This is a genomic window from Shewanella sp. ULN5 (assembly GCF_030731885.1).
Classification (GTDB): domain Bacteria; phylum Pseudomonadota; class Gammaproteobacteria; order Enterobacterales; family Shewanellaceae; genus Shewanella; species Shewanella holmiensis.
Genome location: NZ_JAPJEE010000024.1, coordinates 1 through 50,590, shown reverse-complemented (window position 1 = coordinate 50,590; position 50,590 = coordinate 1). Strand labels below are relative to the sequence as shown.

At 39.7% G+C, this 50,590-nt stretch carries 41 protein-coding genes; 8 read left to right on the top strand and 33 right to left on the bottom strand.

Going from position 1 to position 50,590, the window contains the following annotated elements; all coding sequences use genetic code 11:
- Window positions 1–128 precede the first annotated feature (128 nt).
- The 6 genes from ORI98_RS17095 to ORI98_RS17070 form a co-directional block, all read right to left on the bottom strand.
- Window positions 129–530, bottom strand: a complete 402-nt coding sequence (locus tag ORI98_RS17095; RefSeq protein WP_306136030.1) for a thioesterase family protein — start codon at window positions 528–530, stop codon at window positions 129–131.
- 85 nt (window positions 531–615) lie between these two features.
- Window positions 616–2,547 carry an acyltransferase family protein gene (locus ORI98_RS17090; RefSeq protein WP_306136029.1) on the bottom strand — a complete coding sequence of 644 codons (1,932 nt, stop codon included), beginning with the start codon at window positions 2,545–2,547 and terminating at the stop codon, window positions 616–618.
- A gap of 177 nt (window positions 2,548–2,724) precedes the next feature.
- Window positions 2,725–4,512, bottom strand: coding sequence for a long-chain fatty acid--CoA ligase (locus ORI98_RS17085; protein ID WP_261299908.1), 1,788 nt, complete (start codon window positions 4,510–4,512; stop codon window positions 2,725–2,727).
- A gap of 126 nt (window positions 4,513–4,638) precedes the next feature.
- On the bottom strand, window positions 4,639–5,970 hold the full coding sequence (locus ORI98_RS17080; protein ID WP_306136028.1) for a hypothetical protein: 1,332 nt from the start codon (window positions 5,968–5,970) through the stop codon (window positions 4,639–4,641).
- The gene (locus ORI98_RS17075; protein WP_306136027.1) at window positions 5,967–6,845 is read right to left on the bottom strand and encodes an ABC transporter ATP-binding protein; all 879 of its coding nucleotides are present in this window, start codon (window positions 6,843–6,845) and stop codon (window positions 5,967–5,969) included. The genes ORI98_RS17080 and ORI98_RS17075 overlap by 4 nt, the downstream gene beginning before the upstream one ends.
- Window positions 6,846–6,918: 73 nt before the next feature.
- On the bottom strand, window positions 6,919–7,296 hold the full coding sequence (locus tag ORI98_RS17070) for a GntR family transcriptional regulator (RefSeq protein ID WP_306136026.1): 378 nt from the start codon (window positions 7,294–7,296) through the stop codon (window positions 6,919–6,921).
- A gap of 93 nt (window positions 7,297–7,389) precedes the next feature.
- Between ORI98_RS17070 and ORI98_RS17065 the strand changes: the two genes are divergently transcribed.
- From ORI98_RS17065 to ORI98_RS17050, 4 genes are all read left to right on the top strand, one after another.
- Window positions 7,390–9,012, top strand: a complete 1,623-nt coding sequence (locus tag ORI98_RS17065) for an alpha/beta hydrolase (RefSeq protein WP_306136025.1) — start codon at window positions 7,390–7,392, stop codon at window positions 9,010–9,012.
- A 2-nt stretch (window positions 9,013–9,014) separates the two neighbouring features.
- Window positions 9,015–9,749: an ATP-binding cassette domain-containing protein gene (locus tag ORI98_RS17060; RefSeq protein ID WP_261299913.1), complete on the top strand. Its 735-nt coding sequence runs from the start codon at window positions 9,015–9,017 to the stop codon at window positions 9,747–9,749.
- Window positions 9,749–10,897: an ABC transporter permease gene (locus ORI98_RS17055; RefSeq protein WP_306136024.1), complete on the top strand. Its 1,149-nt coding sequence runs from the start codon at window positions 9,749–9,751 to the stop codon at window positions 10,895–10,897. Before ORI98_RS17060 ends, ORI98_RS17055 begins: the two co-directional genes overlap by 1 nt.
- A 105-nt stretch (window positions 10,898–11,002) precedes the next feature.
- Entirely contained in the window at window positions 11,003–11,230 is a 228-nt protein-coding gene (locus ORI98_RS17050) for a hypothetical protein (RefSeq protein ID WP_306136023.1), read from the top strand.
- Window positions 11,231–11,334: 104 nt separating this feature from the next.
- Here the strand turns inward: ORI98_RS17050 and ORI98_RS17045 are convergent, their stop codons facing one another.
- The 25 genes from ORI98_RS17045 to ORI98_RS16925 form a co-directional block, all read right to left on the bottom strand.
- Window positions 11,335–12,906: a diguanylate cyclase gene (locus ORI98_RS17045; RefSeq protein WP_306136022.1), complete on the bottom strand. Its 1,572-nt coding sequence runs from the start codon at window positions 12,904–12,906 to the stop codon at window positions 11,335–11,337.
- 175 nt (window positions 12,907–13,081) lie between these two features.
- Window positions 13,082–13,615, bottom strand: a complete 534-nt coding sequence (mog, locus tag ORI98_RS17040; RefSeq protein WP_261299917.1) for a molybdopterin adenylyltransferase — start codon at window positions 13,613–13,615, stop codon at window positions 13,082–13,084.
- Window positions 13,616–13,913: 298 nt separating this feature from the next.
- Window positions 13,914–14,492 carry a C40 family peptidase gene (locus tag ORI98_RS17035; RefSeq protein WP_280925483.1) on the bottom strand — a complete coding sequence of 193 codons (579 nt, stop codon included), beginning with the start codon at window positions 14,490–14,492 and terminating at the stop codon, window positions 13,914–13,916.
- A gap of 198 nt (window positions 14,493–14,690) precedes the next feature.
- Window positions 14,691–16,007: an anaerobic C4-dicarboxylate transporter gene (locus tag ORI98_RS17030; RefSeq protein ID WP_261299918.1), complete on the bottom strand. Its 1,317-nt coding sequence runs from the start codon at window positions 16,005–16,007 to the stop codon at window positions 14,691–14,693.
- 131 nt (window positions 16,008–16,138) lie between these two features.
- Window positions 16,139–16,387, bottom strand: a complete 249-nt coding sequence (locus ORI98_RS17025; protein ID WP_261299919.1) for a hypothetical protein — start codon at window positions 16,385–16,387, stop codon at window positions 16,139–16,141.
- Between the two features lie 365 nt (window positions 16,388–16,752).
- On the bottom strand, window positions 16,753–17,202 hold the full coding sequence (locus tag ORI98_RS17020) for a hypothetical protein (protein WP_306136021.1): 450 nt from the start codon (window positions 17,200–17,202) through the stop codon (window positions 16,753–16,755).
- 239 nt (window positions 17,203–17,441) lie between these two features.
- Window positions 17,442–17,666, bottom strand: a complete 225-nt coding sequence (locus tag ORI98_RS17015; RefSeq protein WP_306136020.1) for a hypothetical protein — start codon at window positions 17,664–17,666, stop codon at window positions 17,442–17,444.
- Between the two features lie 775 nt (window positions 17,667–18,441).
- Window positions 18,442–19,578 (bottom strand): hypothetical protein, encoded by a 1,137-nt coding sequence (locus tag ORI98_RS17010; RefSeq protein ID WP_306136019.1) that lies wholly within the window; start codon window positions 19,576–19,578, stop codon window positions 18,442–18,444.
- A 4-nt stretch (window positions 19,579–19,582) separates the two neighbouring features.
- Entirely contained in the window at window positions 19,583–21,655 is a 2,073-nt protein-coding gene (brxL, locus tag ORI98_RS17005; RefSeq protein ID WP_306136018.1) for a BREX system Lon protease-like protein BrxL, read from the bottom strand.
- A gap of 57 nt (window positions 21,656–21,712) precedes the next feature.
- Window positions 21,713–24,310 carry a BREX-1 system phosphatase PglZ type A gene (pglZ, locus tag ORI98_RS17000; RefSeq protein WP_306136017.1) on the bottom strand — a complete coding sequence of 866 codons (2,598 nt, stop codon included), beginning with the start codon at window positions 24,308–24,310 and terminating at the stop codon, window positions 21,713–21,715.
- A 7-nt stretch (window positions 24,311–24,317) separates the two neighbouring features.
- Window positions 24,318–27,878, bottom strand: coding sequence for a BREX-1 system adenine-specific DNA-methyltransferase PglX (gene pglX / locus ORI98_RS16995; protein WP_306136015.1), 3,561 nt, complete (start codon window positions 27,876–27,878; stop codon window positions 24,318–24,320).
- A gap of 14 nt (window positions 27,879–27,892) precedes the next feature.
- Entirely contained in the window at window positions 27,893–28,399 is a 507-nt protein-coding gene (locus tag ORI98_RS16990; RefSeq protein WP_306136014.1) for a hypothetical protein, read from the bottom strand.
- Between the two features lie 2 nt (window positions 28,400–28,401).
- The gene (locus tag ORI98_RS16985; RefSeq protein ID WP_306136013.1) at window positions 28,402–29,463 is read right to left on the bottom strand and encodes an ATP/GTP-binding protein; all 1,062 of its coding nucleotides are present in this window, start codon (window positions 29,461–29,463) and stop codon (window positions 28,402–28,404) included.
- Window positions 29,460–33,026 carry a BREX system P-loop protein BrxC gene (gene brxC / locus ORI98_RS16980; protein WP_306136012.1) on the bottom strand — a complete coding sequence of 1,189 codons (3,567 nt, stop codon included), beginning with the start codon at window positions 33,024–33,026 and terminating at the stop codon, window positions 29,460–29,462. The genes ORI98_RS16985 and brxC overlap by 4 nt, the downstream gene beginning before the upstream one ends.
- Window positions 33,027–33,043: 17 nt before the next feature.
- Window positions 33,044–33,667 (bottom strand): DUF1788 domain-containing protein, encoded by a 624-nt coding sequence (locus ORI98_RS16975; RefSeq protein ID WP_306136011.1) that lies wholly within the window; start codon window positions 33,665–33,667, stop codon window positions 33,044–33,046.
- Between the two features lies 1 nt (window position 33,668).
- Window positions 33,669–34,256 carry a DUF1819 family protein gene (locus tag ORI98_RS16970; RefSeq protein WP_306136010.1) on the bottom strand — a complete coding sequence of 196 codons (588 nt, stop codon included), beginning with the start codon at window positions 34,254–34,256 and terminating at the stop codon, window positions 33,669–33,671.
- Window positions 34,253–34,450: a helix-turn-helix domain-containing protein gene (locus ORI98_RS16965; protein WP_306136009.1), complete on the bottom strand. Its 198-nt coding sequence runs from the start codon at window positions 34,448–34,450 to the stop codon at window positions 34,253–34,255. The genes ORI98_RS16970 and ORI98_RS16965 overlap by 4 nt, the downstream gene beginning before the upstream one ends.
- 144 nt (window positions 34,451–34,594) lie before the next feature.
- Entirely contained in the window at window positions 34,595–36,163 is a 1,569-nt protein-coding gene (locus ORI98_RS16960; RefSeq protein ID WP_306136008.1) for a TnsD family Tn7-like transposition protein, read from the bottom strand.
- Between the two features lie 102 nt (window positions 36,164–36,265).
- Complete coding sequence (locus tag ORI98_RS16955) at window positions 36,266–37,684, bottom strand: ATP-binding protein (protein ID WP_306136007.1); 1,419 nt, start codon at window positions 37,682–37,684, stop codon at window positions 36,266–36,268.
- A complete protein-coding gene (locus tag ORI98_RS16950; protein ID WP_306136006.1) occupies window positions 37,681–39,819 on the bottom strand; it encodes a transposase in 2,139 nt (712 codons plus the stop codon). The genes ORI98_RS16955 and ORI98_RS16950 overlap by 4 nt, the downstream gene beginning before the upstream one ends.
- Window positions 39,806–40,633: a TnsA endonuclease N-terminal domain-containing protein gene (locus tag ORI98_RS16945; RefSeq protein WP_306136005.1), complete on the bottom strand. Its 828-nt coding sequence runs from the start codon at window positions 40,631–40,633 to the stop codon at window positions 39,806–39,808. Before ORI98_RS16945 ends, ORI98_RS16950 begins: the two co-directional genes overlap by 14 nt.
- Window positions 40,634–40,767: 134 nt before the next feature.
- Window positions 40,768–41,952, bottom strand: a complete 1,185-nt coding sequence (locus ORI98_RS16940; protein WP_261299956.1) for an NAD(P)/FAD-dependent oxidoreductase — start codon at window positions 41,950–41,952, stop codon at window positions 40,768–40,770.
- A gap of 127 nt (window positions 41,953–42,079) precedes the next feature.
- Window positions 42,080–43,096, bottom strand: coding sequence for an NAD(P)H-dependent glycerol-3-phosphate dehydrogenase (gpsA, locus tag ORI98_RS16935; RefSeq protein WP_306136004.1), 1,017 nt, complete (start codon window positions 43,094–43,096; stop codon window positions 42,080–42,082).
- 3 nt (window positions 43,097–43,099) lie between these two features.
- On the bottom strand, window positions 43,100–43,585 hold the full coding sequence (secB, locus tag ORI98_RS16930; protein ID WP_306136003.1) for a protein-export chaperone SecB: 486 nt from the start codon (window positions 43,583–43,585) through the stop codon (window positions 43,100–43,102).
- A 199-nt stretch (window positions 43,586–43,784) separates the two neighbouring features.
- A complete protein-coding gene (locus ORI98_RS16925; RefSeq protein ID WP_261299958.1) occupies window positions 43,785–44,219 on the bottom strand; it encodes a rhodanese-like domain-containing protein in 435 nt (144 codons plus the stop codon).
- Window positions 44,220–44,452: 233 nt separating this feature from the next.
- On the opposite strand from ORI98_RS16925, the gene gpmM reads away from it, so the two are divergent.
- From gpmM to ORI98_RS16905, 4 genes are read left to right on the top strand one after another with little or no spacing between them, the layout of a single operon-like run.
- Window positions 44,453–45,997 (top strand): 2,3-bisphosphoglycerate-independent phosphoglycerate mutase, encoded by a 1,545-nt coding sequence (gpmM, locus tag ORI98_RS16920; protein WP_306136002.1) that lies wholly within the window; start codon window positions 44,453–44,455, stop codon window positions 45,995–45,997.
- A 10-nt stretch (window positions 45,998–46,007) separates the two neighbouring features.
- A complete protein-coding gene (locus ORI98_RS16915) occupies window positions 46,008–47,141 on the top strand; it encodes a murein hydrolase activator EnvC (RefSeq protein WP_306136001.1) in 1,134 nt (377 codons plus the stop codon).
- Between the two features lie 35 nt (window positions 47,142–47,176).
- Window positions 47,177–48,382, top strand: coding sequence for a S41 family peptidase (locus tag ORI98_RS16910; RefSeq protein WP_306136000.1), 1,206 nt, complete (start codon window positions 47,177–47,179; stop codon window positions 48,380–48,382).
- Between the two features lie 32 nt (window positions 48,383–48,414).
- Window positions 48,415–49,170: a divergent polysaccharide deacetylase family protein gene (locus ORI98_RS16905; RefSeq protein WP_306135999.1), complete on the top strand. Its 756-nt coding sequence runs from the start codon at window positions 48,415–48,417 to the stop codon at window positions 49,168–49,170.
- On the opposite strand, the gene ORI98_RS16900 is transcribed toward ORI98_RS16905, so the two are convergent.
- Window positions 49,145–49,600: an Rrf2 family transcriptional regulator gene (locus tag ORI98_RS16900; protein WP_306135998.1), complete on the bottom strand. Its 456-nt coding sequence runs from the start codon at window positions 49,598–49,600 to the stop codon at window positions 49,145–49,147. The two genes, ORI98_RS16905 and ORI98_RS16900, sit on opposite strands and share 26 nt — an antisense overlap.
- A gap of 31 nt (window positions 49,601–49,631) precedes the next feature.
- Entirely contained in the window at window positions 49,632–49,883 is a 252-nt protein-coding gene (locus ORI98_RS16895) for a YkgJ family cysteine cluster protein (RefSeq protein WP_261299964.1), read from the bottom strand.
- Window positions 49,884–50,590 lie beyond the last annotated feature (707 nt).

Sequence of the window (50,590 nt, the reverse complement as noted above, 5' to 3'; positions counted from 1 at the left end):
TGAGGCCAGTTGCAGTTATGTACAAAAGTTTTTAGGTTAATCAAAGCTATTGGTTAACCTGTTAAGCCAGACAATTGGTTAACCTGTTAAGCCAGACAATTGGTTAACCTGTTAAGCCAGACAATTGGTTAACCTGTTAAGCCAGACAATTGTGTTTTTACCGCATCAGATAATGGCTGGCTTTTTTCAGTTTGATAGTTGAAGTGCACCATGGTTGTTTTTGCTTCGGCAGTTTGCTTACCGCCTTGCCAACAACTTTGCGCAATTTCAAAACTGCTATTACCAACGCGGCTAATATGGGTTTTTACCGTGACGGTTTTGCCATAAAACGTCGGCGCATTAAATGCGATGGTAAACCCAGCAATAATCATGTTCCACTTCGTTAAATCTTGTCCGGGGTTCACTATTTCAAAAATAGGGTCTCGTGCTGCTTCAAACCACACAGGGATCACTGTGTTATTAATATGGCCTAAAGCGTCGGTCTCACAAAAGCGAGGGGTTAAATCCATAGAAAACTGAGTAACAGACACGGGTTATTCCTTTTTATTGTTATTTAGTGCGCCATTTTAGTGCCGTGACTAAAAAAGCAGTATTTTTAGAATTCAAATGCCTATATCACTTAAAAATCGACTCAAACATTGGTACTAATTGCTTATTACCAAATTCGCTTAAATGATTATTGTCATAGTAGAAAGGACGACCATTTTTACTTCCCCAGCACTTCTCATCATGACACAAATAAGGTATTGGATTTAAAATAGTCACCCCACATTTTACTGCGGCTTTATCTTGAGCTTGCCATATAGCATCATGGCGAGAATAATAATCAGCGATTGGGATTGAGTAATCAGATTGTGCGCCTAAAAACATTTGTTTTCGATATAACACAGTAGGTACATCTCTACCCATTTCAGGAAAAGGTCTTACTAAATACACAGGTCGATTTTCACTGAGTTTGCATAATGTTTCAATTTGTTGTGTTTCATAATCAGCTAATAATTCTCGAGCTGTTTGATGTTCATTATCGAAATAAATTGTCGGTTTATTATGAAACTTGTGAACTTCGTTATATCCCAAAAGACTGCCCGTAATTCTAGCAACAACAATAACAGGCACTTGAGACGGTATTGCTAACTTCTTCACCAGCAAGTCATTAAATTTTGTACATTCTGAACGGTTCTCTTTACTGTGCATGCCCAATAATGTGGGGCAGCTGTTATAGGAAAACTCTTGTACACTTCCACCATGAGCCGCCTCTACAACACTAGAGACAACAGCATTTGCATGGCTATCTCCAACTAATACTGCGGCAAGAGGCCCATCTCCATGTAAACAACCCTCTGTCACAATATCGCGACCAGGACTTTGGAGGCACTCTCTAAGTCTGGGATTCCTATTGAATGTTTCATTACTGGCAAGCTCAACACTTTCAGGTAAACGGCCATCGATATGAAGATGACGAGCACTTATCGCTAACAGTTCAATCACGACGAACAGTGCGACTAACAGTTGTACCTGTTTTTTCACCTTGTACTTGTTTATAAACCGATTGAAAACGATTTCGATGTAACGATATGACAATCCACCCATCACGACAGAAAATACAATGCCTAATATTATCCAGGTAAAACTATTTTGCTGACTGGCGTAATTCAAAAACACGACTGCTGGCCAGTGCCATAAATAAATAGAATAAGACCTCGCACCTATTTTTTGCACCAAGACACTGGTAGTCAGTATTGATGTTTGCTTATGAGCGGCAATAATAAACATTGTCCCCACAACAGGTACTAGGGCAAACATGCCTGGCCATGGCGTGTTTGTATCAAAAACAGTGATGGCATAAATCAGTGCAATAAAACCTAAAGCTTGCAATACCAATGCAGCTCCAGAACTAACGCTCCTTTTTCTGGTTGCCCACCAAACCCAGCCACCCGCTAACATTTCCCATGCTCGATAGGGCAACAAATAAAACGCATGATCTGGATAATGATAAACGGCATAAATGGCAAGTAAAAATGAAATTCCCCCTATGATTGAGAGCGAAACTTTAACAGCGCTAACACCTAAAAAGCGCCAAACAAGCATCATGATCAAAGGTAAAAATACATAAAATTGCCACTCAACCGACAGTGACCAAGTATGCAATAACCACTTTTCATTCGAAGCGATATCAAAATATCCCGCTTCACCTAAAAACCTATGATTGGAAATAAATAGCGCTACACCGGTAATGTGAGTACCAAGCTGTTGAAAATCGATTGTTGATAGCCAAAACCAACCAAAAATGAGGAGCCCAAGACATAGATTAAGTAAGGGTGGTAAGATTCTTTTGGCTCTAGATAGCATAAACTTACTGAAAGAAAATGTGTTTGACTCAAGTCCTTCAGTAATAATTTTTGTCATTAAAAAACCTGAAATAACAAAAAAAACATCTACACCGCTAAAGCCTGGCACACCAAAATGATACAGTACCACGGCAACAACCGCCCATGCTCGAAGGCCATTGATATCATGTCGAAAATATTTCTGTTTCACAGTAGACATTAATGATGTTTATTCCAGATAACGCTTTTAGGGAGGCGAATTTTACTTCAATTAATGTCGCAATGACCATGTAAAATCCAATCTTTACGTAATTTTTATGACAGCAAACCCAACCACATTAAATCACATAACATAAAAAAGGACGCCGAAGCGTCCTTAATGTTAATAATGGTGCCATTAATACATGGCATCAATCTCTGTCGCGTATTTGCTATAAATATTCTTACGGCGTAATTTCATGGTCGGTGTGATTAACCCCGCTTCCATTGAAAAGGCTTCAGGCAACAAAGTAAACTTTTTAATCTGCTCAAAACTGGCTAGCTCATATTGCAACTCTTTCAAACGCTGTTCAAAATGCTCCAACACTTGGCTGTTGCGTAACAAGTCAATAGGGTTTTCAACGCTAATCCCTTTCTCTAGCGCCCATATTTCTAATGCTTCAAATGCTGGTACAATCAGCGCTGAAACATAATTTCTCGCATCGGCAATAATGGCTACCTGTTCCACAAACGGACAACAACTGACTTTTCCCTCAACACGCTGCGGGGCAATATACTTGCCATTCGAGGTTTTCATTAATTCTTTAATACGATCAGTAATGTATAAGTTCCCTTCTGTGTCAATCATGCCCGCATCACCGGTTTTTAACCAACCATTGTCAAAGGCTTCAGCGGTATCTTCTGGTCGATTAAAATAACCGCGCATGACTGTTTCGCCACGCACTAGAATTTCATTATTGTCGCCAATTTTAATCTCCATAGCATGTAAAGGCTTACCGTTAGATCCTGGCACTCGATTGCTTAAAGTATTACAGGTAACCGTGGCACATGTCTCTGTCATTCCGTAACCACACAGAATAGGCACGCCAATGCTATGAAAAAATGCGCCAACATTGACATCAAGCGCCGCACCACCCACAGGCATAAAGGTTAAGCGGCCGCCCAACACATTTTGTAATTTACTAAAGACTAATTTATTCGCCAATTTCCATTGCGCGGATAGCAATTTACTGGGACGTTTTCTACCCTGAGTCACTTCAAACTGACGAGCACCGACCCCTATAGCCCAATGAAATAGCTTTTGGCGTATTGCGGGGGCGGAATTCACTTTGTCATGAACTGCGCTGTAAACCTTTTCAAGAAAACGTGGCACAACACATAAGGTGTGCGGTTTTACCGCGGCGATGGCTTCTTTTACTCTATGGGTATCGTTTAAATACACGTTTCGGCCACCACGACATAACACGTAAAATGTCCAACCACGTTCGAAAACATGACTTAGTGGTAAAAATGCCAATGACACATCACCGGCTTTAAAAGCAATTTCAGTATCGTGCTGCTCGACCATAGAGGCAATATTGCGATAATCTAACATCACACCTTTAGGCTCACCTGTGGTGCCCGAGGTATAAATAAGTGTGAGTAAATCATCAAGTGATGTTTGAGATAAACGCAGGGTTAATTCATCATGGCTTTGTTGCGAAGGGCTAGAGTTGAGCAAATCATCTAGATGAAAATGAACATCGGACGCTAGCTTTACCTTGCTATCAAACACCACGATATGCTGAACACTTGGACACTGAGCTTGAATTTTACACGCTGTGTGATACTGGCCTTCATCACCCGCAAAAATAACCTTGGCCCGAGAATCATTCACAATGAATACCGCTTGTTCCATTGTACTTGTCGGATAAACAGGTACTACAACATTACGCGCCTTTAGGGCACCTATGTCAGCACAGGTCCATTGCGGGCAGTTTTGCGCCACAATAACCACTTTATCATGCACATGAAGACCAAAATCAATTAATAACTGTGCAATTTTACTGGTTATGCTATCAAACTGATGCCAGGAAACCGCGTTCCAAGGCGCAGCCATTTCAAAGCCTTCAAGGGCAATGTTTTCGCCTAATGTCTGGCTTTGCTGCTGCAGCAGTCGAACGATATGATAGTTTTCTAACAACATAGTGAGATACCTTTTAGCTTACAGGTGTACTGTTTTATCACATTCTACCTGAAGCTATCTTAAACCATAAGAGTTTTTACTCTACCCTTGCGGGTTAGATCACTTTTTGATGGGGGATCATCACAGTTATAGCTCAATCACACCTTTTCTCCACAACCGATCTTTGCTCCAAATAAACAACCACACGCCGACCACTGTCAATAAAAAATCTGCCATCAGCCATCCGTCCATATCCTGCTGCGCTTGTAATGCCTTAAAGCTAAATGATACGAAAAGTGAATGGATAATCATGACCAGCATAATGGCTGACATTTGACTGATATTTCGGCTTAGTGCCCCGAGTCCTAATGCAAATAGCCCACTCCATAATACGCATAGCAATAGATGGGCAATAAATGGCAAAGATAGTGGCTGCCCAAAAACCAAACCAGCCAAACAAACCAGCAGCATACTCAAGATAGATAAACTAATTAACCGAGCGCTGGCCTTAAAGAAAGCCTGCTGCAAGCCAACTAACCCAGAAAATCCGGGCAACATAAACAAGGTCTCAACTCCCCGCCATCGCTGAACTCGGCTCCAATGTACTAGACAACACATCATTAATAACAGTTGCCCAACTATCAATTGAATAGGAAGATGCCACTCAAATAGCGTCGACGGAATAAATATTAACAAACCCAATACGGTGACCATGACCAAGGCCATCGCCAAAAGTGGGCCGACAAAAAAGCTCGCTGGGTGTAAATATCGATTCAGTTTATCAAGCAGATTATGTTGTTTCATGCTCGGTAACCAAAACCAGCCCATTTCCATACCGCTTAAATAGGTTGCTCGGGCATCGTGATGCCAAGTTAATTGCCCTAGTTTCACTCTGACAAATTCAAGTAGCATCACTAAGGGGATCACCAACATCCACCAAGGTAAATTTAGCGTCATCTGATCAAAAAAAGGCATACCGATAAACAGTAATATTGAAAACTGAAAGCCTTTGTTCCAATGCAAACACCCCCATAAAAAGGCTAAACTGATTAATACCGCTATCAGCACCGAGGCCAACGTTTGTGGGGCAAATATCACCGCAAACCCTAATGCAAAAATCATTATGCTCAAAAGAATAACAATGGATTGCACCACAACATTACGTTGATAACCGGGAATTAAAAAGCTGGTTTCAGCTCCGACCAAACGGTTTAATTGCCATAAAACAGACATGCAGCTGGATACCACAGACATAGATAACATTAAGCCGATTGATGATGTTTTATCGTTATATAAACTTAAGACCGCTATGCTAAACCCGAATAAACTGGTTAATAAAAAACATACACTACCCGCATCAAATAACCACAAGCGCAACATACCACGGTAGCTATCTCGACTTATAAAATCGCTTAACTTAACCCCATGTGGTGTAAGTCGGTTTGCAGATCTCACTAGGTTGGTCAAAATAACGTTCATCGATGCAGCTCCATAAATAGCTGCTCTAAGTTCAATGATTGTTCACTAATAAGGCCGTTAAATTGCTCCTGCAACTGACAGTTGTCGGCAACAATTAACGCTGAATCAGGCATGCTGGTTTGATGCAATACCGCTAAATGCTCAGGTAATTGAGCTTCTGCGGTAACTTTGAGTAATTTTACCTGCTCTCTTAATGTATCTATTTCTTTAAACAACACTAATTTGCCTTTTTTAATCAAGGCTACATGACTCGCCACTCGCTCTAAATCAGAGGTAATATGCGAAGAAAAAAGCACCGCAGAACCAGACTCTAAGGCTAAATCAAATAAGTCGGTCATGAATTTACGCCGAGCAATGGGATCTAAACTGGCAACGGGCTCATCTAAAATCAATAGTGTAGGTCGATAAGCCATCGCCATAATTAACGCCAATGATTGACGCTGACCAACCGATAATTTTTGCACCGATTGAGCAACATCTAACTCAAAACGCTTCAGCCACTCTTGTTCTAAATCGTTATCCCAATCAACATAAAAACTGCGATGTAAATCTAACGCTCGTTCAACCGTAAAACCTTCATACCCAAAGGGTTGCTGCGGAACATAACCAATGCGAGACTTAGCCATATCTGACAACGCAGTAGGCGACTCATTGAGGGTATTAATGTCACCAGAGTCGATGGTTAAAATGCCTAAAGCACAACGCATTAACGTCGATTTTCCAGCACCATTTTGACCGAGTAACCCAACCACCATGCCTGGGTATAATTGCATAGACAATTGATCCAAAGCAGTGTGTGTGGTTTTACTTCCTTTCACAGGAAAGACTTTAGAGACCTGATTAAATGTCAGTATCGGTGCTTCGTTCTGTTGCATTATCGGCATTCCTTTAGCTCAATGTTCTTGTATTACTGAGTCTAGCGACTATGAGTCGTTGATTCGTTCCAAATTATTTCGCGGCCCATTTTTTGGCGATCAATGCTTGCAACTCATCCAAAGCAACACCTAACTGTTGAGCTTGAGTCACTAAATCGTCTACTTTGGGTTGCATCAAACTGCCGCCAGAAGTGTCATCAGCATGGTTGCGTGCGGCGACGATAGATGGCTGTCCCCGGCGACGTTCTATCCAACCTTGGTCCACCAATTGCTGCACAGCACGTGAAACCGTCATCGGGTTAACGGCAAGAAATTCGGCCATCTGCCTAACCGAAGGTAATACATCTTCAGCTTGTAATTGCCCACCCACAATCAATCGCACGATTTGATCATGCAATTGACGATAGATTGGTTCACCACTACTGGGGTTGACATTTAATAGTTCTAACATTAGCCTTTACAAACTGTATTAATACATTGATACACCCATACACTTAGTGTAAGTTAACACAATCATCTCAAAAAGCAAAAAGGAAACGTTCCGATGATCAACAGGAAGTTTGTCAGTAAATCGCTAGCCTCAAGGTTACGCCATTACGCATTACCCCCATCGGCAACAGGCACTAGCCGTTTAGCTGCAGTGATCATTAGCGCGCTATTCACCAGCACCAGCTATGCCAGTGACGCTGGCCAACCGCAACCACTCGACACTGCAGAGGTCAAAACCCACTCTTGCCATTTAGACGGCATGTCAGAGCAATTACAATGCGGCAAAATTAGTGTTCCTGAGAACCCACAACAACCCGATGGAAAGCACATCGACATTCATTTTGCGATATTGCCTGCGATTAAAGATACTCACCCAAGCGAAGCGCTCCTTGCTATTGCCGGTGGACCAGGACAATCCGCAATAGAGCATGCTGCAGGGTTTGACAGACTACTCAATAAAGTCCGTCAGCAACGCGATATTTTACTGATAGATCAACGCGGTACTGGCTTATCAAATATACTTAATTGCGAAGATTCTGAAGCAACATCGATGCTGTCATTTAACGATGAAGGTGTTGATATTATTGCTGAGACTGAAAAATGCTTAACCCAAACGGATGCCGACATAACTCAGTATGGTAGCCAAACCGCATTAACGGATTTTGAAGCTGTGCGCACCTATTTAGGCTACCAAAAGCTGCACTTATACGGTGTGTCTTATGGAACACGGATGGCTCAACTGTATATGCGCCATTACCCTGAAGCCTTAAGCACAGTGACTTTAGATGGTGTAGTGCCCATGCAACAAAGTGTTGTGGCAATTGGTAGTGCAATTGAGCGTGGATTTGAATTGTTAATGCGAGATTGTGCCAGCAATGCGGCTTGTCATGGCCAATACCCAGATTTACTCAACGACTTTAAAACCGTAGATGCACGCCTGACTAAACAACCGATAAAACAAAGCGTTCGAGATCCTCTTACCAATGAGCCAAGCACGTTACTCATGACTCGTGGTAAGTTCAATGGCGCCATTAGAATGGGCTTATATACCCCAGCGATCCGCGCGCTATTGCCCCATGCGATTCATCAAGCCGCCAAAGAAGATTATCAACCTATTCTTGGTATTTATGCCCTATCGGCTGATGGCATAGGTTTGGCTATGGGAATGCATGCCTCTGTTGTTTGCGGCGAGGATATTCACAGAATATCTGACCAAATGCGCAAAGATGCCAAAGAGTCTTACATTAGCTCGACCATGATGGAAGGGTTAGAGAAAACCTGTGAAATTTGGAAAGTTCCCCCGGTTGCAGATAGTTTTAGCGAACCGATTAGCAGTGATTTGCCGACATTATTGCTATCAGGCGAATTAGACCCTGCTACGCCACCTAATTGGGGGGCATTAGCGGCCAAAAACTTAACCAATGCCAAGCATTTAATTTCACCTTTTGCGACCCACGGTGTCGCCGCGCAAACCTGTGCTAACGATTTAATTGCCGATTTGGTCGATAGCGCAAGCATCAAAAAAATCGATGCGAGTTGCCTTGAAAAAGATATACGCCGTAGCTTTTATCTCAATGCTAACTCGGTAGAACCCGTTATCGCAACTGACGCTAACATTCCGGCTAGCGCCGATGAAGCAACCTCAACAGACAATGCCACTGGCACAGATAAGGAATAATCATGATTTCAGTGACGAATTTATCGAAAAAAATCGGTGATGTGCAGGCGTTAAATAAACTCAGTTTTAGCGCTCAAGATGGTCATATCACAGGCTTACTTGGCCCTAACGGCGCAGGTAAAACAACCTGTTTACGTACCCTGTTTGGCCTATTAACACCCGACGAAGGTTATGCAGAAGTAGATGGCATCAACGTGGCAGAAAAACCGATCCAGGCCAAGCAGCAGTTAGGCTTATTCCCTGATCCATTTGGCTTGTATGAACGACTCACGCCACGTGAATACATTACCTACTTTGCCGAGCTTAGCGGAATGTCGCGTAAAGAAGCAAAAGCTGCCACTGAGAACGTGATTGAACAGCTAAATTTAGGCGATATCAGCAATCGTCGTTGCAAAGGGTTTTCGCAGGGACAACGAATGAAAACCGCACTGGCACAAGCGATTGTCCACCAGCCGACCAATATCATTTTAGATGAGCCTACTCGTGGTTTAGATGTCATGAGTACACGTTTATTACGCGATATCTTAATTGATCTTAAATCGCGTGGTCATTGCGTATTGTTTTCTAGCCATGTAATGCAAGAAGTCGCTGCATTATGTGACCATGTGATTGTGATGGCAAATGGCTCGGTTGTCGCCACAGGCAGCCCAGATGAACTTTGCCAACAAACAGGGGAGTCTTCACTGGAAGAGGCTTTCATTAAACTTATCGGAACTGACGAAGGGATTGCAGCATAATGAATAAACTCATCGCAATGGTGCGCAAAGAACTCATTGATGCCGCACGCGACAAACGCTCGGTAATGGCCGGTTTATATTACGCCATCGGCACACCTTTAATTATGTGTGGCATGTTTATGGTGCTCATTAATCAATTAACCAGCCCTGAAGACTTAAACATCACCATTAACAAAGCGGAAAATGCCCCTGATTTAGTCCGTTATTTAAGTCGAAAAGGGATTAATCAGGCTGATTTAACAGCAACACCGGATGCCGATGTAAAAGCCATCACCCTGACAATTACTGAAGACTATGCCGCCAATATGGCTAAGGCCAAACCTGCTGAAGTGATTATTCTGGCGGATAACTCTGATGAGAAACTGCAAAAATCCATTCGACGTCTTCAGCAAGAGTTGCAAACTTATAGCTCAGAAATGGGCAGTTTACGCTTAATTGCCAGAGGCATTAACCCACAGGTGATGCAATCATTAAAAGTAGACATGCAAGACCAATCAACCCCTGATTCAAAAGGCGGCATGATCTTAGGTATTGCTATTTTCACCATGATTTACTCAGTATTTATTTCAGCGATGAACCTCGCCATTGATACCAGTGCCGGTGAGCGCGAACGTAATTCGCTTGCATTAATGCTAAGCCATCCGATTAGCACCCGCCAACTAGTGCTGGGCAAAGTGATTGCTGTCACCCTGTTTGCATTACTGGGATTAGTACTGATTTTGTTAATATCTAAAATTGCCTACACCTTTGTTCCTTGGCAAGAACTGGGCTTTAGCATCAATATTTCAACCGACTTTATGCAGCTAATGTTTGTGATTGGCATTCCTGTAGCTTTGCTTGCATCGACCTTGCAGCTATTTGTTTCCTTTATGGCTAAATCATTTAAAGAAGCGCAATCCTATCTGACCATGGTGCTATTTGTGCCCATCGCCTTATCTATGGCCGCAAGTTACAACATTGCCCCTGATGTGTTGCAATGGATCCCGGTATCGGGTCAACAGCAAGCGTTAATGGACTTTATTAAAGGCAAAGACATCCCGATGTTGCAGTTAGCTGTGTCATCAAGCATGACCGTAGTGATCTCAATTGGCTTAATGCTAGGCATGGAAAAAATGCTTAAAAGTGAAAAAGTGGTATTTGGACTATAGAGAACCTTAATAAGGGATAAAAAATAGCTGCGGTGTGAGTCTATATAATCACTGACTCTCATACCGCAGTTTATCTACTTAGGGGTGAATGATTTAAGGAGTGACATGATGGAAAGCGATTTAGCAATAATCACCTTGGTAGCCATTATCGTTATTGGCACCAGCGCCGTTGAAATGTTTAAGTATTACACTAAAGCAAAGCAGCGCAATAATAGTCATTCAGTTGATGATTTACTGGCACAAAATAAGGCGTTAGTAGAAAGAATACAGGTACTAGAGCAACTGGTAACAGATGACAATTTTGAACTAAAACGTAAATTAAATCAGCTATAATTTAGTCTTGAACAATCGCATATATAATATAGCAACCCCACCAAAGTGGGGTTGCTATGCAATTATTAAGTAACCTGCATGACTACTGAGTTACAACAATAAACCTACTGAAACACACTCAACACCACTTTATTCCGTCCGGTTTTTTTCGCTATATAGAGCTGCTTATCCGCTTGTTTTAATACATCATGAAAAAGGTACTGCTCAGCATGTTCAAATAGCTTGGGCACCACTACACCGCCAATACTAACTGTTAGCCACAAAGTGCCATCAACATCGTGCTTAATGTGCAAACTTTCCACAGCACTTCTTAATTGCTCTGCTACATTACTGATTGATTCCACTTTATCATCTTGCACAATGACACAAAATTCCTCGCCGCCATATCGGGCAACAAGCGCATTGTAAGGCACCATGGTCTCCATTAAACAACAAGCAACATCCACTAATGCTTTGTCACCTGCTAGATGATCATGCCGGTCGTTATAAAGCTTAAAGTGATCAATATCTATCATCATCACGCTAAACCCTGTCGCTTGTTGATGCCAATTTGCCATCACATTGTCCGCAAAAGCCTCCAGTCCACGGCGGTTAGTGATTTCGGTTAACGCGTCTTGTACTGTTAAGGTTTCTAAATAGTTTTGTTGTTCCGCAAAACGCATTAACAGCTGATTAAAGGAATTAGAGACATTATCGATTTCATCAATAAAGTGCTGGCTAGGCACCTTAGCCATTAGATTCTCATTTGAAGAGTCATTAATACTGTTGTTGAAATGGATCAGAGGTAAAATTAATAGTCGCGATAACATCATCATCGACAATGACACTATCAGGGAGGCAATTAACAATAACAATATAATAGAAACAGCATCTAACTTAGGGCTTGATGCTTTGCGGTGAAGCACTGTGATGACCATCGTCTGATCATCAAAGTCATTACGGAGCACCCAGCTGTGCGACGAATTAACCACTTTTAATTGATCTGGGCTAAAAAAGTCATTCATAGGCTGTGCATCTGCAGGGGTATTAATCATTTTATCAATAGAAAAATGCACCATAGAATAGCCGGTAATTTCGTCTATCATCTCCTTATCCACTAATTTGGCCATCGTAATACTGCCCGCGATAACACCATGGCCTTTTGAAGGCAAAATTGTTGTGTTAGTGATATAAAATAATTGTTCAGCTATCACGTAATATCCATGACGAGTTGAAGCTTTTTGCGCTGATATATCGGCTGCTGCAGGCAATAATGATGTGGCTTTAGTTGCTGTTTTTCCCTCAATAAATTCTGTTAACGCTGAGGACCTATCATGGATGGATTCATCTAAGTATTGCCAAACAAGCTGCTTATCTACGTTATGAATAAATACCGCGTCGACATTGGCAACTTCGAAAGCATTAGCGAATAAATTATTTTCAATAAACTCATCTGAAGGCTGAACAACAAACTCGACCAAACTATCCCAAACTGCGTAGTCATAGCTTAGGGTGGTTAAACTTTTAGCTGATGCTGAAAAGGCAGCTTTGAGCAAAACATATTCTTGTTGCTGTTGGTCGACAACTTCAGCATTAATACCAGGAAGGTAAAAAAAGTAATAAATTGCCATAACTAAACAGGCAATGCTCATCAAAAGTGATGATAACAGCAGCAATGAAAAGCGTTTTAACGTCATCCACATCAGCTCAAATTCAAATAATACTACTGAGTGTAGTCGTGATTATTCATAACGATAAGGTATCTATTTAATCTGAACTGTCATTATTAAGAAAATAACCAATATATTTCATGTTTTTAAAGCATAAAAAAGCCCAAACAATGTTGGGCTTATGCAGGGTAACCATTAAAACCTATTTGGCTTTCGGTCTAAAAGGCTTTATCACCTCTTCATTACATTCTAAAAATGGCCCATCCATTAAATCGATACAATATGGAATAGCGGGAAATACTGCATCTAAGCATTCACGAATCGATTTCGGCTTACCTGGTAGATTTACAATCAATGAATCAGCACGAAGCCCCGCTGTTTGACGTGATAAAATTGCCGTTGGTACAAATTTTAACGATTCAGCGCGCATAAGCTCACCAAAACCAGGCATCATACGATCACAAACGGCTTCTGTCGCTTCAGGAGTCACATCTCGCTTTGCTGGCCCTGTTCCGCCCGTTGTGACAATCAGGCTACAGCCTTGGTTGTCAGCCATATCAATAAGCGTTGCTTCAATCACATCCTGCTCATCGGGAATAACTTGATACACAGCTTCCCATTCCGAGGTGAGGTACTCGTTAAGTACATCAATAATGGCTTTGCCAGACAAATCTTCATAAATGCCTGCACTGGCGCGATCACTTACTGTCACGATACCAATTTTTGCTTTAGTCATATTTTTTCTATTCCATTTCCCTACATTCAATATCGATAAAGTAGCATAAACCGAAACACGATGAATTGATTAATCTCTCGTTAATCTCAATCAATATTGAAAATAACTCGATTCAATCTGGTTTTTTGTGCACAAATTTAAGGTCAAAACATGGATAAACCATTACACGCAAACCATGACTTAACATCACAAAGGTAAACGATAAGTTGCGACGAGTGACGTGGCAGAAAACCAAAAACGATAAAAAAGGCTTAAGTGATTAACTTAAGCCTTAGGGCCTGTATATGAATACATTGAACTAGTTTAAAGCAAGCATTCCTTGCTGTTCAAATTCAGCATACTCAATCAACGCCGTAATAGACGACTCTATCGATTGCTGTGGCGATTCAAGTCGTTTCGCAAACCAATAGCGTGGTTTCCAATAGACATTATTCAGACTTGAAATTTTGACACCCTTTTTAGTTGATGCATGTAAAAACTTCGAATCGCCCATATAAATGCCGACATGACGAGCGGTTTTCGTGGTTTTGAAAAACACTAAATCACCGATTTCTAACTCATTTCGCGGCACTTCTTTGCCTAAAATACGCTGTGCATTTACAGTACGAGGCAACTTTTGACCAACAATATCTAAATAAGCCAAATACACGAATCCAGAACAATCTACGCCATTTTTACTCATGCCCCCCAAACGATAGGGCGTACCAGACCAATCATCGTGGTATGCCAATAAGTTAGGCTCGCTCCACTTAGGTAATTTGGGTTCTTCTTTAACCACAACAATGGTTTTTGCGGGCTGAACCACAACTTTAGGTGCTTGCGATGCACAGGCGCTTAATAAAATGGCTAAGCTAATAACAGACAACTTTTTTATCAATTTGACTTACCTTTAAGCCGAAATACTTCAAGTTAGTATGAGAAACATTGTTTAAAAAGACTAACTTACAATAATATTGTTCAAGTAATAAACAAGATAATTTACACCAGTTAAAAAAAATCTCAAAAGAAAACTTTATCTGTAAAAGAAAATGGCAGCCTAGTGGCTGCCATATATTCAAATAACTTGTACTTACGCCTAATTTATCGCCATTGAGATAAAATATCCCAAAATAGTGGCTGTCACGACACCGATAAATCCTGGCACAATGAAACTATGATTGAGAACATACTTACCAATATGCGTTGTACCGGTTCTATCAAAACTAATCGCAGCTAAATCACTGGGATAAAATGGAAAGAAGAAATACGCATAACAGGCTGGTAATACCCCAATCAGTACCGGTGCAGGGATCCCCAATGAAAACCCTAACGGCAACATAATCGTTAATACTGCAGCCTGACTTTTCAAGAAAACCGATACCACAAACATCGCGATGGCAAACGTCCAAGGATACACACTGACAATATCGCTTACGGCACTGACTAAATAGGTTTTGTGGTGGCCAATAATCGTATCACTCATCCAAGCGATACCGAAAATAATGATCACCGCCGTCATCCCAGCGGTAAACACATTACTGGTGACAATTTTGGTAGGTGAGACATTGGTTGCCAGTAAGATCACCCCGCCAACTGACAACATCATAAACTGAATCGCCACCGACATATTGACCCCTGCGGGTAATAGTTGCTTGCTAAACATCGCAATCATGATCACCGCAAAAATACCCAGTAAGAACACAGTTAAGCCTTTCTTAGCCGTTGATTCAGAAGCTAAGGTTTGTGCATCTTCAGCTTGGGGGTCTACTAAGCTTTCACGAAACTCTGGATCCTTTAACCGCGCTTGAAACGCCTCATCTTTATCTAAATCTTTGCCTCGAGTTAAGCTCCAGGTGCATGCCACCAGCAAGCCCATCAATGTCGAAGGAATAGTCACCATCAACACATCAACTAAACTAATATCAAGGTTATTATCAACCGCGGTTGCCAGTACAACAGCTGCAGCCGCTGCTATTGGACTTGCGGTAATCCCCATTTGTGATGCAACTGTGGCAATTGCCAGTGGACGCTCTGGTCGAATACCTTTCTTGTAAGACACATCGTAGATAACAGGCAATAAGGGATAAACCGAGTGACCAGTACCCACCAACACAGTCAGTGAGTAAGTACAAAGAGGACCAAGAAAGACAATATGTTCAGGATGCTTACGTAATAGTTTTTCCGCAAATTTAACCAGTAGTTTTAAACCACCGGTGGCCTCTAGTGTTGCCGATGCAGCAACAACCGCCAAAATAATTAACATAACGCTAACTGGCGGCGTACCCGGTGCAATACCGAAAACAAACGCCAATACCGAAACACCTAAACCACCCAGTAAGCCAAAGGCTATGCCGCCGTGGCGAATTCCAACAAAAATCACCGCCAATAACAGCAGCATATGTATATAAAACATCGCTTTCTCCCCCCTGTTTATAATGCTAAGGGAAGATATATCACAATGCACTTTGCCGTTAGTGACGCAACTCAAGCAATCAAGCGATAGTAGAACCAATTGTTAAAACTGTGAAGCAGATGACGAGACTCTTATTGAACTTTTGGAGATAAAGCCTTATTAAGTGAGTCACGTAATAATTTATCTGAAGCTTCCCGCTCAGCTTTTTCCTGCTCATCAAAGTGCGTGTTAATACTGTCATCTACTTGTTTGACGCACTCTCGTTGACTCATATTTTTATCAAGTTCATTGGTATGAGTATCAGTTCTGGCATCACAAATAACACTAGAACAACCACTTACCATGGCCAAGATAGCCACAAACATTAACGACTTTTTCATATTCCCTACGCGCCACCCTTTTACTTGTTAATTGACACTGTCACGGATAAGACTCATCTCTTTAGTACAGAATATTGATGATTTTATCCCATGAAAGTGATGCATCAGCAAGGATATCACAAAAACTGTGCAGCGATAATAGAGTTTGCCCGTAAGGAGAAAATGGGACAATAAAGTTTGCCCGTAACGATTTGGCGTTAACCCTTATAGTGGCTCTTGTTGTTTGTAAGCGTCTAGGCATTAACACCTAGTCATTTTACTGTTCTGGTCACCGAGAACAATTTTACTTGAACACAGGCTTTAGTTTAGTTGCTCGTATTTATAGTCTGCAACAATGCAACAAAAAGAGGAAGCTTACTCATTGTTTATATCATCAAAAAATCTCTTAAGGCTTTCCAGTCTGGGAATTTACTTGTTCCGAAGTGGATAACCTCACCACAAAACAACTCCTGACCTTTACCACAATTGTAATCATCAATGAGGTAAGACCCTTTCAATAAATCTTTACGAGGGGATATGATTAATCTGTCTACATACTCCATACCGAGATAATCTTCGACCCAAAGCCTTTTTTCTGTATAGCAAAGCGGGTTCAAAGTCGATGGTGCGGTAAGAATAAATGGGTCATATACCTCTGATTTTAATAGTTCTTTCATAAGCTCTATACTACCTTCTAAGGGCTGTAGACCACGAAAGAACCCACTTTGACCTTGAGGGAACAGAACATCAGGATTCTGCTTGAGCGCTAACTTATGCGCATTGGAATAATCACAAATAGTATCGTCTAAATCGATGTAGATTATTTTTTTGACCATGTATTTAATTTCCCCTCAAAATTGTTAAACCTATTATGGTTTCTAGTTTCAGGATTTAGCTGGTCTTCGTCAACGCTTATAAAAACAACCAAGGCAAAAACGAAAAATATTCGAGCAGTACAACTTTTGATCGGAGTTACACAAAGTTAGATAACACGATTAGCTACCTTGGTGTTGAAATGTAAGCGGTAAATGCAACTTGGCATTAGCAAACTATAACGCGCGATAGTTGTTTGTGGTTACATGAGTTCGAGTTGGGTAACTTTATGGTCGGTGACTTTGCATTGTGAAGTGTTGGCACACAAGAAAGCGCTCTCAGTCGATGCAAAGCGCTTTTTGTAAGCATAAAAGCTAGATGTCGATAATTTGTGTTTACGGCAATAAGTGCAGATGTTTAAGCCGCTTTGTTGCAGCTGCGCAAGAATGAGTTCTTGCCACTGCAGCGGATCACGAAAGGTTTTCATTATGTGTCTCCAAATAAAACTTGGGGACAACATAAATCAGTCGCTGAGTGAAAGGTATGTGCCTTTGCCTAGATGCTTACTGTAGTTTCTGGTGTTCGAAAAACAAAAGCTCCGCAAACGCAGAGCTTTATTATCGTGAGATTTACTTGTAGTACTGATAAAGTCGTTTGGAATTATGCTTCCAACTTTTTGCTAGGTCATGCACATATGCTGGATAGTCATCCCAAGGGTTAGCCAACGATCTTCCTCGTGCAGCTCGTAGCTTGATCGGGTAACCTCGGCACTCAATCATATGAAGGAAGTAATAGCCCTTTTCCTGTTTTGTTGAAAAATGCTTGTGGGTTCCACTCCGAACGCTGGGATATAAATCCCAAAGATATTGACGCTGGCATTTAATACGTTTTCGGTACTGCGGTTTTAGTTTTTTCATTTACCCTCCAGGTTTACATTACCTAGAAGGGGTCCTCTGCAAAGTAGTTCATTCGTCCACCTTAATTTACGGTCTAACTTAGTCTAGCAAATGAGCAGCAGTATGCTCATGTTAGTGATAGAGCCCGAAGTCACTAGCAAAGCTTATAATAAAAACATGGTTTTGAGCAAATATTTGCCAGTAATCTACCCATTGCCTTTAGCTGATAAACTAGCCCTAAGCATCAGGACAATTTAATAATAGCAATCTCACCTTAATTCAACCAATCTTGGTCAGTCCGCAATTAAAAGAAAATTAGGTTTCTAAAAAGTTTCCATTGTCAGCAGCTAATATAGATATAGATGCCTAAAGCCTGTGCAGATCATAATTATATGAACTCTCTTTTAAAATCCAAAAATCATCAACAACGCTGTACTCACCTGAAGATATCAAGCTCGGTGGCTCAAAGCTCCATGCTGTTGAGTTTTGCAGTGCTGTATCACAATAGTTTTTTTTATTGCCAATATGTTTAGAAATAGAAGAAAAAATCGCAATTTTATCAGATAAGCCACATACCTTATTCGAATGAGTACATGTTCGACAGTTTCTTATTTTAGGGACGAGCATCCACTCAGAGCATGAAGCACTTTGCTCAACACCATTAAATACCTCCAACTCCTCATATAAGTCATCAAAAGCCTCAATAACCGGAAAGTACTTTAACTTATACAGCTTATTGATAATGTCATTAATTACATAAGCATCAGCTTCTTTATAGACTCTTGATGCATAAAATAACTCTTTGTATGATGAATACATATATCTGTCGAGTTTTTCATCATAGAAGGGGCTTTTCGAATTGTAACTCTTAATAATATGGCATAGTTTTCGATGAATAAGCCGGAACAAACAAGGTGAAATAGGCCTATGAAATACCCCCGCCAGAAGACTATTACCTCTTCGAGTATCCTTAGCAGGATATTGAAGTGCAGTATTAGGAATTCTCCCTAGCAATATTTCACTTATCGAAACAATGGTTTTCCGAGCCGATGCCATAGATAGGTAATAGATAGGCACATTGTGAATAGTGCACATCTCTCCATTACTCCATTCCTCTTTAAAGTACCCAAAGCCATATGAAAAAATACTCTCAGCCATGCAGAGGTTACAAAAAGAGACTTTTTTATAACTACGCTTAAAGTTTGAAAACTGCTGCATACCGCTAACATTATTATGATTTTTAAAAACATACTTAAACAGCTCAAGGTAATAAAATGGGTTATGAAAAAAATCTACTTCCACAACCGCTGCATAATTACTCTTGATCATTGAAAGCAGTAGCTTTTCCTCATCATGAATAAAGTAATTTTTTTGAGAGGCGTTTAACTCTACATGAGTCAACCACATTCCATCCCTGGAAATAAGTGAAAAAAAATCAGTACTACCACTCAGCAGTACACGCCTAAAAATATAGCTTTGTAACGATTCATCAATTGGACGCAAATTACTATCCAACTTTTATAAATGTAACTTCAAACGCCTTACAAGGTCGGTGCTTTTGTAATCTCGTAGATAAACTAAATGCATCGTTTACATCATATTGCTGGAATATATCTAATCCACGGTCTAAAGAAACCTTCCACCCTGTATCGGTGACAATATGGCGAGCATGTTGGCTACCTGTTGTATCAAACGAATAGGCAAACTTAATACCTACCGCAAACATCGAGCTTTGAATTTTTTCAAAGTAATCACGCTGGTGCTCACCTTTAAACTCATCTTCAACCGTTACCAGGCTAACCACAATTTCGTCTTCTTCAGCCTTTTGCTTAATAATAGTTTCTAACAGTTCCATTAAGTTCTTTGCTTGATAAAACAATCGTATATATGGGTCTGTTATCGTGATGTGTTTTGCACCTTTTAAATACGGTCCAAGTAAAGTGTCATAACTAACACCACGCTGGTTTTCTGCAAAGGTTAAATGACCTTCTTTTAACTCTTCTTCAATAGGCTCAGCTTTAGGTGTTGATGAAGCTAAAGGCTCTTGTGGAACAACCTCAGCAGGCTCAATCTGTGGTTCAGGCATACCAATATCGGTAACTTCACCCACCGTTTTACTAAAGTAATTTGGATATTGTAGTTCTTCTAAAGTTTGTACCGGAGCGTCTTTCCCTGCATTGTTGCTATAAGAAAAATCAACATCAGCATAAGTGTTATCAATCCTAAAGAGCTGGTCTTTAACCCGCTTACGCCCTTCCATCGAAAACTTCAGTACTTCTTCAATTTCAGCTTCGGTTGCGCCACCTTGCGGGAATAGTATTTTCATTAATCCACTAAAAGTCTTATGGATAGCGTCACGGTCACGAGTTGAAATCTGTGAAGATATTTTAAAGTATTCACTGTAGCGATCAGAATAATCTTGGTTTCTTAAATGGCGTAATACTTCGGCCAAGTAATCCACTACAAAACCATAACCATTTGAGAACATCTCACCACGGATAATGTCTACTTCCCAACCTGGAATATAAAAATGTAAACGATCTAAGAATGCAGAGTCATAAAACTTCTCAGGTAAAGCATCAAACAAATCAGAATGCTTTAACATGTATGGCAAGCTGTGCTCGGTGTTACCAACAAACGCCATTGAAGCATCAGCGCCCAAGGTTTCAACACCACGAGAAAACGATTTATTCGCCATGTAGTTTTTCATGATATCAACAAGCGCTTTATCTACACGCTTTTGCTTACCTGCAAACTCATCGAATGCTACCGTATCCCAATAGCCTACTAGTCCAAGTTTACCGCTTGAGTTATTTACAAATAGTTTAGGAACCGTAACCTCACCACCAGAAATCAAAATTCCGTGCGGTGAAAACTCTGAATATATATGAGATTTACCCGTACCTTTAGGGCCAAGCTCAATTAAGTTGTAGTTACGTTCACAAAATGGAATTAAACGAACCAGTTGCATCAACTTACTTCTACGACCAAAAAATTCAGGATTAAAACCAATACTTTGAACTAATACATCAATCCACTCATCAAGGCTAAATTTTTGACGAGCACTAACAAAACCATCATAGTCAAAGTGAGACATCTGAATGGGCTTTATCGTACTAAGTATCCAAGGGCTAGCGTCTTTATCTTCAGTGTGGTCATACTCAATATCAGCAATCACCCACACGCCACCAACAAGTAGTTTTGGATGTTTTTTTACCGTACCGGAATCAATAAGAACCTTTTTAATACCTAAGTTTGAAAACTCAGTTTCATAAACATCTTTTTTGTCATTAAGTGAAACACTCACTTTATCAATAACTTTATGACGGCCTTTTTCACGAATAGTTGAGCGAATTAAACCCGCTTCATTACGATGGACGTAATGCTTTGCAAGAATCTCTTTTACTGTTTGAATGCCTGATTCTATGCTCGCTTCGTCATTGGTAGCGCAATACTGACCAAGCAAATACTCCAATACATAAGAAGGTACTATCGCATTACCTTTTACGGTTTTTACCAAGTCTTTTCTAACAACAAGGCCTGCAAATTCATCACAAATTTTCTGGTTAAGTTCGCTCATCTATTTGCCCTAATATTCTCTTAGTTAAATCCATTTAACCGTTATTATTCAGTATTATTAAAAATCAAAATCAGACGTGAAAGATCGCTTAATGGTGTATCGTAACTGCTTATATTCTTGGAACTGGTTAGTACCTGTAACCGGCTCTTCTAGCTTTAATATGACGTCTTGATTATTAGCCGAGTCAGCTTCTTGATTTAATAAAAAGCGTAATTTCATTTCTCGCTCGCGTGGGTTTTCAGACGAGAGATCCAAAACAATTGTATGGCTATCCGAAATTAGCTTGCCTGATTCAGTAAATATACCTAATCGTAATATTCTAGGTTGTGTTTTATCAGTGGCAGCTTCGGCCTGATATAAAGTAACTGATATCTGCCCACTGGTAATAACGCTAGATCCACTTCTAAGCACCTCAACATCGACCATACGAATGTCACTGGTGCGTTTTTTGTTAATACTAATAATAGGAATAATCACTTCTTGAAGTGATGCGCCACCATGGACAAAACGACTGCCCGAGCCACTTAACCTTAACCGTTGAATACCCTTAGGAATGACAGCATGAACATCACCCACTAATCCAAGCTCTTCACTACTGAATAATTTAAGAGATCTCCCACAGCTTAAACCTTTACCAAGTACAAAACGTCTATCGTTGTATAGAATGTCGCCATCAACATCCTTAGCTAAATAATCGCTATCGTCTAGTGCACTATTTTGATAAATAAATCCATGATCTGCGGTTATCAAAAGATTGCTCGCATTGGCGTTTGTGAGTTTTTTAATAAGCTTAATTAAGTCATCAAAGGTTTTTTCAGTGGCTTCAAAAGCCTCACCTTCAGACTGCATTTTATCACCAGTATGGTCTATGCGATTGTGATAAATATAAAGGACATCATTATCTTTAAGTAACTCTCGGCTATTAACCTGAGTCATTTCTAATAAGTCTTTAGCTTGTACTGCACTCGCTCGCTCGCCATGAATAGTTTTTAAAATTTTATCTCTGTTCTCAGTCCCTTGGGTTGATAAACTTCCCATCAATACCGTACCGGTCTTAGTATCAGATAATTGTAGAGGGTACTCTTTAGATTGCGGCAACAAAGAAGCCATGCCTAACTGGGTATAACTAGGCATTGAAGATAACGCATGATTTAAGCTCGCTTCATAACGATCTTCTTGCCTGATACGGCTTACCATTTCTTCACCCGCCTCATAGCGGAAAGCATCAGAAATGATCACACAGACTCTTTTATTTTTGGCTAGATACTTATCTTCTACATATTGACTAAAAAATCTGTTCTGAGGATCAACATCCGGTACTTGCCAGTGACCTAAAGCATCTACATGCTGTTGCCAAGCATTGGTTAGCGGTTGCACATAGCTATTAATATATAAGTTTTCAATTTGTGCAGTTAATGAACTAAGTAGAGAGTGTTGTGATGACACTTTAAGCGCATACACATATTTACGATAAAGTTGATCAAGTTTAAACCACTGGCTGGTATAAAGCTGAACGGCTTGAGTTGCATTAGACATATCAAATTTAGCTGTATCTAAAAGTGCAAAAAATTGACTTGCAACATCTACTGCGTCATAAAGCAATTCAAATTCGTTATACCAATGGCCTTGTCGTCTCTGACGACACCAAAGCGCTACTTCTCCTTGTGATAAGGTTCTGTTGGCAACACCATTAACGAGATCATGAATAACTTTAAGGTCTATCACCCTAAAATAATCTAAGCCCAACACTTCCTTAAGTGACCTATGCTGTAGGTCACTCTCAATATTCAAGATGGATGCACATTGAGCAGACAGCTTCTCAAATATTGTTTGGTGTTTTCTACTGTCTTTCCAACGTTTAAAAAATACTAAAGCATTATTAGTCATGCTTTGTTTTTTAGAAGCTTCAGAAGCTTGACTGGCCCCTTGCATTCCAAATGGTAACTCAGCTAAATAACTAAACTTAAATAACTCGTACACAAAATCCATTACTGACGGATTGTCGCATTCATAACCATAATGGTTCGCTACCTGTAGCCACAAAAATTGTTTGAGGTTACTTCGCTCAATCAACTTATAGGCTTTACCCTCAGCATTTTCTGCCATCAATAATTCTAAAACAACATCTAAACGAGCATCACCTTTTTGTTTTGCTCCAGCCGCAATCGCCAACATTTTTAAACGTATGAGGCTTTGGGTATCATTTGCCTCTAGTAAACTTTTTAATGTTATTTTTCTGTTGTCGCTATCAGAAGACACTTGAGATTTTGAACCGTCATTGGTGCTGTCCGCTTCAAAAAAGGCCGTATGATGCTCAACTATTTCTTTAAATTCACTGGTTAATTCAAGCTCACTTAACCAAATAGCAGCCTGGTCAGTTTTAAATATGGCGTTAGCAAGTTCAACATCGTACAACCAATTTTTTACTGGTTCTGGTTGTTTACCTTGCTTGTAAACAAGAAAATTAGTTTTTGGATCTTCACGCAACAATCTGTGCTTCAAAGAGAACTCGTTGTTATTAAGCTCAACTTTGGTAACATTATCAAGCTCTAAGTCATCAAAATCTTCACGAAGCTCTTGTTTGTCGTCGTACCAAAAAACCACTCGATGTTTTGCAAACAATCGCTCTAAGGCTGTTGAAATTCTTGACATCATATTAGCCCTAAGATAATCCTGTGATTTTTTTAAGTGCATTACCAAATAACAGGTAGTTGTGTTTTACACCATCGTCTAAGTCGATTTCGATTTTTTCACTAGCTAATGGATACAGCACGTCATGTTCATAATCGTTAATTTCTTCAAGCACTTTATTGATTTTTCCAATGGCTTTAATCGCTTGGGTCTTATCTTTCTGACTGGCAGAAGCGCTTATTTCAACTTGCTCAAAACTTTGCTTGCGTGCTTCTAACTTAGTTCTAAACTCTCGTAAGTAATCATTAAGCACAATACTCGCAGTATCGGGCTGATAACGATGCATATAAACTAAGGCATTAAATGAACCTTTAGGGCTAGAAAACATCCAATAAATAGGTCGTTTTTTATAGCGCTTAACATGATCCTCATAAAAATCTTTAACAAAATATTTTTTGATATCTTTGCCAATAGCTTCTTCAATAAAAGCTAAGTTTTCAGTAAAGTTATCTTCACCAAAAGTAACTTTGAGGAAAGTTTTAAAACGTTCGGTTATATCATCTTCAAACCAATCACCATCAAAATCTATGATTGGGATTACATTATCTTCATCTGGCAAAATTGAAAATTCATTGGTTATTGATAAGTACCCCTCCAAAGAATCAGATTGGTTGGATATTATGAGTCCATCTTTATCAATAGAGAACCGAGCAAAAATACAACCTACGAAATAAGAAATATATTCAAGTACAGTTGATTTTAACAGAGCTTGATCTCTAACTTCTTCAGATATAGAACTAAAAAGATAATCCTTATTACATGAGAGTGTTATTTCTTCAACATCAACGCTCGGTAGTAATTGCTTATTTAAATCGTAAAGTTTTATCAAAAAGCTGTTTATTTCATATTCTGAAGATTTAAAAAACTCTATTCTTTCTTCCCATACCTTTGTTAATCTAATGTATGTGTCTTCGAATGATTCTTCACCATTAAAGTTCTTTATTAATATATTTCCCTTAAAGTCCCAAGATTCTTCATGTTCATCCCAGTCTTCTTTTGATACTCGAACCAAATTATCAATATCAAGAGGAAGCTTGTAGCCTGATAACATAGGTAACTTACCCATTGGCCCTGAGTTAAAATGAATTGTTGGACACAAAAAGTCGCTGAAAACTTTTAGCACCTTTGAGTTCAAGAAGCTCAATACAAATTTTTGTTCTTCGGCTGACTCAAAATTGTAAGCAGCTATTCCGACAGAATCGGAAATACTACCTTGTGGTAATGCTCTAGCGGATAAAATAGTCGTATTTATATCACCCCAAGTAACCCCTTCACAGAAAAAATATTCAGTATTAAAGATACGTCTAGACCAATGAGTTGTATTAGGATCTGATGGATTATTAACAACAGCATGTTTAATTTCAGCACCATCATTTTTCCAATTAACGACATAATCAAAGTTACCATACCACTTACGGAAATCCCCTCCTTTATTATAAGGGAACCACTTGACGGAACTAGCCGCTGCTTCTTCAGAGGACAGACCTATTCCTACATTTTTAAAGTCAACTTCGTGCCAATATCTTAAAAATCTGACATTATTTGAAGTAGACATTCCCCCTTTAACATCGGAAATATCTTTTAGAGTCTTATTTGTAAATGCTTTTATAGCACTGGGGCTAACCCAGTATGCTATTGGAATACCGGGTATTTCATTAAAGCTACTTGTACGGCGAATGAAAGTTAAACCATTACCTTGTTCGTTCAGCTCATTGTGAAGTAGAGTTCTCTTTTCAGATTCAGACTTTCCGTCCAATAGTCTGACGAAAGTTGCCTTGTTATCCTCTACAACTCTATTCAATAAAGTAAATGCAGTGGTTGATACAACTTCTCCACCAATACTATCAAATGCTCTAGTACCAAGATGAAGCATTGATGTGATGCTACTTGTAGTTAAAATGATATCTCGTAACTTTTCGTAAGATGATAAAAACATCCAACTCTGCATATTAATCATGCTTGAAATGCCTGAACGCTTTAGAAGTTTTAAATTCCGCTCCATAAACATCGCAAATAGGTCAGATTTGCTGCTAGGGTAATGTTTTTTCGACCACTTACTCAAGCTTGCATTCATACCTTTAGAGCCTAAGTATGGTGGATTTGCAACAACAGCATGATAATTAGGACTCAAAAACTTTGCTTGCCTTAAAATCTTCAATATAGATTCATGGGTATCTTTTAAGAAAAGATCCACCTGAACATCTTTAGCCTCTAGCGTTGCTAGTATTTCTTCTGGATTTTTAAGTGTAGGTTGGATTAATGAACCAAAGTTATCTGCTTCTTCAAATTCCGATAGTGTCTTTATTACATCCTGCGTGAACAAGTCTCGCCCAGCAAATTCTATGTAATCTTCTAGTGCTGTTTTGTCAATTTCTACGTTTTCTAAACGGCAGATATTGGGCTTAATTGGATTACGGAAAAAACGTCTTCTGTTATTGCTGTCATCTGCCGGATTACCCTTGATGGCTTTCATGCTCAGCGCAAATGCAGCAAGCTCTGCGGCTCGCTCATCAATCTCAATACCATATAAGTTTTTAGTTAGAATTAACTCAGGGATATCAGCAGCATCGTAGTTAGCTTCTAGATAAATAGCATAAAGTAAATCATAGGCATAAGTGAGCATATGACCCGAGCCGACAGCAGGATCACATAATTTTATCTCTTCTGGAGTACTGATATAAAGGAAGTCAGCTTCATCTTCAACAGGCTTTATGTAGTATTCCATTTGCTCAATAACTTTTGAATTAGGGTTATTGAGCATCCATAAGCGACCTAAAGAATTTTCAACCAGATACTTCACTATCCAGTGTGGGGTAAAAAGCTGAGTCGCAGCTGGAATATTCTCTGGTGTTATCTTATTGTTTTTCTTTAACCCTTCAAATACCTGATCTTTCTTTTCTGAAATATAAAACTGATAAAGCCAACCGATAGATTCAACAGACTCACAATTCTCAGGTGTCATCGCCTCACGAGTATAAGCAAGTATTGAATTACCAGATAACAAGTCATCCGGCATGAGCAACTCAGTATAATCTTCAATACGCTGGAACAAGTAAGGCATTAAACGATGATAATCATTACACACAGCAACAATCATCATTCGATAGGCTTCAGCTTGCCCATCGCGGCTAGGTAATGAACCACTTAGTAGCCCCTGTATTTTTTCACGCGCTTTACCATTAAAAACAACCTCATCTAAATGGCCAGCTTTAGCTTCTGCTAATAATTCTGGCTGAAATTGGCCTGATATTGGTGAGAGCACCATGATGCGGTTGTATTGATTTACATCCATAAATCTAAGCGCACAAAAACGGTTAAACCATGTATAGGCCACTTGCTCAATGAGTTGCTTTTCGCCCTCTTTTTTATCTTTATGCTGACTTAGCTTTTGTTCTAACTCTTTGATTGCTTTTGGGTGCTCACGCCTAGCCGTACTATCTACGGCTAGCACAAGTTTTAATTTGCTTTGAACCTGATCAATTAAGCTTCTACGAGCAAATTGAGCAAATTTTTTTAGTCTTGATCTATCCATTTATTTTATCTCTTTTATACCACGACTCGTCTAACAGGCCATCTGGGGAAGTTTTCATTCCATGACTCTATATTAAACACCTGTACATTATTCACCACTTGCCTTTGCCATCTAGATATCTCGTGATTCATTGGTGGTAATTTCGCGGAAATCTCATCAGATAAATGGCCTAATAATTCTTCTTCTAAAGTTACTAGATTTATATAATGAATAGGCTTACTCGTTTTGTTTTCGGCCCATCTATAGATAAAGCTATCCAAATACTTAGAAGCAAATGTAGTGCTTAGAATGCCTTCATTTACCTCTTTTAAGAACTTACGTTTTTGTTTTTCTCTTGCATTTGGGTTATTCGGGTCTTTCACCTCAACAAATAAAATAGCCGTTTCTAATTCAACAATAAAATCAACACGGTGCATTACACCAATACCATGATAGTTGGGTAGGCTTTTGTCTTTCATTTCGTCAAAAATAATTGCTTCAATAGCATCAGTAAAGTTAAACTCTAAATCTCTTTCCTTCAAAATCACTGACCTAAACCTCCCATCTTCAACTTTACTTGTGCCTTAGTAAGGTCACTGAAAGTATCTGATATTGCATTTACTGATAATGATTTAAAGTTTTCAGCATGCTCTAACTGAATTTTCTTTGTTTTCAAATCTTTGTATAACGCGTGGTATCTAATCTGATCTCCTTTATCCTTATTAGATAACAGATCAAACCATTTAAGAAAAACATAATCGTGGGTGGCAATAATTATTTGCAATCCATTTCTTGAAAGTTCCAATAGTATTTTTACTAACATTTCCATTAACTTAGGATTTAAGTTGGATTCTGGTTCATCCCAAAAAAGAGTTCCTGAAATCCCCGGTTGGATAACACCAGTTTCTAACAGTCTTGCAAGCATTCCGGCCTTTCTGAAACCTTCAGCAACAACGTTTGCAGAATATTCATTATTTTCAGACTTGAATGTAACCTTCCCACCACCATAAAAAATGAATTGCCCACCAACTACAGCATTAATTTGATCTATTGCCCATCTTGACTTTTCTTGGAGTTTTAGAGCTTTAACCTCTGGTAAATCAAGAGATAAACAAATATCTTGGTATGTTTGATCAAAAGACAATCCAAATCGCTGATAAAGGCTCGTAAAGCCCTTCATAAAAGAAAGTACTTCTTTGGTAGGTATATAAACAGGAGCTGCACCTGTATTATCCAGATTGCCAATACCAGTAATAGCTAAGTTTTGTGAGTTGTTAAAAAAACTAAGCGCTAATTCTTTATCATCAGAAAATTTAACAGTGATCTTGCTATTACTATCTGCGCCATTTCTATGCAACTTTCCGAGTTTGTCATCTAAAGGTTTGAATAAGCTTACGAATCTTTCAGTTAGCTTTTGCCTGACGGTATCTACCTCTAATGATGAAGCACCTATTTGTTCTACGGTACTACATGCAGCATATCCAGCCTTCAACAATTGCGTTTTTCCTGTTCCATTCTCACCAATTATGACATTGATACCAGGACAAAAATCAGCATTTACATTGTGAAATAAAGTAAAGTTTTCTAATGAAATCGTATTTATCATAACTGTATATGCTTCCCTTCCTTGATGGCCGACAACAGCGCTTTTTTGTATTCTTCTACATAGCTTTCAACATCATTTACTGTTGAAAGCCATGGCTTGTTATAATCCACTCTAATCTGCTTAGCTGAAATACTTTTAATTTCAGGTTTAACAAGTTCATTTACTGATTGTGTAGGCTGTGCTTTTCCGCCAAATAAGTCATTTTCTGGTTGATTGTTAGTTTTACTATCATCTACTGGTGTAACAGGCTGGGGTGCAGGCTGCGACCATGTTATTAACTTTTGTACCAATTTAGCATAGGTTGCATCTTCAAAACGCCTTGCTTCGTCCCTAAGCATTGCAATTAAAGATTGTTGTTCAATTTTTTGTTTCGCAACAGTAAATTCAGAGGTTAGCTGTTGCTGCTTATCTTGATCTAGGGTTTGGAAATCATCAAAACTTTTTAATTGATCATTCAATAAATTTATTATTTCAATCGCTTTGGTCCGCTCAATTTCCACTTGCTCTACTATTTTATTTTCTAGCAACTCTGTGTCAGTTTTAAGCTGTTGAATAGCATTACCTTTATAAATGGTTGCATTTACTAGGGCATCTTTGATTTTTTGGTATTCATCGCTAATAACATATTCAATGTTTGCTAATTGCTCGGTCGTTACCCGCTTAGCTTTATCAAAAGTTGCTTTTTGCGCCCCCTTCATAAACTTTACAATGGGATCGATGGTTTTTTCTTTGTAATCAAACCAGATATCTTCTTGTAGGGGGAGTTCGGTCATAAACCATGCATACGGCTTTGTTTTAAGCTCGCCAAGCTTAGCGACAATATCAGCTAATGCCCTTAAGAATGGGTATTGATCTGATTGAGCAAGCAATTTGTCCAATTGGGTTGCTTGTTCCAAAAATGACTCTTGCAACTCTTTGGCAATTGCTTTTGCCTCGGTTGCATGTGCCATTTTTTCAAAGTAATCACTATAGAGATCTTTGACGGCTCTGATTTGCGAGGGGGTAAATTCTACTTGAGGATCAAGTATCAAATTACCGTGCGTTGCAATATTTCTTAATGCACGAACTAGGTCAGAGTCATCCAATAAGTTTGTAGCCTCTCGCACCTCAATTTTACCTCTGGCGCATAAATACGCTAAGTTGCATAAAATTGCTGCAAAAGACCAACCATTAGGTTTGCTTTCAAACTTAGTTAATAGCGATTTGACCGTTGTTCTGATACCACCGCGGCTATTGCTTTGAATAAATGAGAGCATCTCCTGTTGAGCTTCTGGCAGTTGAGTATCGTCACTTAACAGTCCTTGACCAGCTTTCTTGATAATGTCATTAATGTCATTTTCGCTATAAGTAATATCCCGTAGCATTTTCAAGTTAGGGTATGTGTGCTTAATCAATTCACCAAATGCACGGACCATTTTGTTCTGGCCATCTTCACCCGACAGCTCTACTTCAGCGCCTGCAACATAATACTTTGCCGTACCAACAAGCTTTGACGTTAATGCTTTTAACTGATTGTAACGTTCGCGATTTTGAATGCCTTTTTCAGTCAAGATACGTTTTATGCTGTCTTGCTGAGTGGTTTTAGTCTCATGCGCAACGTACTTTTCCGTTTGCTTGTAAAGCACTAAATCACTTACTAATCGAGCACTTTGAGGTAGTACAATTCTTAATTCGTCATTAAATAAGGTGTCTGATCTATGCTTTTCATAGGCATCTTGATGATCATGAAAAGAAGTGATCACATTGATTGCTAATTCATTTTCACGACCCGACAATTTATCATCAAGTTTTCTGCTAAATGGGTAGTCTTGATTGTTTTCTAGCCAACGAATTTTTCGGTTTTTCAGAACACCATCGTAGATCAGCTTCTCTAGCTCAGCAGCGACAACATCCGTGCCTATGTCTGTGTTCTTAATTTCTTTTTCAATGTCTTGCTCTTCATCCGTTAAGTATTCGAATAAGTCGACATTACGTTGAATATACGTTTCTTTTTCAAGTAGGTTTAATGCTTCTTCAACTTCAAGCTTTAATGACGGAATATCACGTGAGAAACTGTCGTGCATTAATACGCAAAGGTTGCGTATAGTTGGTTTGAATTCTTTAACGTATTTAACCAAGAAAAGAGCTTTAAGTAGTCTAACAGCAAATTTGTTATCTACATTTAGTTCAGCTTTTAAAATTGACTGCTGATTCGCGGTTTTTAATGCCTTTCTTATGCCTTCAAACATAAGGTCGAAGGTAGCAAGCTCACCCAATTGATGATCTTTTATTGCAATAGCTACGTCTTGGAAAACACCAAGCATTGAGCGTTCACCTACTGAGCTGTGTTTACCTTCAAAAGCACTATGCGATGAAAGGTTTTGAATAGCAGATTGGAAAAGCCCAAATTGATATGGAACGAAAGGGTAACTCTCTACAAAGTGATCTTTGTCTTTAAAGTTTCTATAGGTTTGAGAACCATCAGAAAAATCAAACAGCGTTTTGAAGTTATTGTGTTGCTCGTTAAATAAGTCAGTTAATGTCGGAACGAACTCATCTTTCTTTTCAAGTAAGCGGCGCTGAATAACTTCAGCCACATCTTGGCTAGTAAGCTTCATTCGGTTTTTAAAGCGAGCTTGAATTTTGGTAAAGTCATTTTCACTATCTTGATCGGCTTGACCAATAACTTTGCTCATATCTTCTTGAGCCGTAACAATTACCCAAGCTTGGCCTTTGCACTTTGTTGCTAAGCTCTCGGCAACCGTTTGCAAGTTTGTCATGAGTTTGGTGTTACCAGCAATATACTGCCCCACCTCATCAATAAAGAAGTTTAATCGAAAACCTACTTCTTGTTTATCAATATAGTCTTGAACCTGCTCAGCAAAATCTTCAATTGAAAGCCTATAATCATCTCGGTACTTGTCTAGAATTCCACTAACCGATTGACCCGAAACTTGGTTGTATGCTTTATCAACCGAGTCGGCCATTCTCTTTGCTCTTGCACGACCTTTCGTCCATTCCATGCCACTGGTAGACTCAAATACTTTAATGAACTCATCTAACAAGCCATCACCTTTTAACTCTCTCTCAAACTGAGCTATGTAGGCTTGTTTACCATAAAAACCACAATGTTCATCGAACACTTTCACAAATACTGCGATTAAGGCATCTAGTTCGGTTTTACTTATAACATCTGCTTTTTGATCAATGTTAAATAAGATACTTTCAGACGGAATTGCTACCGCACGTTTTAAATTGCCTGCAAAAATCCCCCCTTCTTTTAAGAAGTTTTTTTTAAGAAAAACATCTAATGGGTACTCACCATCAATATCATTATTTTCAAGTAGGTACGCTAGCATTTTTAATAAATGAGATTTACCCGAGCCGAAGAAGCCCGACACCCAAACACCGTTAGCACCGCTGTAATTGAGGTAAGCCTCTAGGAACTCTTCAAGCCTTTTCGATATTTCTTTTGTAATAACGTATTCGCGTAATTCAAGATATAAAGCAACATCGTCATCAGCTTTGATAACGCCTTCAATTGGTCTGTCGACTTCTTTGGCAAATAATTGTGATAAATTCATAATGTTCTGCTTAATCCTTAAATAGCTTGGTCTAGTATGTTAAAGGCTCTGTAGTACTTATCATCTTCTAATGTTCCAAAAAGAATAAGTGAAGATCCTTTTTCAACCGAATGCTTATACTGGCCTGGATAAAACATGAGCGTAGGCTTTTCTTTCGCCTTAATTTGAAGATTCTCTAATAGGTTACTAGAGCGAATATATGGATAAACCTCACCCACACCAGTGATCATTAGAATATCGAAATCGGCATTTTCCATTCGTTCTACAATAGCTGGTATCAAAATGGTATTGGTATCAATAATACCTTGAATTTCTTCTTTAAATTCTTGCTTGGACATTGTGGCTTCATTTTCTAATAGCCAATCCCAGTCGCCTTCTTCTTTGCAAATATCAACAACCAAATCATACAAGTTTATTTCGAGTACTTTGACTTGCGAATCGGCTAAGTAGTTTTTTATTTGCTTGATGAGTAGATTAATTTCATTTTGCAGTAAAGGTTGAAACGGACATATATGGAAAGGTATGTCGCCATTTAGCCCTTCCATTTTGCGAAATGAATAACTAACTAACACTTCAGTTAAGTGTACGTATGCATCTTTGAGATTTTCTTTAGTTAAAACACTATTAAACTTTCCTGACATATTAGTGATATTCTCCTGGAAATATTGCTAAGTCATCAGGATTTTTTTCTACGATAACTGCTTTAACCTGTGGGGAAAGGTTCTGATGCAAAATTTCTTTATTTTTGGTTGCTAAGCCACATTCAACAAGCATTTTGAACATTATTTGCTGAGACTTGTATCTTGATTTTTGAGTAATATTATCTAAATTTTCATGCCACTCAGCTTTCGCATTTAAAAAGGCATCGTAATCTTCTGAATATAGCTGGAATCGACTTTTATCAAAGTACCCAGATAACACTTCAACAGCGAATTGACGTGTAAATAAATACTCGCGACAGATTGCTAACCACACTAGATGTTGGGCATCACTCTCTGAGTAATTCATTAAAGCTAATTCTGCATCAGTTAAGTTTTTAAGGCGTTTAGAAACCTCACCATATATAGTTTTTAACGTGCTTTCTGTTCTAGCTTGTAATAGGTTGTTACCGAGCACTTCTTCGCGAACTTGACTCCAGTCTTTAAATTTATTGTACTCTTCTGCAACAACTAGACATTCATGAATCATTGCAGGTCTTAATGTAAGAGATAATTTATTTTTAGTGCTCATACATTTGCGCCTTCTGATGAATCCGAAGCACTACCATTACGTACCCAATCATCTACTTCAGATATCTTGAATTTCCAGAATCTACCAACCCTATGCGCAGGCAAGCCTTTTCTCTCTCGCCATGCGTAGACAGTGTCTTTACTCACACCAAGGTGAGTTGCTATTTCTTCTACTGAAAGCCATCTTTGGGTCATCTAAAAACCATGCTTAATATTCAATTAATTCTATGCTGCAATATGACATATTTAGCTTAAAGTGTATATTGGATTGAGTCGGATTTGGACGGGTTAGATATGATCTAGGTCATAATAAGGAATACAAATATAGGTAGTTCTTTATTATCGCTTTTCTTTGAGCAAACTTTGATATGTCATTAACGTTCTTGGAAGTTTGTGCTTGTTTTTGGTTAACCAATTGTGACCACCAAGTCGTTTATCCAATTGGGTTCGTGATAATTGGTTGTTATGTTGTTGCATAATCGATATAACCTTATCGACTAACATAGCGTCACGTTGTTGCCAATCAACCCTTGGTTTGGCAACCTGTTTTTGAGCTTTAGGAAGCTGCGACTCTAGCCATGGTTTTTCATATGCATATAGCCAAAAAAAAGCAGCATTACATGAGGACTTAATCTGTTGTCGAATAGCCTTTGGTTTACGCTGGATAAAACGGGTGATTTGAAGCTTGTATCTTCGTCTTTTAGACTCATGCCGGCATTGTTTACGCCATTGAACTAACTCTGGTGAAGTAGAGATTTGCTGTTCAACACTCCCTACAGATATGCCTACTCGTTTAGCAATTGCATTGCGATGAAAGCCTTTTCTGGCGAGAAACATAATCTTGGATTTCATATCCTCGGTTATCTGTTTAGGTTTAAGGCTAACGGGGATATTAAGCCTTAATGCGAGGGCTTTAACATAACAACGGCTTTTACCAATAAGCCGCCCCACACTTGCCATCGATTCACCTTGATTCAGCAATGTAATGCACTTGCTTTCAAGTAGCTCTGCTGGAGCGGAGTCTTCCGGCACAGGCTCATTATGTTCTTCACAAGGTAAATGCTTAGATAGCCAGAATTCCAACAAGAGGTATTTAAATGGATGTTGAGAAACCTTACCTGACAGCAAATACGAAACATATCTAAAATCTGTTGATGACTCAGGTAACAGATGTTGTGACTGGTAAGCTAGGTTTTGAGTAAATTGATAGAAATCTTCGACTAGTCTCTTTCTACGAAAATAACCATCTTTAGTGACAAAACCTAATTTATCGAGCTTGGTTATTATGTCTTTCACATTGAAGCTCTGATTGTTTTTGCTTACACAGTTAAGGTAACTGGCAGCATATTTTGCTAACTCATAGCTAAGTGAACTACTTTGTTTTGGGCTTATATCTACTTGAGGTAAGAAACCATGGCTAAGCTTTGACCTTTCAACGAGGGGAAGATGAACTAGCCATACTTGATGCTTATAGCAGGACTCGATACCTGGAATTTGATGAGAACGGTGCCAATACGATGTACCAAACTCTTGGATATTTTCTATTGCACATTGGGGACAAAACTTAATGGATAAAGACTCTTTTTCTTTGACGCTGGCTAACTGACAAGCCCTGATGGCATAAGCTGCGTTACTAGACACTAGCCCTGATGAAATAGTTGATTGATAAGATGGCAAAAAATGAATAAACAAAGGCGCAAGCGTCTGCTCATTCATCAGTTCAACTGGTGACTCCAGGCTAAACTCACTGAGTTGAGAAAGTCCGGCAGTCAAATAAGGGTGAATAGTGACCTTATGATTTTCGAATACAGTGGAGAGGTAATGCTCGCTTGTCATGCCGGTTAAAGTGAGATGACGGACAATGCGGCTAAACAAGATTTCATCAGGAAAGGCTAGGGGAAGTATCATTCTTCCCCCCTAAATATATTATCAGTTACTCAATGGCTAAATTTTAGACGAAATTATGTAAATTACAGTATTTAAGGTTGTGATAATCTTTTCGATGGGCGGCTAACACAGGTCATTTAACGGATCATCAAGCATTAATTTTTTTTGCCTCAAAAAACTAATGGGATCTTCTAGCCCTGCGGCCTGTTGAAATATATCAGGATCTTTTATTCTATCGAGTAAATCAACTGCACCCAGTAACTCAATCAGTTTAGAGGAAAACTCTGGGTGCTGCGGTTTTGTGATATCGCCAGTTTTATCTACAGTGAGCACTTTTTGTGGATCAACTTTTGTGCTGCGACGCTGTTTTCCCGTTGGCAACACAATAGCACTTATTAACTCTTTAACTTCATTGGTTTGTCGTGATAAACCACATGCAATGGCATTACCCGCTTCCAGGGTTGATACTGTAATTCTCTCATCGTCACTACCTATCACTAAGCGTTGCGCCTCTCGATAAGTGCGGCTCGCCATATCAATATTACCTACAGATAGTAGGTGAAGTGAGTTATTAAGCTCATCAGTCAACTCTGTGTATACATTAGTCCATTGGTAGTTCCAAAGCTGGGCAATGAATGCTTTCCACGAATCACTCTCCTTCGCAAGAACTGACATTGTATGGTGATACCCACTTTCAGCTCGCCTAGCGGCTTTTAGCTCTTTAACTAAGGTCAGATCAAATGGAGGGTTAGCAACAAAGAAAAGTGGTACTCCTAATTTATTCACTAACCGATGCAAAAATCTAAGTAGATTATTTTCACCACCGGTTCGTTTAAACTGTAAGTTTTGCATCTCATCTATAACCAACATCCCAAGAAAACTAGATTTAATGCACTGTTCTAACTGACGAACCAGTGCGCCAATAGTCCCGGCTGGTTTAGTCTTTTCTCTATCTAATAAAAGATCAAACGAAGCTAAAATTTCTTCACACAAATCTCTTACGCTTGAATTGCTTGGACAATCCACCTTAATCCAAACAACTTGCTTCCTAACAGCCAAAGGACGGTCTTTGTATGAGTCATGCTCAATTACACTAGGAAAGTAGCTAAGCACTTGCTCAAGCATAGATGTTTTGCCTACACCACTTTCCCCAATTAGCGTTAAACCTTCTCCTTTGGGCTGAAAGAAGCCTGTTCTAGGCTCTATCTCTGGTCTTTCGTCAACCAAATAATGTAAATACTGTGCAGTGGTTGGACTGAGTGGGTTTTTAGCTGAATATCCCTTTTTAATTGCTCTTTCTATCGCTCTAAAACAGGCTTCATAGTCTGTCAAAGGCTGCCTAAGTTCTTCAATTCTATTTAAGTACTCATCACGAACTAAAGGGTTTATATGATCAGCTATATCTTCAGCATAATCTGGGTAATTACTGAAATCTGCCATCACCGCTTCCCAAGGAAGCTTAGGGCGAAGGGCTTCTATAAGTGGATTACCTTGGTGCTCTGGCAGGATTGCATCATGGTAAATTGCTTTATCCGTTCTCATGATGGATCTCCGTTTGTTCTTCTTTTTCTTCCAATTGGCAGGGAAACGACTTTACCGACGATTTCATTTGATGAGGAATAGTCGACAGTTTCTTGGCTTTCTGTAATTTGTTGAAGCATATTAGTAGTTGCTGTCAATTCATCTTTGCGACGTTGGCGTACATTTTTAGTTTTTTCAGCGAACGATATATTTTCAGAGCTCTTACTTCGTTCTTTAGCATTTTTAGTCATCAGTTGACGATTTTGGTGATCATCAATAGATTCTACGCTTATAGGGCTTAGCTCTTTTTTGGAGTCTAGCCAGTCTTGAATAAAATCAGATTCATACATAAATTTATCTTTAAACATGCGGCTACGAGGCAGCAAATGGCAAAGTGTAAAACCATGATTTTTATCTAGCCTCACATAAATGTGATTGGTAGTATTTTCATCAATTCGAGCTTCTAATCGCCATTGACCTGACGACCTCGCAACAGATGCTAAATTACGTTCCTCAACTTCTGAACATGAATAATACAATCCATTAAAATGTATACCGCTGCGTGTCATACTGACTTCAGCAGGAGGAAGTAAACGAGCTATAACGTCATGAGGAAGTGCGGCTTGAAGCTCATGTTTATGCTTAGCAAGATGAATCTTCCAATAATTGATTGGTGTTGGTGATAAGTCATTTTCGACTAATAACGGACTTGAAAAAGCTAAGTCGTCAAAAATGGATCTATTATGCTCTAGAATGGCTTTTATTATTTCAGTAGTCACTTCTTTTAAAGTGTAGATAGCATCCTTTCTAGGGTCTCTGCTACCTCTGACAATATTACCACCTCGAGTGGTACCTAAAAATTCATGAATAACTTCATTATTTACAATATCAAAACGTTTCTCAACCACTCCTTTACACTCAGGCCTGTAAGGGGGAGTAAAAGAAAGCTTAGTCATTGGATTTAGTGCTTTCTTAGGCTGTAAGCCAATCATTTCACCATTATCACAAACCAGTTCCTTTGGAATATGTGAACAAGGCCACTCTGAATCATCGATATCTACACCAAATTCTTTGCAGTAGCGGGATTTAGGTAGGAAACTGTTTGCTAAAGCTTGTCTAGCTGCACGCCATGAGGCATGGAAGAGTGATACATGCATACCAACTATCATCCGGCTAGCTCTGTCGATAACAATGTAGATTGTTGGTCTACCTAATATATGCTGCGACCCCAATTCAGAAACAATATGAACATCAGCAACAGTTGCATCGATCTCAAAGTGAGTTCCAGGTAAATAGCTATCCTGAATAACACTTCCTAATAAACCTCTTTTATTCCTTAGATGATCATTTTCAGTTGTCCTGCCCTTAATAGACTCATCTTTGGTAAATATTTTCTTTGACCAATAATTAAACTGCTTGAGTGTGGGTACACAAGGCGGTTTACCGCATGCATTCGCAATACGTACTTCATCAGCATAACTATCTTTTAGCATGTTTTTATAGGTTTTTGATAACGTCAGACAGGTCTGCTTTAGGTAGTACTTTTTAAGTGCTTTCTTAAACTTACTTTTATCGATATCTGTAATTATGTATTTAGCAGCTCTTTGGACCGCTACCGTTCTTGGTTGCTTAGGAGCGCCAAGTGGCTTGTCTGTTGGCTTTCTATCCTTTCCAAAACCGCCGCTTTTAGAAAATGCTGGAAGAAGAGCCATTTTATCCTGACCATAACGCCAATATTGCGTTAGAAGTCGGGACAAAGCTTTACGATCGATATTTACTGTTTTCGCATACTCTGCAAGATGTGGAACACGTTTTTTAGTCGCGTAATCGAACACAAAAGCCCGATCGGAAACAATACCCTCAATTAGCCCATAGTTTTTATCTCTACGCGTAATATGATCCTCAGGGATATTCTCCTCTGCGACCAAAAGAAAAGTTGGTAAAGTAAACTCCGATTTTTTGGCTTTCTTACTTTTTATATGTTCAATAAATGCTTCCATAGAAATAGCCAAAGGCCGAGAGGTTGGTGACTGAGTATTAAGGGAAAATATGATGACAGATTCAACATCATGCATAATGTCTAAAACTCGATATAAACCATCTTCAGCTAAATCGGAGCCTGTTAACTCCCAAACACTGTTTCTAGGAAGTTCCATTCATAACGCCTCTTTGCATAACTGCAATCGATTTGACACCTAAAATCCCTAGTTCAGGGATATATGATGATAAATCCACATCAATGAACTTATCTGCAATTAAATAGCGAATAAGTAATTGAGCCTCATCGTGTGAAGCTATATTCATTAAAATCAATTTATTACAAAGATCTTCGAAGAAATATTGCCCAACCTTGATAACCGCTAAAGTACTTCTTATCTGTTCATCAGAAAAACGAGTTGGATTTTCACGGAAAGGGGCTGTTGCCCAAGCAAGGTTACGGCTTTGGATTCTAGTTAATTCATTACCAGTGAAGTAACTAAACTTAACTCCCAGCAGTTCCCAACACACTCTTTCAATATCAATCTTTTCGAGTACTCGTTGTTCATCAGATTCACTTTCAGGCTTAACTGAAATGGCGAGGTATGAAATACCTTGAGTAGAATCAATCGTAAGTAACTGATCCGTTGTCATAATGATGGGTTCTTTAGTTTTGGGATGGGTCGGATGCTTAACACCCAACATACTCGCGACCTTCTGCGTGTAGTTAAGTGGTAAAATAGGGAACTGCTCTCTTATATCGACAATGCTGTCAGAGAACTCAGCTAAATGGAATAACTGAGTTTCAATTGAAGACATCATATGATGACTTCGTTGAGACTTTCTCCCAAAAATTATCGATCTAGTACCATGACCTTTTACATCCTTGGTTTCAAGCCACGGTTTATAAGCGGAACCTTGTCCAATTCCATACTTATTTTTTAATGCTCGCTGATAATCTTTAAAGGATTCAAGTTTTCTTCCGCGCGACATAACATTTCCTGATATATTCCATTCAGAAAAAGCATAGTACCAAAAGCCACTACGGGCAAACTTTATTATCTTAAAACATTCTTACGGGCAAACTTTAGTGCTTACGGGCAAACTTTATTGTCTCTACACAAAAACTAAACCGCCATCCCCGCAGCGACGCCAGAGGCCCATGCCCATTGAAAGTTGAACCCTCCTAGCCAACCGCTGACATCCATCACTTCACCAATAAAGAATAATCCGGCGACATTATTTGCCTGCATGGTTTTAGATGACAACTCATTAGTATCAACCCCACCTAACGTTACCTCAGCGGTGCGATAGCCCTCTGTGCCATTCATGACAATAGACCAGTTATTCAACGCACAAGCCAGAACTTCACGCTCGCCATGTCCAAGTTGATTTAAGGCTTTATCTAATTGAGCTTCATCAAACAAGGCTTCAACTAATCGTTTGGGTAGCCAATGGCTGAGGGTATTACGCAGACTCTGTTTAGGATGGTTTTTTAATGCAAGTTCGATTTTGTCTAAGGCGTTTTCACCCGGTAATAAATTGATTGAAATAGCCTCACCAGGATGCCAGTAATTAGATATTTGCAACACCGCAGGGCCTGATAGCCCACGGTGAGTAAATAATAAGGCTTCAGAGAATTGAGTGCCATCGGCAGCGGTAATGGTTGATGGTACAGCTATGCCAGATAAAGGCTCAAATCTTATTTTTTGTGCTGCATGCCAGGTAAATGGTACAAGCCCAGCCTGAGTCGGTAAGACTTTTAAACCAAATTGCTCAGCAAGTTTGTAGCCATAAGGCGTCGCCCCCAATTTAGGCATAGATAAACCGCCAGTGGCGATAACCAATGACTCGCAGCTAAAGTCGCCATTTGAGGTGATGAGTGTAAAACGCCCATTATCTTGCTGAGTCACTGAGGTAATTTCTGTGCGCAGTTGGATCTTATTACCCGCCCATTCACATTCGGTCAGCAGCATAGTGACGATGTCTTTGGCGGAATCATTACAGAATAATTGCCCGTGATCACGTTCATGGTATTCAATACCATGGCGCTCAACTAACTCGATAAAATCACTTGAACGATAACGGGCCAATGCCGATTTTACAAAATGAGGGTTGCCACAAATAAAGTTAGCCGGTTCTACCTTCTGGTTAGTGAAGTTACATCGGCCACCGCCACTGATCAGAATTTTACGCCCGGCTTGCTTTGCATTATCGAGCACAAGCACATCACGACCACGATAACCTGCCGTTGCTGCACACATTAACCCTGCTGCACCCGCGCCGATAATGATTACATCATGATGTTTCACGTTATTGCCTCATATAAACTGTTAGTTGTTTTGCATTCTGGTTTGACTGACAAAAACGTTCAGATACAAAAAAGGATGCTATTTTAGCATCCTTAGTGTGATTTTAAGAGCGAGAGTTTCGTCTAGACTACTTCTTTATCGTTTCCGATTTTTTGTCTCGGCTTAACAACTCTTTTGCCGCATCGACAGGGGCTTTACCTTGATATAACACTTGATAAATTTGTTCAGTGATAGGCATTTCTACCCCCAAACGCTTTGCCAGAGTGTAAACCTCTTTGGTATTGCGATAACCTTCAACCACTTGCCCAATCTCAGCTTGTGCACTGTGCACATCTTTACCTTGGCCTAATGCTAAACCAAAGCGGCGATTTCGAGATTGATTATCAGTACAGGTCAGCACTAAATCACCCAAACCAGCCATACCGATAAAAGTTGAGGCATCTGCACCTAAGGCTTCACCTAAACGCGATAGCTCGACTAAACCTCGAGTAATTAATGCGGTACGAGCGTTAGCACCAAACCCGATACCATCAGACATACCAGCACCAATTGCGATGACATTTTTAACTGCGCCCCCCAGTTGGATACCAGTAAAATCATCATTGGCATACACCCGTAACCGCTTAGGACTGTGTAATAATTCTACAAGTTCATGGGTAAATTCTGGGCAAGTGCCTGCTACCGATATCGCTGTAGGTAATCCTGCTGCAAGCTCTTTAGCAAATGTAGGGCCTGATAACACGGCTAGTGGATATTGCTCACCAAGCTGCTCTCTTGCAACGTCCTGTAATAAACGACCTGTTTCAGGCTCTAAGCCTTTGGTTGCCCATACAATACGTGCATCGCTGCGCAATAACGGTTTAGCCTGCTTAAGTACGTCCCCAAAGACATGACTGGGTACGACGACCAAAATATTCTTGCTGGCGGCTAAAGCTTTGGCTAAATCTGGCTCGATTTGTAAACAATCAGGAAATTGAATGCCTGGCAAATAAGCTTCATTGCTACGAGAGTCAGCTAACGCTTGCATACGCTGAGGGTCATGCCCCCATAACAAGGTTTTATGACCGTTGCTTGCTAAAGAAATAGCAAGGGCGGTGCCGTAAGACCCCGCCCCTAATACCGTTATTTCGGCAGCGTTATTCATCACTTATGCGTTTGCTTCAGCTGGTGCTGCTGCAGCGGCGGCTTGACGCTGTTGAACGTATTGAGCAAATAATGCATCAAAGTTCACTGGCGCTAAGTTAAGTTGTGGGAAAGTACCACGAGCAACTAGACCAGATACGGTTTCACGCGCATATGGGAAAAGTACGTTCGGGCAGTACGCACCTAAAGAGTGAGCAAGTTGTGGCTCAGTTAAGCCTACAATTGAGAAGATACCTGCTTGTTGTACTTCACATAAAAATGCGGTTTCGTCACCATTTTTAGCGGTTACAGTTAAAGAAAGTACCACTTCATAAGTGTCGTCAGATAACTTTGCACTGCGAGTGTCTAAGTCTAACTTTACTTCTGGGTTCCATTCTTTTTGGAAAACAGCTGGGCTGTTTGGCGTTTCAAAAGACAAATCCTTTGTATATACGCGCTGAATGTTAAATTGTGGTGCACTTGCTTCGTTGTTTGCTACTGCTTCAGCCATGATTTCCTACCTATCTATGTTATTTTTCGCTTTCTCTATGGAGCGAATATGATGTTGGGTTTACAACGAAAATAATTTCGCTTTTACCTCAAGTCGATCGCACTGCTAAAAACTGAAAAAGCTCTTTTGGCAAGCAGGATCAAAAGTGCTGATGATGTTACCAACACTGTGTTTTACTTCAATATGATAAACCTTACGACTATCTCTTGCTTTTTACTACTGGCATATTTGCTGATTGCCAGTCGCCCATACCACCTTTAAGGTTATGAACATTTTCAAAGCCTTGCTTAACAAGAAGCTGAGCTGCTTGAGATGATGTCATGCCAGCGTTACATACTAATATAATGGGGCTGCTTTTAAACTTTTCAAGACTCGTGGCTTGATTATTTTTAATTTCAGACAAAGGAACATTAAGCGCATCAACGATATGGCCCTTTTTAAACTCTTCTTTTCCACGTACATCAATGACTTTCGCGTCTTGCTTATTCATCATCAAAGTCAGTTCGTGATTATTTACATTCTTTACTTTTGATGTGCTGGATTTGAATGTTGTTACAATCAAAGCAACAAATAAGCCAGCCCAAGCTAATGACAACATTGGGTTTGCTCTTAAAAATTCGATATATTCTTGCATGATCACTGCCTATAAAGGATTGAGCTAAGATTAATTTGGCCAAGAGTATATCGATTTAAGCAACAGTTTTCACCTGTCTAACGTGCTTAACTGCAGATAAACGCACACATCAATGAAATTTAATCATCAGCAGCCCCGATATCGAACCTAAGTCTGTTTCCCACTGCGGATAAGTAGTAATATTTGTCCAATTTCATTTTTAATTTCTATTTTTTCACTTTGAGGGTATATCCATGACGACGACAAAACGTCCGTTGGCGTTACTTATTTTAGATGGGTGGGGCTACCGTGAAAATCCGCAAGATAATGCGATTTTTCATGCCAACACTCCCGTTTTAGATAAGTTAACGGCGACATATGCAAATAGCTTAATCTCTGGTTCTGGTTTAGATGTCGGTTTACCTGATGGTCAAATGGGCAACTCTGAAGTGGGCCATATCAACATCGGGTCTGGCCGTATCGTTTATCAAGAGCTGACTCGTATCAGTAAAGCAATTGCTGACCATGAGTTTGAACAAAACCCTGCTTTAGTAGAGGCGGTGGATAAAGCAATCGCCGCTGATGGTGCGGTCCACATTATGGGATTATTGTCACCCGGTGGTGTACATAGCCATGAAGAGCATATTGAAGCAATGTGCCGAATGGCTGTTGCTCGTGGAGCTAAAGCTGTTTACTTACATGCATTTTTAGATGGCCGCGACACACCTCCTCGCAGCGCAAAAGGCAGTATCGAACACTTCAACGCGTTATTTAGTGAGCTTGGCACGGGTAGCGTTGCTTCATTAATCGGTCGTTATTTTGCACTAGATCGAGATAACCGCTGGGATCGAGTGTCACAAGCATATGAGTTAATCACTGAAGGCAAAGGTAAGTTTGAATATACCGATGCAGTCACTGCGCTAACATCAGCGTATGAGCGTGATGAAAATGATGAGTTCGTCTCTGCATCTGCCATTACCGATGCAACAGGCCAAGTGGCTGCATTAAATGATAATGACGCATTAATATTCATGAACTTTCGTGCAGACCGCGCACGTCAGATCACTCGCAGCTTTGTAAATGCTGATTTTGATGGGTTTATTCGCCACAAAACCCCTAAAATCAACTTTGTGATGCTAACAGAATACGCCGCTGACATTAACGTCCCTGTCGCTTTCCCATCTGACAATTTAGTCAATACACTGGGTGAGACGCTTCAAAAGCAAGGCAAAACTCAGCTACGAATTTCAGAAACTGAAAAATATGCCCACGTCACCTTCTTCTTCAATGGCGGTAAAGAAACGCCATTTGATGGTGAAGATCGCATTTTGATTGAATCACCAAAAGTCGCAACCTATGATTTACAGCCAGAAATGAACTCAGCAGAATTGACCGATAAATTGGTTGATGCGATTGAGTCTGCTAAATATGATGTCATTATTTGTAACTATCCAAACGGTGACATGGTTGGTCATACAGGTAAGTTTGACGCGGCAGTAAAAGCCTGTGAAGCCGTTGATGCCTGTGTGGGCAGAGTTGTTGAAGCGCTCGCTAAAGTGGGTGGCGAATGTATTATCACGGCAGACCACGGAAATGCTGAGCAAATGTCCGATCCAGTAACCGGTCAAGCGCATACTGCACATACTAGCGAATTAGTTCCTTTCATCTATGTCGGTCGTGATGCTACTATCAAAGATAAGGGCCGCTTATGTGACATCGCACCAACGATGTTAACGTTAATGGGGCAAAGTGTGCCAAGCGAAATGACTGGCCGCTGTATCATTGACCTACAAGAGTAATTAATTACCTGTGATAACTCGTTTATTTGTTAAAGCCAGCATTGTTGCTGGCTTTATAATACTTTCAGCAAACGCCGCCGGCGCCGACCTCAGTAAACGCCAATCTGAGTTAAAGTCTATTCAAACGCAGATTAGTGCGCAGCAAAATGACTTAAAAAACACTTCAAAGCAACGAGAAAAACTAATCACCTTACTTAAAAAGGATGAACAAGCGATTGCGCGTGCTGCACAACGTGTTAATGAAACCCAAGTATCATTAAAAACCATTACCGCCCAATTAACCGAACTTGAAAAAAAACAGACAAGCTTAAATAAAAGTAAAATAGGCCAACAAAAAACCTTATCTAAGCAGTTATCCAGCGCCTACTTAGCGGGCAACCACGATTACAGCAAAATGATGCTGAATCAGCAAAACCCTTCAACTGTTGAACGTATGTTGGTTTATTACCAGTATTTGAATAATGCTCGAATTAAAGCAATTAATGAACTTAAAACAACCAGCGAACAACTGGTCAAAGTGCAAAATGAGCAGTTAAAAAAGCAGCAACAACTTAATGCTGTGATGGTTGACCAAAGGCACCAAGCTAAACAGTTAGCTAACGAGCAAAATCAACGCCAACAAACCCTCACCCAAATACAGCGCACATTGTCCGACAAGGGAGCCCAGCTTGAACAACTGCAAATTGAGGAAGCCAGTTTAAAACGCATTGTGGAACAAGCTGTGGCGACAGCAAAATCAAATCCATCAATGAATGGCTTAGCAAATCAAAAAGGCAAACTGAAATGGCCAACAAAGGGCCGAGTAAGTGAACGCTTTGGCAGTAGTCGTTCAGGTCAAATCAAATGGAAAGGAGCGGTACTGACTGCGCCAGAAGGCCAAAATATCAAAGCCATTGCCGCGGGCAAAGTAATTTATGCCGACTGGTTACGTGGATTTGGTATGGTGATGGTGGTTGATCATGGTAAAGGTTATATGAGCTTATACGGCCATGCACAAACCCTATTCAAAAATGCGGGTGACAATGTTAACGGCGGAGAATCTATCGCTTTAGTCGGACGTTCAGGTGGACAGACGGAACCTAGCCTATACTTTGAAATAAGACATAAAGGGCAAGCGGTCGATCCGGCGAGGTACTGTCGCTAAAACTGACGCAAACTGCCCGTTCGTGAGGGGCAGTTATGTATCAACTTATTCGTTATATCTGTTGCTTTGTTCTGGGTGCCAGTGTTGCCCTATCACTTAGCATTTCAAGCTCGGAACAGACACCTCCAAAATCTATCTATTACGATGCAGATTACCCGCTGTTAGTTGACGTCATTGACACCATTGAAACCTATTACGTGGATAAGGTTGACCGTAAAAGTCTAATTAACGCTGCAATAAAAGGTGTGTTTGATAAATTAGATCCTTATTCAGGCTTTTTGAGTGAAGATGGATACCAAGCCTTGAATAATGCTAATCGTGGTGAATATTTTGGCTTTGGTTTCGAAGTTGCCACTGATGACGGTCAAATAACAATTGTCACCCCATTTAAAAACTCTCCAGCTGAACGCGCCGGCATTGAGGCTGGGGACAAAATAATTAAGTTCAACGATACGCAGGTTGATGAAACCAATTTTCAATCGGTATTAACTGAAATCAGGTTTCACAGCACCCATAATTTCGCCATTAATTTAACGCTTAAAAAAACAAATAGTCACCAAGAAGCCTTGTTAACTCTTGAACCTGATGTTGTATATATTCAATCAATTGAAAGCCAAATAATTGATGGTGATATCGGCTATATACACTTAGCCAGTTTTCAAGAAGATGCCACTGACGCTATCGTTAAACAAGCCAAAGAGTGGCAAAATATTGCTCTTAAAGGCATCATTCTGGATGTTAGAAATAACCCAGGAGGCTTACTTGAACAGGCTATTAGCATTGCAGATTTATTCCTAGAAAAAGGTAAAATTGTCTCAACTAATGGTCGTTTCTTTGATGCTAACGAAGTGTATTATGCATCTAACCAAAGTATCTTTACCAACATCCCTATGGCTGTCTTAATTAATAAAGGCTCAGCTTCCGCATCGGAGGTCCTAGCGGCTGCACTACAAGAAAATCATCGTGCAACCTTAGTTGGTGAAACCAGTTTTGGCAAAGGCACAGTACAAAGTATTATTCCAATGTTAGGCCATAGCTCCGCAGTTAAATTGACAATTGCCAATTACAGCACACCCAATGGCAATTATATTAATGAAAAGGGAATTGATCCTGACATAGAAATCGCAATTTCTTCTGTCACTGACCTCACTATTGTGCCTATAATCGATTCAGAGAATCTGCTAGAGAACAGCTACGATCAACAAGTCGCTTCTGCCATAGCTTGGATTGATGGCAGATAAAATAATAAATCAAAAAGAAAAACTTATTCATTGTGCGCTTTTTATTAATTTTACTGTTACAAATTATCTATTTATCACCGCTAAATGCGGCTAATTTAGCTATCATTATTGACGATATCGGATATCGTCAAACCGATGAGGCTGTTTTATCTTTGCCTACAAACATCACTTTATCTGTATTACCCCACACTCCTCTTGGACAAAAGTTAGCACTGGAAGGTCATAACAAAGGTCACGAGATCATGATCCACCTACCAATGCAGGCATTAAGTGGCAATAGTTTGGGACCCGGTGCATTAACCAGTGACATGAGCGAGCAACAAATAAAATCTGAAATAAACGCCGCTTTTAATAATATTCCTTTTGCCCGTGGTGCAAATAATCATATGGGCAGTTTACTCACCCAATTAGAAAACCCCATGTTATGGGTTATGCAAAGCTTAAAGCACAAACAAGCCTACTTTGTTGACAGCATGACAACGCGCTTCAGTAAAGCAGGGGTGCAAGCAAAAGATGTCGGCGTGCCATTATTACAGCGACAGGTGTTTTTAGACAATGATGTGAGGCATTTCGCGCTAGAGAAACAGTTTAGGCAAATAATCACCCAAGCAAAGCAACAAGGAACCTTAGTTGCTATCGCACACCCTTATCCAGAAACAGTCGCTTATTTAAAAGCTAACTTACCTAGATTAAAAGCGAATGGGATTAATTTAGTTAACACTTCTGAATTACTCGCTGTGGACATCGCCAAGATTTACCCGACTAGCTCACATCAAACACTGAGATAGATAAATCAGGTAAGGTTGAAACCAAATCAGACTTATTACTAACAATATCCGCTAAAGTGTATCCATCTAAAACCGCTAAATACGCAGCAACTGCTTTTCCTAAAACACCTTTCAAATTACAAACAGGCGTAAATCTACAAAAGGGTTCTTCACAATTAACCGGAATTAAAGAGTGCTCTAATTGTCTGACTAAAGTACCTATATTAATCTCTTTGGCACTTATAGCTAACTTGAAACCACCACTTTTACCCCGAATAGTCTGCAAATAACCTAACTTACCAAGTTGATGAATAATTTTAGCAACATGATTTGAAGATAAATCGAAAACCTTGGTCACCTCCGCAATACGAAACAGAGCTTCACGCTCTGATTGTACAGCAAGGTACATGAGTATTCGGATCCCATAATCTGTATAGCGAGTTAATTGCATTTATAAACCAAACTCAAAAGAAAAGACGACTTTAGCATGTCACTCGTTCTAAATCAGTGATCAACCATAAAGCTTGTTCATTTGTGGTACCACAAACATCTACACTAGCAGAAAAACCACTGCAAACCGCTGGTCGGAGTGATGAACCAAATATCATACATAGATTGTCTTCGCTGAGTTGCACACAGCGCACACCTGCAGGCTTACCATCAGGCATTCCAGGTATGGGAGTTGTTATTGAAGGTGCTATACAACATGCACCACATCCGAGCCGACAGTCCATAATGATCCTAGTGAAGAGATATAGCAGATTATACCAATCAAATGCGATAGTTAATCACTTTTTTAACTCACTAGATGTTATCAGCAAACAAAAATTATTTGCCACAAAAACGCAAATCAACTCGATTAAAATTGCCTAAGTGCTTTATTAGATGCCTACAACTGACCTACTCTCACATGGGCATATCGGCCACACGGCTTTCATGCTCACATTTCAGATGTAAAAAAGCCCGTTACGTTAGCAATGGGCTTGATACTCTCTTTACGAGAAATTTGGCGCCTGGAAATGACCTATTCTCACGTGGGCATCTCGGCCACACTATCAATGACTAATACTTAATAATAATTTTTCGACACAAAACAAAAAGGCCACTCATTAGAGTGGCCTTGCTGTTTTATTAGGCGCCTGGAAATGACCTACTCTCACGTGGGCATATCGGCCACACTACTTTTATGCTCAAGTTTCGGATGTAAAAAAGCCCGTTACGTTAGCAATGGGCTTGATACTCTCTTTACGAGAAATTTGGCGCCTGGAAATGACCTATTCTCATGTGGGCATATCGGCCACACTATGAATGACTAATACTTAAATAATTTTTCGACACAAAACAAAAAGGCCACTCGTTAGAGTCAATGCCGATCGTTTAAGGGCACTTGACCGATCTTGAAGATGAATGATAATCCCTACCAGTATTCTGGTGGGGATTT

Coding starts and splice junctions, on each gene's coding strand:
- ORI98_RS17090 (WP_306136029.1), bottom strand. CDS start 2,547: ATGTCTACTGTGAAACAGAAATATTTTCGACATGATATCAATGGCCTT.
- ORI98_RS17085 (WP_261299908.1), bottom strand. CDS start 4,512: ATGTTGTTAGAAAACTATCATATCGTTCGACTGCTGCAGCAGCAAAGC.
- ORI98_RS17080 (WP_306136028.1), bottom strand. CDS start 5,970: ATGAACGTTATTTTGACCAACCTAGTGAGATCTGCAAACCGACTTACA.
- ORI98_RS17075 (WP_306136027.1), bottom strand. CDS start 6,845: ATGCAACAGAACGAAGCACCGATACTGACATTTAATCAGGTCTCTAAA.
- ORI98_RS17070 (WP_306136026.1), bottom strand. CDS start 7,296: ATGTTAGAACTATTAAATGTCAACCCCAGTAGTGGTGAACCAATCTAT.
- ORI98_RS17065 (WP_306136025.1), top strand. CDS start 7,390: ATGATCAACAGGAAGTTTGTCAGTAAATCGCTAGCCTCAAGGTTACGC.
- ORI98_RS17060 (WP_261299913.1), top strand. CDS start 9,015: ATGATTTCAGTGACGAATTTATCGAAAAAAATCGGTGATGTGCAGGCG.
- ORI98_RS17055 (WP_306136024.1), top strand. CDS start 9,749: ATGAATAAACTCATCGCAATGGTGCGCAAAGAACTCATTGATGCCGCA.
- ORI98_RS17050 (WP_306136023.1), top strand. CDS start 11,003: ATGATGGAAAGCGATTTAGCAATAATCACCTTGGTAGCCATTATCGTT.
- ORI98_RS17045 (WP_306136022.1), bottom strand. CDS start 12,906: ATGACGTTAAAACGCTTTTCATTGCTGCTGTTATCATCACTTTTGATG.
- mog (WP_261299917.1), bottom strand. CDS start 13,615: ATGACTAAAGCAAAAATTGGTATCGTGACAGTAAGTGATCGCGCCAGT.
- ORI98_RS17030 (WP_261299918.1), bottom strand. CDS start 16,007: ATGTTTTATATACATATGCTGCTGTTATTGGCGGTGATTTTTGTTGGA.
- ORI98_RS17025 (WP_261299919.1), bottom strand. CDS start 16,387: ATGAAAAAGTCGTTAATGTTTGTGGCTATCTTGGCCATGGTAAGTGGT.
- ORI98_RS17020 (WP_306136021.1), bottom strand. CDS start 17,202: ATGGTCAAAAAAATAATCTACATCGATTTAGACGATACTATTTGTGAT.
- ORI98_RS17015 (WP_306136020.1), bottom strand. CDS start 17,666: ATGAAAACCTTTCGTGATCCGCTGCAGTGGCAAGAACTCATTCTTGCG.
- brxL (WP_306136018.1), bottom strand. CDS start 21,655: ATGAGCGAACTTAACCAGAAAATTTGTGATGAATTTGCAGGCCTTGTT.
- pglZ (WP_306136017.1), bottom strand. CDS start 24,310: ATGATGTCAAGAATTTCAACAGCCTTAGAGCGATTGTTTGCAAAACAT.
- pglX (WP_306136015.1), bottom strand. CDS start 27,878: ATGGATAGATCAAGACTAAAAAAATTTGCTCAATTTGCTCGTAGAAGC.
- ORI98_RS16985 (WP_306136013.1), bottom strand. CDS start 29,463: ATGATAAATACGATTTCATTAGAAAACTTTACTTTATTTCACAATGTA.
- brxC (WP_306136012.1), bottom strand. CDS start 33,026: ATGAATTTATCACAATTATTTGCCAAAGAAGTCGACAGACCAATTGAA.
- ORI98_RS16975 (WP_306136011.1), bottom strand. CDS start 33,667: ATGTCAGGAAAGTTTAATAGTGTTTTAACTAAAGAAAATCTCAAAGAT.
- ORI98_RS16970 (WP_306136010.1), bottom strand. CDS start 34,256: ATGAGCACTAAAAATAAATTATCTCTTACATTAAGACCTGCAATGATT.
- ORI98_RS16965 (WP_306136009.1), bottom strand. CDS start 34,450: ATGACCCAAAGATGGCTTTCAGTAGAAGAAATAGCAACTCACCTTGGT.
- ORI98_RS16960 (WP_306136008.1), bottom strand. CDS start 36,163: ATGATACTTCCCCTAGCCTTTCCTGATGAAATCTTGTTTAGCCGCATT.
- ORI98_RS16955 (WP_306136007.1), bottom strand. CDS start 37,684: ATGAGAACGGATAAAGCAATTTACCATGATGCAATCCTGCCAGAGCAC.
- ORI98_RS16950 (WP_306136006.1), bottom strand. CDS start 39,819: ATGGAACTTCCTAGAAACAGTGTTTGGGAGTTAACAGGCTCCGATTTA.
- ORI98_RS16945 (WP_306136005.1), bottom strand. CDS start 40,633: ATGTCGCGCGGAAGAAAACTTGAATCCTTTAAAGATTATCAGCGAGCA.
- gpsA (WP_306136004.1), bottom strand. CDS start 43,096: ATGAATAACGCTGCCGAAATAACGGTATTAGGGGCGGGGTCTTACGGC.
- secB (WP_306136003.1), bottom strand. CDS start 43,585: ATGGCTGAAGCAGTAGCAAACAACGAAGCAAGTGCACCACAATTTAAC.
- ORI98_RS16925 (WP_261299958.1), bottom strand. CDS start 44,219: ATGCAAGAATATATCGAATTTTTAAGAGCAAACCCAATGTTGTCATTA.
- gpmM (WP_306136002.1), top strand. CDS start 44,453: ATGACGACGACAAAACGTCCGTTGGCGTTACTTATTTTAGATGGGTGG.
- ORI98_RS16910 (WP_306136000.1), top strand. CDS start 47,177: ATGTATCAACTTATTCGTTATATCTGTTGCTTTGTTCTGGGTGCCAGT.
- ORI98_RS16900 (WP_306135998.1), bottom strand. CDS start 49,600: ATGCAATTAACTCGCTATACAGATTATGGGATCCGAATACTCATGTAC.
- ORI98_RS16895 (WP_261299964.1), bottom strand. CDS start 49,883: ATGGACTGTCGGCTCGGATGTGGTGCATGTTGTATAGCACCTTCAATA.